This window comes from Poseidonibacter lekithochrous (assembly GCF_018861145.1).
Classification (GTDB): domain Bacteria; phylum Campylobacterota; class Campylobacteria; order Campylobacterales; family Arcobacteraceae; genus Poseidonibacter; species Poseidonibacter lekithochrous_A.
The window spans coordinates 57,672-115,342 of sequence record NZ_JAHKQT010000013.1 but is presented as its reverse complement, the minus strand read 5'-3'; the positions used below and the strand labels follow the sequence as shown (position 1 = coordinate 115,342).

At 28.4% G+C, this 57,671-nt stretch carries 61 protein-coding genes (2 of these 61 cut by a window edge); 16 read left to right on the top strand and 45 right to left on the bottom strand.

Features of this window, described 5'->3' with window-relative positions:
* The 4 genes from KO488_RS05460 to yajC form a co-directional block, all read right to left on the bottom strand.
* Positions 1–1,260 carry the 5' portion of a pentapeptide repeat-containing protein gene (locus KO488_RS05460; RefSeq protein WP_216057782.1) on the bottom strand. It extends 168 nt beyond the left edge of the window, so the window shows 1,260 of its 1,428 coding nt (coding positions 1–1,260); its start codon is at positions 1,258–1,260; the stop codon falls past the left edge of the window.
* Positions 1,261–1,477: 217 nt separating this feature from the next.
* The gene (secF, locus tag KO488_RS05455) at positions 1,478–2,446 is read right to left on the bottom strand and encodes a protein translocase subunit SecF (RefSeq protein ID WP_216057781.1); all 969 of its coding nucleotides are present in this window, start codon (positions 2,444–2,446) and stop codon (positions 1,478–1,480) included.
* A complete protein-coding gene (gene secD, locus KO488_RS05450; RefSeq protein WP_216057780.1) occupies positions 2,446–4,011 on the bottom strand; it encodes a protein translocase subunit SecD in 1,566 nt (521 codons plus the stop codon). Before secD ends, secF begins: the two co-directional genes overlap by 1 nt.
* 76 nt (positions 4,012–4,087) lie before the next feature.
* Positions 4,088–4,363 carry a preprotein translocase subunit YajC gene (gene yajC / locus KO488_RS05445; RefSeq protein WP_216057779.1) on the bottom strand — a complete coding sequence of 92 codons (276 nt, stop codon included), beginning with the start codon at positions 4,361–4,363 and terminating at the stop codon, positions 4,088–4,090.
* 28 nt (positions 4,364–4,391) lie between these two features.
* Here yajC and KO488_RS05440 point away from each other — a divergent pair, with 28 nt between their 5' ends.
* A complete protein-coding gene (locus KO488_RS05440) occupies positions 4,392–5,624 on the top strand; it encodes an apolipoprotein N-acyltransferase (protein WP_228319023.1) in 1,233 nt (410 codons plus the stop codon).
* Here KO488_RS05440 and KO488_RS05435 read toward each other — a convergent pair whose 3' ends face one another.
* The 12 genes from KO488_RS05435 to KO488_RS05380 form a co-directional block, all read right to left on the bottom strand.
* Positions 5,625–7,025 (bottom strand): CCA tRNA nucleotidyltransferase, encoded by a 1,401-nt coding sequence (locus KO488_RS05435; RefSeq protein ID WP_216057777.1) that lies wholly within the window; start codon positions 7,023–7,025, stop codon positions 5,625–5,627. It abuts the gene before it with no gap.
* Positions 7,000–7,827: a mechanosensitive ion channel family protein gene (locus KO488_RS05430; RefSeq protein WP_216057776.1), complete on the bottom strand. Its 828-nt coding sequence runs from the start codon at positions 7,825–7,827 to the stop codon at positions 7,000–7,002. The genes KO488_RS05435 and KO488_RS05430 overlap by 26 nt, the downstream gene beginning before the upstream one ends.
* Positions 7,828–7,849: 22 nt before the next feature.
* Positions 7,850–9,571 carry a proline--tRNA ligase gene (locus KO488_RS05425; protein WP_216057775.1) on the bottom strand — a complete coding sequence of 574 codons (1,722 nt, stop codon included), beginning with the start codon at positions 9,569–9,571 and terminating at the stop codon, positions 7,850–7,852.
* Between the two features lie 16 nt (positions 9,572–9,587).
* Positions 9,588–10,880 (bottom strand): glutamyl-tRNA reductase, encoded by a 1,293-nt coding sequence (hemA, locus tag KO488_RS05420; RefSeq protein ID WP_216057774.1) that lies wholly within the window; start codon positions 10,878–10,880, stop codon positions 9,588–9,590.
* Positions 10,881–11,780: a polyprenyl synthetase family protein gene (locus KO488_RS05415; protein WP_216057773.1), complete on the bottom strand. Its 900-nt coding sequence runs from the start codon at positions 11,778–11,780 to the stop codon at positions 10,881–10,883. It abuts the gene before it with no gap.
* A gap of 8 nt (positions 11,781–11,788) precedes the next feature.
* A complete protein-coding gene (locus tag KO488_RS05410; RefSeq protein WP_216057772.1) occupies positions 11,789–12,091 on the bottom strand; it encodes a DUF2018 family protein in 303 nt (100 codons plus the stop codon).
* A 35-nt stretch (positions 12,092–12,126) separates the two neighbouring features.
* Entirely contained in the window at positions 12,127–13,422 is a 1,296-nt protein-coding gene (hisD, locus tag KO488_RS05405) for a histidinol dehydrogenase (protein WP_216057771.1), read from the bottom strand.
* Entirely contained in the window at positions 13,423–13,932 is a 510-nt protein-coding gene (locus KO488_RS05400; RefSeq protein WP_228319021.1) for a shikimate kinase, read from the bottom strand.
* A 53-nt stretch (positions 13,933–13,985) separates the two neighbouring features.
* Entirely contained in the window at positions 13,986–15,899 is a 1,914-nt protein-coding gene (locus KO488_RS05395) for a cache domain-containing protein (protein WP_216057770.1), read from the bottom strand.
* 15 nt (positions 15,900–15,914) lie between these two features.
* Positions 15,915–16,781: a 1-aminocyclopropane-1-carboxylate deaminase gene (locus KO488_RS05390; protein ID WP_216057769.1), complete on the bottom strand. Its 867-nt coding sequence runs from the start codon at positions 16,779–16,781 to the stop codon at positions 15,915–15,917.
* 96 nt (positions 16,782–16,877) lie between these two features.
* The gene (locus tag KO488_RS05385) at positions 16,878–17,570 is read right to left on the bottom strand and encodes a pentapeptide repeat-containing protein (RefSeq protein ID WP_216057768.1); all 693 of its coding nucleotides are present in this window, start codon (positions 17,568–17,570) and stop codon (positions 16,878–16,880) included.
* Between the two features lie 49 nt (positions 17,571–17,619).
* Positions 17,620–19,506: a methanol/ethanol family PQQ-dependent dehydrogenase gene (locus tag KO488_RS05380; RefSeq protein ID WP_323134178.1), complete on the bottom strand. Its 1,887-nt coding sequence runs from the start codon at positions 19,504–19,506 to the stop codon at positions 17,620–17,622.
* A 322-nt stretch (positions 19,507–19,828) separates the two neighbouring features.
* Here KO488_RS05380 and KO488_RS05375 point away from each other — a divergent pair, with 322 nt between their 5' ends.
* Both KO488_RS05375 and KO488_RS05370 read left to right on the top strand, forming a co-directional pair.
* Entirely contained in the window at positions 19,829–20,308 is a 480-nt protein-coding gene (locus KO488_RS05375; RefSeq protein WP_216057766.1) for a MotA/TolQ/ExbB proton channel family protein, read from the top strand.
* A 20-nt stretch (positions 20,309–20,328) separates the two neighbouring features.
* Positions 20,329–20,715 carry an ExbD/TolR family protein gene (locus tag KO488_RS05370; protein ID WP_216057765.1) on the top strand — a complete coding sequence of 129 codons (387 nt, stop codon included), beginning with the start codon at positions 20,329–20,331 and terminating at the stop codon, positions 20,713–20,715.
* 20 nt (positions 20,716–20,735) lie between these two features.
* On the opposite strand, the gene KO488_RS05365 is transcribed toward KO488_RS05370, so the two are convergent.
* Positions 20,736–21,116 (bottom strand): DUF779 domain-containing protein, encoded by a 381-nt coding sequence (locus KO488_RS05365; RefSeq protein ID WP_216057764.1) that lies wholly within the window; start codon positions 21,114–21,116, stop codon positions 20,736–20,738.
* A gap of 106 nt (positions 21,117–21,222) precedes the next feature.
* Entirely contained in the window at positions 21,223–22,719 is a 1,497-nt protein-coding gene (locus tag KO488_RS05360) for an aldehyde dehydrogenase family protein (RefSeq protein WP_216057763.1), read from the bottom strand.
* 220 nt (positions 22,720–22,939) lie between these two features.
* Here KO488_RS05360 and KO488_RS05355 point away from each other — a divergent pair, with 220 nt between their 5' ends.
* The 3 genes from KO488_RS05355 (at position 22,940) to KO488_RS05345 (ending at position 26,704) form a co-directional block, all read left to right on the top strand.
* Positions 22,940–24,856, top strand: coding sequence for an FIST N-terminal domain-containing protein (locus KO488_RS05355; RefSeq protein ID WP_216057762.1), 1,917 nt, complete (start codon positions 22,940–22,942; stop codon positions 24,854–24,856).
* A complete protein-coding gene (locus tag KO488_RS05350; protein ID WP_216057761.1) occupies positions 24,853–25,512 on the top strand; it encodes a response regulator transcription factor in 660 nt (219 codons plus the stop codon). Before KO488_RS05355 ends, KO488_RS05350 begins: the two co-directional genes overlap by 4 nt.
* Before the next feature lie 169 nt (positions 25,513–25,681).
* The gene (locus KO488_RS05345; protein WP_216057760.1) at positions 25,682–26,704 is read left to right on the top strand and encodes a cytochrome-c peroxidase; all 1,023 of its coding nucleotides are present in this window, start codon (positions 25,682–25,684) and stop codon (positions 26,702–26,704) included.
* 62 nt (positions 26,705–26,766) lie between these two features.
* On the opposite strand, the gene KO488_RS05340 is transcribed toward KO488_RS05345, so the two are convergent.
* Positions 26,767–27,642, bottom strand: a complete 876-nt coding sequence (locus KO488_RS05340) for an AraC family transcriptional regulator (RefSeq protein ID WP_216057759.1) — start codon at positions 27,640–27,642, stop codon at positions 26,767–26,769.
* Positions 27,643–27,769: 127 nt separating this feature from the next.
* Between KO488_RS05340 and KO488_RS05335 the strand changes: the two genes are divergently transcribed.
* A complete protein-coding gene (locus tag KO488_RS05335) occupies positions 27,770–28,456 on the top strand; it encodes a hypothetical protein (protein ID WP_216057758.1) in 687 nt (228 codons plus the stop codon).
* 33 nt (positions 28,457–28,489) lie between these two features.
* On the opposite strand, the gene pqqE is transcribed toward KO488_RS05335, so the two are convergent.
* From pqqE to KO488_RS05285, 10 genes are all read right to left on the bottom strand, one after another.
* A complete protein-coding gene (gene pqqE / locus KO488_RS05330; RefSeq protein WP_216057757.1) occupies positions 28,490–29,593 on the bottom strand; it encodes a pyrroloquinoline quinone biosynthesis protein PqqE in 1,104 nt (367 codons plus the stop codon).
* Entirely contained in the window at positions 29,586–29,855 is a 270-nt protein-coding gene (gene pqqD / locus KO488_RS05325; RefSeq protein ID WP_216057756.1) for a pyrroloquinoline quinone biosynthesis peptide chaperone PqqD, read from the bottom strand. The genes pqqE and pqqD overlap by 8 nt, the downstream gene beginning before the upstream one ends.
* Positions 29,827–30,567 (bottom strand): pyrroloquinoline-quinone synthase PqqC, encoded by a 741-nt coding sequence (gene pqqC / locus KO488_RS05320; protein WP_216057755.1) that lies wholly within the window; start codon positions 30,565–30,567, stop codon positions 29,827–29,829. Before pqqC ends, pqqD begins: the two co-directional genes overlap by 29 nt.
* A 19-nt stretch (positions 30,568–30,586) precedes the next feature.
* Positions 30,587–31,504, bottom strand: a complete 918-nt coding sequence (gene pqqB, locus KO488_RS05315; RefSeq protein WP_216057754.1) for a pyrroloquinoline quinone biosynthesis protein PqqB — start codon at positions 31,502–31,504, stop codon at positions 30,587–30,589.
* A gap of 105 nt (positions 31,505–31,609) precedes the next feature.
* Positions 31,610–31,684, bottom strand: a complete 75-nt coding sequence (pqqA, locus tag KO488_RS05310; protein WP_071626476.1) for a pyrroloquinoline quinone precursor peptide PqqA — start codon at positions 31,682–31,684, stop codon at positions 31,610–31,612.
* A 32-nt stretch (positions 31,685–31,716) separates the two neighbouring features.
* Positions 31,717–33,489, bottom strand: coding sequence for a PQQ-dependent methanol/ethanol family dehydrogenase (locus KO488_RS05305; RefSeq protein WP_216057753.1), 1,773 nt, complete (start codon positions 33,487–33,489; stop codon positions 31,717–31,719).
* Positions 33,490–33,608: 119 nt separating this feature from the next.
* The gene (locus KO488_RS05300; protein WP_216057752.1) at positions 33,609–34,391 is read right to left on the bottom strand and encodes an ABC transporter permease; all 783 of its coding nucleotides are present in this window, start codon (positions 34,389–34,391) and stop codon (positions 33,609–33,611) included.
* Positions 34,392–34,408: 17 nt separating this feature from the next.
* Positions 34,409–35,128, bottom strand: a complete 720-nt coding sequence (locus tag KO488_RS05295) for an ATP-binding cassette domain-containing protein (RefSeq protein WP_216057751.1) — start codon at positions 35,126–35,128, stop codon at positions 34,409–34,411.
* A gap of 5 nt (positions 35,129–35,133) precedes the next feature.
* Complete coding sequence (locus KO488_RS05290; RefSeq protein ID WP_216057750.1) at positions 35,134–36,093, bottom strand: PQQ-dependent catabolism-associated beta-propeller protein; 960 nt, start codon at positions 36,091–36,093, stop codon at positions 35,134–35,136.
* Positions 36,094–36,118: 25 nt separating this feature from the next.
* Positions 36,119–36,538, bottom strand: coding sequence for a hypothetical protein (locus tag KO488_RS05285; RefSeq protein ID WP_216057749.1), 420 nt, complete (start codon positions 36,536–36,538; stop codon positions 36,119–36,121).
* A 129-nt stretch (positions 36,539–36,667) separates the two neighbouring features.
* Between KO488_RS05285 and KO488_RS05280 the strand changes: the two genes are divergently transcribed.
* Both KO488_RS05280 and KO488_RS05275 read left to right on the top strand, forming a co-directional pair.
* The gene (locus tag KO488_RS05280) at positions 36,668–37,816 is read left to right on the top strand and encodes a hypothetical protein (RefSeq protein WP_216057748.1); all 1,149 of its coding nucleotides are present in this window, start codon (positions 36,668–36,670) and stop codon (positions 37,814–37,816) included.
* A gap of 1 nt (position 37,817) precedes the next feature.
* A complete protein-coding gene (locus KO488_RS05275; protein ID WP_216057747.1) occupies positions 37,818–38,288 on the top strand; it encodes a DUF302 domain-containing protein in 471 nt (156 codons plus the stop codon).
* Between the two features lie 28 nt (positions 38,289–38,316).
* Here the strand turns inward: KO488_RS05275 and KO488_RS05270 are convergent, their stop codons facing one another.
* From KO488_RS05270 to KO488_RS05260, 3 genes are read right to left on the bottom strand one after another with little or no spacing between them, the layout of a single operon-like run.
* Positions 38,317–39,039 carry an ABC transporter ATP-binding protein gene (locus KO488_RS05270; RefSeq protein WP_216057746.1) on the bottom strand — a complete coding sequence of 241 codons (723 nt, stop codon included), beginning with the start codon at positions 39,037–39,039 and terminating at the stop codon, positions 38,317–38,319.
* Position 39,040: 1 nt separating this feature from the next.
* On the bottom strand, positions 39,041–39,775 hold the full coding sequence (locus KO488_RS05265) for an ABC transporter permease (RefSeq protein WP_216057745.1): 735 nt from the start codon (positions 39,773–39,775) through the stop codon (positions 39,041–39,043).
* Between the two features lie 8 nt (positions 39,776–39,783).
* Positions 39,784–40,752 carry an ABC transporter substrate-binding protein gene (locus KO488_RS05260; RefSeq protein ID WP_216057744.1) on the bottom strand — a complete coding sequence of 323 codons (969 nt, stop codon included), beginning with the start codon at positions 40,750–40,752 and terminating at the stop codon, positions 39,784–39,786.
* Positions 40,753–40,889: 137 nt separating this feature from the next.
* On the opposite strand from KO488_RS05260, the gene pedF reads away from it, so the two are divergent.
* The 4 genes from pedF to KO488_RS05240 are packed head-to-tail and all read left to right on the top strand — an operon-like array spanning position 40,890 to position 43,910.
* A complete protein-coding gene (gene pedF, locus KO488_RS05255) occupies positions 40,890–41,306 on the top strand; it encodes a cytochrome c-550 PedF (protein WP_216057743.1) in 417 nt (138 codons plus the stop codon).
* A 9-nt stretch (positions 41,307–41,315) separates the two neighbouring features.
* Positions 41,316–42,176 carry a substrate-binding periplasmic protein gene (locus tag KO488_RS05250; protein ID WP_216057742.1) on the top strand — a complete coding sequence of 287 codons (861 nt, stop codon included), beginning with the start codon at positions 41,316–41,318 and terminating at the stop codon, positions 42,174–42,176.
* A 36-nt stretch (positions 42,177–42,212) separates the two neighbouring features.
* The gene (locus KO488_RS05245) at positions 42,213–42,971 is read left to right on the top strand and encodes a quinoprotein dehydrogenase-associated SoxYZ-like carrier (RefSeq protein WP_216057741.1); all 759 of its coding nucleotides are present in this window, start codon (positions 42,213–42,215) and stop codon (positions 42,969–42,971) included.
* Positions 42,972–42,980: 9 nt separating this feature from the next.
* On the top strand, positions 42,981–43,910 hold the full coding sequence (locus KO488_RS05240) for a quinoprotein relay system zinc metallohydrolase 1 (RefSeq protein ID WP_216057740.1): 930 nt from the start codon (positions 42,981–42,983) through the stop codon (positions 43,908–43,910).
* A gap of 53 nt (positions 43,911–43,963) precedes the next feature.
* Here KO488_RS05240 and KO488_RS05235 read toward each other — a convergent pair whose 3' ends face one another.
* From KO488_RS05235 to KO488_RS05220, 4 genes are read right to left on the bottom strand one after another with little or no spacing between them, the layout of a single operon-like run.
* The gene (locus KO488_RS05235; RefSeq protein ID WP_216057739.1) at positions 43,964–45,400 is read right to left on the bottom strand and encodes a leucyl aminopeptidase; all 1,437 of its coding nucleotides are present in this window, start codon (positions 45,398–45,400) and stop codon (positions 43,964–43,966) included.
* A complete protein-coding gene (locus KO488_RS05230) occupies positions 45,390–45,998 on the bottom strand; it encodes a M15 family metallopeptidase (RefSeq protein WP_216057738.1) in 609 nt (202 codons plus the stop codon). The genes KO488_RS05235 and KO488_RS05230 overlap by 11 nt, the downstream gene beginning before the upstream one ends.
* 21 nt (positions 45,999–46,019) lie before the next feature.
* The gene (gene fbaA, locus KO488_RS05225; RefSeq protein ID WP_216057737.1) at positions 46,020–47,087 is read right to left on the bottom strand and encodes a class II fructose-bisphosphate aldolase; all 1,068 of its coding nucleotides are present in this window, start codon (positions 47,085–47,087) and stop codon (positions 46,020–46,022) included.
* Positions 47,088–47,105: 18 nt separating this feature from the next.
* Complete coding sequence (locus tag KO488_RS05220; protein WP_216057736.1) at positions 47,106–47,915, bottom strand: peptidylprolyl isomerase; 810 nt, start codon at positions 47,913–47,915, stop codon at positions 47,106–47,108.
* A gap of 166 nt (positions 47,916–48,081) precedes the next feature.
* Between KO488_RS05220 and hsrA the strand changes: the two genes are divergently transcribed.
* Together hsrA and KO488_RS05210 are read left to right on the top strand one after the other, a co-directional pair.
* Entirely contained in the window at positions 48,082–48,792 is a 711-nt protein-coding gene (gene hsrA, locus KO488_RS05215; protein ID WP_216057735.1) for a homeostatic response regulator transcription factor HsrA, read from the top strand.
* A gap of 33 nt (positions 48,793–48,825) precedes the next feature.
* The gene (locus tag KO488_RS05210) at positions 48,826–50,121 is read left to right on the top strand and encodes a sensor histidine kinase (protein WP_216057734.1); all 1,296 of its coding nucleotides are present in this window, start codon (positions 48,826–48,828) and stop codon (positions 50,119–50,121) included.
* 13 nt (positions 50,122–50,134) lie between these two features.
* Here the strand turns inward: KO488_RS05210 and KO488_RS05205 are convergent, their stop codons facing one another.
* The 7 genes from KO488_RS05205 to rpsO all read right to left on the bottom strand — a co-directional run bounded on the left by KO488_RS05205 (position 50,135) and on the right by rpsO (position 55,683).
* Positions 50,135–50,563, bottom strand: coding sequence for a CoA-binding protein (locus KO488_RS05205; protein ID WP_216057733.1), 429 nt, complete (start codon positions 50,561–50,563; stop codon positions 50,135–50,137).
* 17 nt (positions 50,564–50,580) lie between these two features.
* Positions 50,581–51,591 (bottom strand): UDP-glucose 4-epimerase GalE, encoded by a 1,011-nt coding sequence (gene galE, locus KO488_RS05200; protein WP_216057732.1) that lies wholly within the window; start codon positions 51,589–51,591, stop codon positions 50,581–50,583.
* Between the two features lie 15 nt (positions 51,592–51,606).
* Entirely contained in the window at positions 51,607–52,437 is an 831-nt protein-coding gene (gene galU, locus KO488_RS05195; protein WP_216057731.1) for a UTP--glucose-1-phosphate uridylyltransferase GalU, read from the bottom strand.
* Positions 52,438–52,459: 22 nt separating this feature from the next.
* Positions 52,460–53,818 carry a phosphomannomutase/phosphoglucomutase gene (locus KO488_RS05190; protein ID WP_216057730.1) on the bottom strand — a complete coding sequence of 453 codons (1,359 nt, stop codon included), beginning with the start codon at positions 53,816–53,818 and terminating at the stop codon, positions 52,460–52,462.
* Between the two features lie 12 nt (positions 53,819–53,830).
* On the bottom strand, positions 53,831–54,889 hold the full coding sequence (locus tag KO488_RS05185; RefSeq protein WP_216057729.1) for a DHH family phosphoesterase: 1,059 nt from the start codon (positions 54,887–54,889) through the stop codon (positions 53,831–53,833).
* On the bottom strand, positions 54,886–55,287 hold the full coding sequence (locus tag KO488_RS05180; RefSeq protein WP_216057728.1) for an Rrf2 family transcriptional regulator: 402 nt from the start codon (positions 55,285–55,287) through the stop codon (positions 54,886–54,888). The genes KO488_RS05185 and KO488_RS05180 overlap by 4 nt, the downstream gene beginning before the upstream one ends.
* Positions 55,288–55,410: 123 nt before the next feature.
* Positions 55,411–55,683, bottom strand: a complete 273-nt coding sequence (rpsO, locus tag KO488_RS05175; RefSeq protein WP_216057727.1) for a 30S ribosomal protein S15 — start codon at positions 55,681–55,683, stop codon at positions 55,411–55,413.
* Positions 55,684–55,837: 154 nt separating this feature from the next.
* On the opposite strand from rpsO, the gene KO488_RS05170 reads away from it, so the two are divergent.
* Complete coding sequence (locus tag KO488_RS05170) at positions 55,838–56,482, top strand: hypothetical protein (RefSeq protein ID WP_216057726.1); 645 nt, start codon at positions 55,838–55,840, stop codon at positions 56,480–56,482.
* A 16-nt stretch (positions 56,483–56,498) separates the two neighbouring features.
* On the opposite strand, the gene moaA is transcribed toward KO488_RS05170, so the two are convergent.
* Positions 56,499–57,470: a GTP 3',8-cyclase MoaA gene (gene moaA, locus KO488_RS05165; RefSeq protein WP_216057725.1), complete on the bottom strand. Its 972-nt coding sequence runs from the start codon at positions 57,468–57,470 to the stop codon at positions 56,499–56,501.
* 59 nt (positions 57,471–57,529) lie between these two features.
* A protein-coding gene (locus KO488_RS05160) for a glycosyl transferase (RefSeq protein ID WP_216057724.1) crosses the window boundary here: on the bottom strand, positions 57,530–57,671 show its 3' end. The gene runs 776 nt beyond the window's last position; 142 of the gene's 918 nt are visible here — the last part of the coding sequence; its start codon lies beyond the right edge, outside the window — the gene reads right to left on this strand; the stop codon is at positions 57,530–57,532.

The following is a 57,671-nucleotide window of genomic DNA, read 5'->3' as shown; positions in this document are numbered from 1 at the left end:
ATACCAATATATAGGAACTAATGCAAATAAACTAAGTGTAGTTCTAAAATAATTCCCATCAAAATATGTTGCAATCAAATAATAAAATATCAACACACCAAAATAAGCTAAAGATAGATTAATAATTGAAAAATCATAAAAAACATAAGGTTCACATGAAAAATATAAAAAATCTATTGTTGAAGATAACATTCCAATTACAATAATCCAAAATAATGCCAAGAGCCAATTTTGAGAATGATTTGATGAAATACCATGAAATTTGAAAACTAATTTTTCAAAAAAATCTTTTTTCCAAGTTAATTCATTTTCTCTCTCTTTCATTTCTAAAGCATAAAACTTATTTGCTGCTATGATATTGTTTTGTTGTTCAAATGAGTTTTTTATTATTCTTGCAGTTTCACGATTTACTTTATTTACTTTTATATCTAAAAAATTTCTTTCATCTTTAAAAATAGAATCTCTTAAGTCTAATTTTTCTTTGAATATTCCATCTCTAAATATTGCAATTTTTTCAAAAGTTACATACTTGAAATTTACATCTTTTAAGAATTCTGTTTCTGTAAAAACTGAAATTCCTTTAAAATCTGTTTTATGAAAATTTACTTTTCCATTAAATTTTGTTCTATAGAAATCAGTTGTTTTATTAAACTGTGTTTCTCTAAAACTAACATCTCCTTTTATTATCGATTCTTTTAATTCAACTTTTTCTTCGAACTTTGAAAAACGAAATGAAATTTTATTTATATTTTTCATATTATTAAAAGTAAATCTTTTCGCAAAAATAGATTTAGTAAAACTAATATTCCCTTTTATTTCACAATTATTAAAATAAACTTCACTCTTGAAAGTAGAGTTAAAGAAATCCACATCACCTTCAAATATACAAGATCTTTGAAAAACTAAAGGACTTTCAAATGAATAATCTTTAAATGTGTTCTGTTCTGATTCTGGGAAAATAAAATTATCAAATCTGTAATACAAATTTTTTTCAGATAAATCACGTTTTTTTTCAATGAATTCTTTAAATTTACTCCAAAAGAAATTTACTTTTTCTTCATCCCAAAAATATACTATTTCAGTTCCCAAATTAAATTTATTATTTTCTGGGTTATCTTTCGTAATCCAACTCTCTTTATCACAGTGAAAAATACATTTATTCTTATCATTTGTAAATTTGAATTCATTTTCATCAAAATTATCATTACATATATCACATTTGTAAATTTTTTCTATAATTTTTTTTTCTTCTGTATCCATATTGATTTCCTGATTTGTAGACTTATTATTGGTAAAAAACTTTTTTATATAATTTAAAATATTGTCTAATTTCATATTACTTCTTTTAATATATATTTTAATAACTAACTTTATTTTATCTATATATTCATTACATTTGCTTCTACATATAATTTTAAACATAAAAAAGGGGAAGAACAAAAGCTCTTCCCCTTTTATATTTTTTAATAAAATATTACTACATTGTACCTTGTTCGTACATTGCTCTTAATTTGTCTTTTTCTTTTTGTCTTTTTATTTTATCTGCTTCTTTAGACCTAAAATCTGATATTGAGAATTTTAGTTCTACTAAGAAAGCTGCAGCAATAAAAATTGATGAATAAGTACCTACAATAACACCTACAAGCATTGTAAATGCAAATCCATGAATAATCTCTCCACCAAAGAAGAACAGTGTAGATACAACAAAGAATGTTGTTAATGAAGTAAGAGTAGTTCTTGATAATGTTCTACTTATTGATTCATTTACAATTTTTTCTAAAATGGATTCTTTTGATGTTTGAACACCTTCTCTAACCCTATCAAATACAATAATTGTATCATTTAAAGAGTATCCTAAAATAGTAAGAATAGCAGCTAAGATATCAAGATTAACTTCTATACTAAATAGACTAATTGCTCCCATAGCAATTATAATATCATGAGCTAAAGCAAGAATAGATGCAATGGCAAATCTCCACTCAAATCTATATGATACATAAGCTAGAATAATAATCAAAGATAAAGATAAAGCCATAATACCTTTTTCTCTTAACTCACCACCAACTTTAGGACCAACTATATCCACTCTTCTAATTTCAAAATCACCTGTAGTTTTTAATAAAACATGCATTTCATCACCAATATCATTTGTAATACTAGAAGATGAACCTGTAATTCTTATTACAACTTCTTCAGGGCTTCCAAATTCTGAAATAGAAGCATTTGAATAATTTGTGTTTTTTAGAGTATCTCGAATCTTATCAATTGGAGCTTTTTGCTCATATTTAACTTGAACAATAGTTCCTCCTGCAAAATCAATACCGAAGTTTAAACCTTTTGTAAATAATAAAACAATTGAAGCAATAACTAGTAAAGAAGATAAACCTAAAAAAGGCAACCTTTTTCCCATAAAATTATAAATTTTATCTGATTTAAAAATTTCCATTAGCTAACTCCAAACCATTTTTTTAAGTCTTTATCTTTTGCTATTTTTCCACCTATTGCTTCATAAATACCGTGAGTACCTAAAATAGCAGTTAACATAGATGCTAAAATACCAATAGAAATTGTAATTGCGAAACCTTTAATAGCTCCTGTTCCATATGCATAAAGAATAACAGCAACTAATAAAGTTGTAATATTCGCATCTAAAATAGCACTCATAGCATTTGAATATCCATCTTCAATTGATTTTTGAACAGATACTCCTGCTTTAAGTAACTCTCTAACTCTTTCACTGATAATAACATTCGCATCTACAGCCATACCAACTGTTAATACAATTCCTGCCATACCAGGTAAAGTAAGTGTTGCTCCAAACATTGCCATAACTGAAATAATTATGAAAATATTTGTAATAAGTGCAATATTTGCAATTACACCTGCACGTCTATAATAAACTATCATAAATACAAATACTATTAGGAAACCTGAAATTAAAGCAATTGTTGAAGCTTTAATAGAATCAGCACCTAAAGATGGTCCAACAGATCTTTTTTCAAGTAAGTTTACAGTTGCAGGAAGTGCTCCTGATCTTAAAGCAATAGCAACATTTCCAGCTTCAGAAGTTGTAAAACCACCAGAGATTTGACCTGAACCACCACCGATTCTTTCTCTAATATTTGGAGCTGAGTAAACTTTTCCATCTAATACAACTGCTAATCTCTTACCAACACTTTTACCTGTAAACTCTCCAAAGATTCGAGCTCCAGTAGAATTTAGAGTAAAATTAATAATAGGTTGATTCCCTTGATCAAATGCAACTTGTGCATCTACAACTTGAGAACCATTTAGAATAGGAATTTCTTTTACAAGATATTTAATATTAGGATCTCTTGTATCTTCTAATATTATATCTCCATATTCAGCAGCAGCAGATCTAGATAAAGTATATACTTGATCAGCCCTTTCTTCATCAACTGCCATTAACTCTAAGTTTGCAGGCTTAGAGATAAGTTCTCTTGCAGCTTTTTCCTCAGCTTGTGTTTTAATACCAGGTAATTGAACAACAATAGCTGTTTCACCTTGTCTGATAACAGTTGGTTCTGAAAGTCCAAACTGATCCAGTCTATTTCTAATAGTTTCAACAGCTTGAGATACAGCTAAATCTTTTGTTTTTTCAATATCTGCTTCTGTTAAAATTAAAGTATAAGATAAATCATTTCTTGAAATATCTAAGCCTTTTATTTGCTCTAGCATCTTATCCATTTTAGGAATTTCATCTTTATCTAAAACAGTAAAAACAACACTATCTGAATCAATCGATAATCCATCAATTAGTAAGTCTTCATCATCTGCGTAATATTTTACAGTTGTTGCGATTGTTTTGATTTTAGCAGTTACTGCTTCATGAGTATTTACACCAAGTAGCATATGAAGCCCACCTTGTAAATCAAGTCCTAGAGATATTTTTTTTCCACTATCTGTTTGCATAAGTGAGGGAATTGCAAAAACAACACCAAAAATTATACTTAATGCAAAGATAACAAGTCTATAATTAAAGATTTTCAATCTTGAGTCCTTAGTAAGGTTTTTGTATTTTGAAGGGTAAAACATGTAAAATAATTACATGTTTTAAATAGTAAAATTAGTCTTCTAAAAGTTTTGAAACAAACTCTTTAACAAGTTTCATTTCTGTTCCATCACTATTTTTAACAGTAAGACTTTCATCTCCTACATTAGAAACTTCTACGATTAAGCCTCCATTTGTTACAATTTTATCACCTTTTTTTAAATTAGCAACCATTTCTTTATGAGCTTTCGCTTGTTTTTGTTGTGGTCTAATAATTAAGAAGTAAAATATTGCAAATAATGCAACAAGAGGTAATAATGAGCTTAATAAATCAGTACTTGAACTATCCATTAAATTTCCTTTTTATAAGTAGTTTATTTTGTTTTTAGTAAAACGCGATAATTTTAACAAAAATTTGATAATAAAGGGCTTGATTACAGCTATTTTATTAAGTGCTTTCATATACTTAAGCTATTTTAATATTGAATATCGATTCATTAACACTATTTTAGGACTGTTAGGTCTTTATTATTTAATTACAATTCCAAGAAAAGCAATGTTTTTTGCAGGATTTGCCACAGGTATTCTTTGGTGTTATTGGATGGCAGTTAGTTTAAAATATTATGATTTAGTATATTTAACACCTATTTTACTAATAGTTATTGGACTTGCTTTTGGATTAATCTTTTTACTTTTTTCCTTATATGATAAAATATATTTTAGATTATTAGCTATTTTTGCTTTTACCTTTATTGCACCTTTTGGTTTTAATTGGATGAAATTTGAATTGCTTTTTCTTGATTCATATTTAGGTACATCAAAAGTAGATTTTGCATTGATTTTACTATCTTTATTTATAATGACAAAATTAAAAAGAATGAAAATTCTTTCAATTATTCCATTACTTTTTGCTTTTTCCCTTCCCACAGGTATATATATTGATAATCCAAATTCAAAAATTGAAATGCCACAATTAAATATTAAACAAAATTTAAAATGGCAAAAAGATTACCAATCTACTATATTTAAGAAAAACTTTGAATACATAGATAAAGCAATTTACAATGAAAAAGATTTAGTAATATTGCCAGAAACTGCTTTTCCAAGTATTTTAAATAAAAGTGAAGAGTTACTTTCAATTTTAAAAAACAAGTCTTATAAAATAGATATTATTACAGGTTCTTTATACCTAGAAAATGAACAATTTTACAATGCAACTTATTATATTTCAAACGGTGATGTTCAAATTGCAAAAAAATTAGTTCTTGTACCTTTTGGAGAAGAAATACCGCTTCCTAAGTTTTTTGTAGATTTAATTAATGATGTTTTTTATGATGGAGCACAAGATTATTCAAAAGCAAAAGCACCTACAGACTTTATTATAAAAGGTCAAAAATTTAGAAATGCTATTTGTTATGAAGCAACAACAGATAAAATTTTTGAAAATTTAGGTGATGTAAAATATATGATAGTAACATCAAATAACGCTTGGTTTACTCCATCTATTGAGCCAACATTACAAAAACTATTATTAAGATATTATTCAAAAAAATATGGAGTAACTATTTTTCATGTAGTAAATGGAAGTCCTAACTTTATATTTAGACCTTGATTAAAGATATTTTTCTTTAATCCTTTGGATAATCTCTTCTTTACTTGAATTTTCATCTATTTGTAAATCAAGTGCAAACTCTAATATTTCTTTAAACTCTTTGCTAGGTTTCATTCCTAAACTTATTAAATCTCTACCTTGAACAAATGATTTAAGTCCATCTGACGAGATATTTAATTCTCGAGCCTTACTTAAAAGCCAGGAAACTGCCTTATCACATATATCTTTATTTGGAATAGTTCTACCTTTACAATCTGCTAAACAAACAAGACATAAATCTTCAATATTACATTTTAGTGATAATCTTTTTACAGCTTTTAAAGATGAGCTATCTTTAAATAATTGAAAAGGTGCTAAATGATTTTTTACAAGTGGAATAACTTTTTCAATAAATTTACTTTCATTTGTAATCTTTGAAAGAAAAGATATAGTTGGTTCTATTCCTAAACTTTCATGTTTGTATGAAGTTATTTTCCCATTTATAAATTCTGTACAATATGGTTTTCCCAAGTCATGGCATAAAATTGCATAAAAAAGATAAAGAATTCGATATTCATCTTGAATATTTTCATCCTTTATAATCTTTGCCATTTCATCTAAAGTCATTAAGGTATGAATCCAAACGTCACCCTCGGGATGATATTCTTTTTCTTGCTCACAATTTATTAAAGCTTTAAGTTCTGGGAAATAATTAAGGACTTCTAACTCTTTTAAAAGTTCAAAACCAATTGAAGGTTTAGATGATTTTAAAAATAGTTTTTTAAACTCTTCATAAACTCTTTCTTTTGCAAGATGAGATAAATTATCATTTAAAACCATTTGTTTGCAAAGTTTTTTTGTTTTATTATCAATATTAAATTCAAATCTTGAAGCAAATTGTATTGCTCGATAAACTCTTAATGGATCTTCAATAAAAGTATCATCATTTATATGTCTTATTTTTTTGTTTTTCAAGTCTTCTATTCCATTAAATGGGTCTAGAAACTCTTCTTTTAAAAAATCATATCCTATTGAGTTAATAGTAAAATCTCTTCTTATAGCTGCTTCTTTGTAGCTTAAACTGCCATTTGTTGTAACTTCAAAATCTTGATGACTTAATCCAGTTTTTTTCTCAGTTCGTGCAAGTGCAAAATCAAAATCATAAATATCTACTTTTAAAGTAAGAACTCCAAAGGATTTACCTACAAGTTTAACACTGCCATATTTTTCAAGGGATTTTAAAATAGTTTCTAAAGAATCAATTCCAAAGATTTCAACATCATAATCTTTACAAGGAATTTGAAGTAATGCATCACGAACACAGCCACCTACTAAAATAGGAGTAGCTCCTATTTTTTGTAAGCTTAAAACAATCTCTTCTAATATTAAAGGAATATTAGGCTTGATTGTGGTGATGAACATCTTGTTGTGGATAAGGAATTGAAATACCTTCTTGATCAAATCTTAATTTAACTTGTTCAGTTAAAGCAAATTTTACAGCCCAATAATCAGGCGTATTAACCCAAGCACGAACAACAAAATTAACAGAGGAATCAGCTAATTCTGAAACAGCAACTGTTAATCCTTTTTCTTGAAGAATTTTATCATTTGATTCTAAGATATTTGTTAAAACATCTTTTGCTTTTTTAATATCATCGTCATAACCAATTCCAACAACTAAATCCACTCTTCTAGTAGGATTTGCATTTACGTTTACAATTGTTCCTGCAATAATTGCACCATTAGGTACAATCATTCTTTGATTATCACCTGTTGTTAAGATTGAAGAGAAAATTGATATTTCATTTACAGTTCCAGAAACTCCCGCAACTGTAACAAAATCTCCAACTCTAAAAGGTTTAAATAATATTAACATAACACCTGAAGCAAAGTTACCTAGTGAATCTTTTAATGCTAAACCAATTGCTAAACCAGCAGCTCCTAAGATTGCAAAGAATGATGTTGTTTCAACTCCAAGTTTTGAAAGAGCTGTTAAAATAACAACCATCATTAAAATATAATAAATTATATTTTCAATAAACTTTACAAGTGTTACATCAATTCCTTTGATTCTTTTTAAAATTGATACTACGATATTTGTAATTCTTCTTGCTAACCATTTACCTATTATAAAAATAGCTATTGCTATACCTAAATTTATAAGATATGGCATTAGCATTTCTGTTATATTTTGTATTTTTTCTTCGCTTAAATATTCGTTCATTTAATTTTTGTCTCTTTTATTTTTATATTAATTCTTGTAATTTTATTGCAACTTCGTCAATAGATACTTCAATTTTTTCTGATGTATTTCTTCTATCAACAATTTCAACTAAACCATCTTGTAGTTTTTTACCAACAACAACGGCATAAGGGAATCCTATTAATTCAAAATCACCCATTTTAAAACCAAATCTTTCTTTAGTTCTATCATCAATAATCGTAGAAATTCCTTTTTCTTTTAAAGCTTCATAAATTTCTAAACCAGCATTTAATTCATCTTCTTTTTTTGCATTTGATACAATAACATCTACCATAAATGGAGCTGTAGATTTAGTCCAGATACAACCTTTTTCATCATGATTTTGTTCAATTACAGCAGCTACTAATCTAGATATTCCAATTCCATAACATCCCATAATAAAAGCTTGACTTTTTCCATTTTCATCTAAAAATTTTGCATCCATAGCTTCAGAGTATTTTGTTCCTAATTGAAAAATATGCCCTGCTTCTATTCCTTTTGTATATTCTAATTTTCCACCACAACAAGCACAAATATCGCCTTCTTGAACAATGATTAAATCTTTATATACTGCATCTTTTAATAAAGATAAATCAGTATTAACAAAGTGATAATGTTCTTCATTCGCTCCACAAGCTAATCCAACTTCATTTTTTAATTCATTATCTATTATAAACTTTGTATCTTTTGGTAAATTAAATGGTCCACAATATCCAGGAGTTAATCCAACTTCAATTAATTCTTCTTCAGTTATATCAACTAATTCTAAAGCATCAACAGCATTACACGCTTTTGTTTCTTCTAATTCATCGTCACCACGTACAAAGAAAATAACAGCTTCTGTATCTTCTTCATAAATAGCTTTTTTCATAACAGCTTTTATATTTTGTGCTTTTGAAATACTTAAAAAGTTTGATACATCTTCAATTGTTTTTAAATCTTTTGTTAAAACTTTTTCCATTGAAGCAAGAGTATCTGTATTCTCAAACCATGCATCAAAATGTCTTTTTTTTCTAACTGCAGCTTCAATATTAGCACCATATTCACAATCAGGACATATAACAATAGTATCTTCTCCTGAATTTGCTAATACATGAAATTCTTTAGAACCACTTCCACCAATTGCACCTGAATCTGCTTCAACAACTCTAAATTCTAAACCTAATCTTTCATAAACTTTTTTATAAGTTTCTTCCATTAAATTAAATTCTCTTACTAAATCTTCTTGAGATGAATGAAAAGAATAAGCATCTTTCATTAAAAACTCTCGTCCTCTCATTAAACCAAATCTAGGTCTAGCTTCATCTCTAAATTTTAAGTTGATATGATAAAGATTTACAGGTAAATTTTTATATGAAGTAATACGATTTTTAACCATATTAACAACTGATTCTTCATTTGTTGGACTTAAAACATATTCAGCATTTTTTCTATCTTTAAATCTTAATAGCTCATTTCCCATTGTAGATGATCTTCCAGATTCATCCCAGAAAGATTGTGGAGTTACAAAAGAACATAACATTTCATTTGCTCCTGCATTATCCATTTCTTCTTTTACAATAGCTCTAATTTTATCTAATACAATTTTTCCTAAAGGCAAAAAATCATAAAGACCAGATCCTGATTGAGATATAAAACCACCTCTTACTAAAAATTGATGTGATGGTAAAGTTGCATCACTTGGAGTTTCTTTAGTAGTTGGCATAAACATATTAGTAAATTTCATTAATTATTTTCCTATCTTATTTTTTTGATAAATGTTCACATTTAAATTGATCACTGTCTTCTTCCATATTTGGAGAAAACATATTTTGTATTGTTGCGATAACAATATCACATTCCATATTTTTAGAAATATTTTTTAGTTTTTTTGAAGGTGCATGTAAATACTCAGTTATAATTGTTTGACAAAGTTTTCTAATATTTTCTTGGTCTTCTTGTTTTATAAAACCTTTTTTTATTGCATGTTGCACTTTTTTATCTATTACTAAATCAGCTTTTGTATAAAGATTTTTAACTACTGGTTCTATATCTAATGATTTTAACCAATCATAAAATTCTAAAGACATTTTACTTACAATTCCATATGCAGTTTTTGCTTGTTCAGCTCGTAAACTCATATTTTTATCTACAATATCTTGTAAATCATCAACAGAATAAATATTTAAACCTGCTCTATCTATATCATCAATATCTCTTGGAACTGCAATATCAAACCAGTATCTATTAAAATTAGCATCCGGTGTATTCTCTGCTGTTATAATTGGATAAGGTGCTGATGTTGCTGTAATCATTATTGGAATTTGTCCTAATAATGAAGTTAAATTTTCATATGGAGCAACATCAATATTTTGCTCAAATGTATTAGCTAAGTTTTGTGCTTTTTTAATATCTCTACTTGTTAAAATTACATCAAAACCTGAAGATAACAAATGCTTAATTGTTAATTCACTCATTTCACCTGCACCAATTACAAGTGCTTTTATTCCAGAAGGATCTTTAATAATATCTTTTGCTTTTGCAACTGCAGTAGAAGCTACAGATACAGAACCAGTACCCAATGATGTTGCATTTCTAACTGTTGCTGCACATTTAAAAGCAAAGTGCATTAATCTTGTAATTTTTTGAGCACAGTGCCCTTTTGATTGTGAAAATCTAAAAGAATCTTTTAATTGACCTACAATTTGAGTTTCCCCAATTACCAGTGAATCAAGTGCAGATGCAACAGAAAATATATGATGAACAGCACTATCATTATCATATATATCTGCTCTTTTATATAAAAGATCAAAATCAACACTAGAATACTTAGCTAATTCTTCCAAGATAAGTTTTGCACCAGTTTTAATATTTACAGATCTTGTTATAATTTCAACTCTATTACAAGTTGATAATAAAACTGCTTCATTTGTAACATTATTTGATAATATTGCTCTTATAAACCTATCTTTATCTTCATCTGATCCAAAAGCTAATTTTTCTCTCATTTCAATATCTGTATTTTTATGAGAAAAACTAATTACTAGGTAGCTCATTTAAAACTCTCTTTCAATCATAGCTTTCATTATAAATATCAAAGTTTCACTGTTATCTTCATCTTTAACAGCTTGTATTGCTTCATTTCCAATATCTTTTGCCATTTTAATAGAATCTTCAAGAGCATTTGTTTCATTCATTTGCTCTTTAATCCAAGATGTTTCTTCAATAGTTAATTCTTTTTTATATAATTCTTCTAATTTTAATTTATGTTCACATCTTTCATGTAGTAAAAGATAAGGTATAGTAACTTTTCCTTCAACAAAATCAAGCATTGCAGGTTTTCCTAAAGTTTTACTATCTTGTGTAATATCTAAAATATCATCTATCATTTGAAAAGCAAGACCTAAATTTCTTCCATATAAAGCATATTTTTCTTCATCAAGGCCTGCCATTATAGCTGCGGCTTTTGCTGCGGCTTCTATTAAAGAAGCAGTTTTTTTATAAATCATATCATTATATTTTTCGTAAGAAGTATTAAATGTATTTGTTAACTCAACATCTAACATCTCTCCAATACTTAATAGTGTTACTGCATTTGAAACTGTATAAGCAATTTTTCTGTCCATTTGAGAAAGCACTGTAAATGCTTTTGAATATAATATATCTCCAAACATAATAGATGTTTTATTATCATATAGAGCATTCACAGAAGGTTCACCTCTTCTTGTATCTGCTTCATCAATAACGTCATCATGTAAAAGTGAGGCAGCATGAATCATTTCAACTACTGCACATAATTTTACACTCTCTATATTTACTCCCGCAATTTTTAAAATAAGTTTAGATCTTAGCATCTTTCCACTTGCTAATTTTTCTAAAAGTTCTAAACTTTTTTCATCATTACACTCTTTAACAAACTCTTTTATTTGACTTTTAACAGCTTCTAACTCTTCCACTTTCTACCTTATGAATCTAATCTACAAATAATCTCACCAGTAAATTCAACGTATAAACCTTTTTTTACTGCATTTACTTTGTCTATATTATCAAAAGAGTATTGCTTAATAACTTGATTGATATCAAAGTCTTCGCCTTTTCCTTCTGAAAGCATCATTTCTAATACTGCAACTTTTTCTACAATCTTGTCCCATTCATCTTCTACAATATCTTCAGATGCAGTTCTACTTACATCAAAGAACTTTGATTTAGGGCTTCCCATAAATATATCATCTTCATCTTCACTTAACCAATCATTAAAAACTGACATTTAATTTCCTTTTATTTTTTTATAATTTATAAAATCTATTTATTTTCTAATCTAACTCTTACAGATTTTGCATGAGCTGTTAAACCTTCAGTATCAGCAAGTAACGCACAAGCTTCACCTAGTTCATCAATTGCATTTTTTGAAAAATTGATAATTGAACTTTTTTTCATAAAATTTTCTACATTTAATGGGCTATAAAATTTAGCCGTACTTCCAGTAGGAAGAGTATGATTTGGTCCTGCTATATAATCACCAATAGGTTCAGGAGTATTTTCACCTAAGAAAATAGCACCTGCATGCTTAATATATGGTAATAATTCAAAAGCATTTGCTGTCATTACTTCTAAGTGTTCTGGAGCAATTTCATTCATAAGTTCAAGTGCTTCATCCATAGTAGAAGTTACAATAATCACACCTCTATTTTCAATAGAAGTTCTAGCAATCGTTTCACGTTCTAAAGTTTTAAGATAGTTTTCTACCTCATCACTAGTTTCTTGTGCAATAGCAGCATCTGTTGTAATTAAAATTGAACTAGCCATTTCATCATGCTCAGCTTGTGATAATAAATCAATTGCTAAGTACTTAGGTTTTGCTGTACTATCAGCTAAAATCCCAATCTCTGAAGGACCTGCAATCATATCAATATTTACTTCACCAAATACTAACTTTTTAGCAGTTGCTACAAAAATATTTCCAGGACCTGTAATAACATCAACTTTTGGAATTGTTTGCGTTCCATAAGCCATTGCAGCAATTGCAGAAGCACCACCTACTTTAAAAGCTTTTTTAATTCCACAAAGGTGACAAGCTGCAAGCAATAATTCGTTTACTTCATTATCAGGAGTTGGAGTACATACTACTATTTCATCAACACCAGCAACGATTGCAGGAATTGCATTCATTAAAAGTGAACTAGGATAGGCAGCTTTTCCACCAGGAATATAAAGCCCTGCTCTATCAACTGCGCTTACTTTTTGTCCTAATATAGTTCCATTTTTTTCAAAATCAATCCAAGATTTTGGAAGTTGTTTTTCATGATACATTTTAATTCTATCGTATGCTGTATGTAAAGCTGCTCTTAATTTTTCATCAATATTTTCATAAGCTGCTTTCATATCATCACATGAAATCATTAAATCATCATCATTTTTCACTTCCCACTTGTCAAACTTTTCAATATGTTTTTTAAGCGCAGTATTTCCCTCTTCAACAATTTCATCAATAATGTTCATAACTATTGATGAAACACCTTTTATATCACTTTTTGCTCGTGCTAATATTCCATCAAACTCTTCTTTAAAGTTTGAATCTTGTGTATTTATAATCTTCATTTAAATTTGTCCTAGTATCTCATTAACAATATCTTCTATAGATTTTTTCTCAACATCTACAATGATGTCTGATACTTTCTCATAGTCACTTATTCTTGAATCATAAAGTTTTATTGCTTCATCTAAATTTTGAAGTAATGGCCTTTTCTTTAGTTTAGTTTTTGCATTTGGACAGTCATTAATTCTGTCTAAGATTCCTTGAAAAGATGATTTTAAATAGACTACCTTTCCAATATTATTTATATTTTCTTGCTTATAAAATCCACCACCAGTTGAAATAATTGTATTTAATACATTCTTTTCTAACCAAATAGCAGTCTTTTTTTCTAAATTTCTAAAATATGCTTCACCTTCTGTAGCAAAAATTTTCTTTATTTTTCGATTTTCCATACTTTCAATTAAATCATCAGTATCTATTGCAAACATCGAAGAGTTTTTTACTAATCCTCTTGCAATTGTACCTTTACCAACACCCATAAAACCTATTAATATTATATTGTTCTTTTTCATAGTCAGAGATTATATCTAAACTTAAATAAAAGAGTATAAAAAGGATTCTTAACTTAGATATTAAAGTTAAGCATTATTTCGAAAAGTGCGCCTTTATACTCTTTATTATTAAAAGTAAATTCATCATTTTTTACAAGTAAAGTACCTTTCATATGATTAACAATAATTTCTCTTGACATATAAAGTCCAATTCCTGTACCCTGGCTTTTATGTTTTGTAGTAAAATATGGTTCAAATAATCTGTTTATAATATCTTCTTTAATTCCACCAGCATTATCTTTGATTGAAATATAAGCAAGGTCATTTTGTTTTTTCACTTCAATTATAATTACTTTTTCATCTAAATTTGACTGAATTAATTCATCTTTAGCATTATTACAAATATTTATAATTACTTGAGTAAATTCATTTTCATATCCATAAATATCAATATCTTCACTATTAAGTACTATTTCAATATTTTTATTCTTTAACTGTACTTCTAAAAGATTAAGCGCTTTGTTTATAGTTTTTTCTAAATTAAAAAGAACAACTTTTTTATTTGGATTAAAAAAGTCTGTAAAATCTTCAATTGTTTGAGATAAATATTTAGTAGATTTAGTGATATCATCCATTGATTTAAAAAGATCTTCATCATCTAATATATCCATTTCTTTTTTAAATTTTACACCACTTGAAAGCATAGAAATAGAACTTAAAGGTTGTCGCCATTGGTGTGCAATATTTTGCAACATTTCTCCCATTGCAGCCATTTTTGAGTGCTGTGCGTATACACTATCTTTTTTTCTATTCTCATTTATATGAGATAATACTTCTTTTTTATATTTTGAAAATTGTTTTTTTAAAACTCTTGAAATATAAAAAGATAAGAGTATAAATATCAATATTACAAAAATACTTAAAATAAGAAAATTGATAATACCGTTTTTATTCTTATTTTTTATTTCTTTTTCTTTTTCTGTAATCTGATTTTCAAGTTCATCAGTATAGAAACCTGTTGCAATTGTCCATTTCCAAGGTTCAAAACCTTTGACATAAGTTATCTTTTTAGCAGGCATCTTTGTATCTGGTTTTATTGTTCCAATATAAGATATAAAACCCGAACCACTTTTCGCTGTATTAATAATCTCTTTTGTAATCATAAAGCCATTACTATCTTTTAAGTTTATTCTATTTATACCAACATACGATTTTTCTACATGTGATAAATACTTTCCATTATAATCGGTAATAAAGACATAACCATTCTTCGAATATTTTAGATTTTGAACATATTTAAGTACTTTTTCCTTAACTTCATCTTCATAATCATCAATATAATCACCCGTTCCAATGAATAAATTATAAGGTTTGAATTCTTTTATTATTCCGATTTTCTTTTTTTGTTTTTTTCTGTCATTTGGTTTATACCAATGCCATTCATAAAAAGGCTCTTCTTTTGTTTCAAGTAAAGTAACTATTTCTTGTATTGTCTTCTTACCTTTTGCATCTTTATGATTCCAAAAGTTATTTCCCTCCATCTGTGATTGAGGTGGCAACATTATATTTTTTCCACTTTTCTCGAATATAAAAAAATATGCTCTATTTTGATTAAAACGATAATGTCTTAATGCATCTTTTATTCTTTCTAAAATTTGTTCTTTTGATTCAGTTTTTTTATATTTTTCATAGATATAAGTCATTATTTCATGTGCAGATAGAAGTTTAGATTTTAGTAGAGATTTAAGTTGTAATTCACTATTTTCTTTTTCATAGAGTATGTAATCATGAATTTTATTAACTTCTAACGTTATTTTATTTTTATTATTGTTTAAAAATGTTTTTCTTAATTGTTCAATATCTTTTTTATATTCTGTATTTTTATCTAGAAAAATCAAATAAGTAATCAGTATTGAGAAAAAACTAAAAACAAGTACTGGTATATATTTGATGAATTTTAATATTTTAGTTTCATGTTTTGATAGCATCATAATCCATAATTTTTAAGTTATTTTATCATATTTATATTTATATCTTTGTAACATTGAGATATTACCTAATAATCCACCTTGGTGAATATATAATATAGTAGATTTTGAGTTATCAAAGTATTTATTTACACACAACCAGCCTTTTGAATCATATAATAAATCAAACTCTATATCTGTTTGTTTCTTTAGTTCTTTATGTATTTCATAAAATTCTTTGTAAGGTTTTCCAAAATGATATTTTTTCTCTAAACTTAAAATTTTAGGGTGATTTTCTTTTTCTAGAAATGAAAATTGTTTTTCTAAATACTCTTCATCTCCTACACAAGCACATGTTATTACCTCAAAAGGTAAATACTTTTGTAAATAAAGCGCAGTTGTACCTGTTCCTGATGGTAAAAAAATCTTTAAATCTTTAATATTTGCATCTACTGCCCAGTTTATTATTTCGTCCGCTAATATTTTTATTCCGTATGCTGCTTCTTTTAAAGCTCCTCCTTCAGGAATAACTAAAGTATTTTTATCTTTATTTTGAAATAGTTCTTCGGGAATTTGTTTTTCAATTATACTCATACCATTTTTTAAAGCTTCTTTATAATTCCCAACAGGATTTGTTTTTATAAATGGAGCAATATGATCAACATAATAATCAAATTCCCAATTTTTTAATTTGCAAAGAACTGATAAAGAATACATAGCATTCGATTGGCTTGAACCAGAAGATATAACTTTTGTAATATTGTCAAAATCATTTTTTAGAAAATAAAAAAACTTTCTAGCTTTATTTCCTGAAAAATCTTTATGAAGCAAATCATCTCTTTTTATAAAAACTTCTTGATTATTAAAAGTGATTTTTTGTATTGGGGAGTTTGTGTAATCCATTTATGATAATATCATTTATTTACAAAAAAAAGAATAAGAAAAACAGAGAATTAATCTCTGTTCTTCAGCTAATGATTTGATTTGAGAAGGTATAAATCACCAGTTAGTAGGACAATCAATACATTTATCCATATACACACTACTAAAATTAGCATAATGTATTCTTGCCCCGCTTAAGGTTGCTTTATATAATGAAGAATTAGGTATTTTAGTTTCTTGTAAATTTGCATTAGTTAAGTTTGAATTGGAAAAATCTACTCTCGTCATCCATGCAGCCTCAAAGTTTACTGCAACTAAATTACAATTTTTCATACTAGAACCACTCATTCTTGCAAAGTTTAAATTGGCTCCATGAAAAGAAGAGCCATCATATTTACCACCTTGACCAAAAAGTGCCCAGGCATTTACTGCTTCAAAGTTTGCATTAAAAGCATGTGAAGCTTTTATATTTGTATGTCTCATATCTGCTCTAGCTAAGTTTGCATTATCTAAATTTACATGAGACATATCTGCTTGCTTCAATATTGAGTGCCTTAAGTTTGCTTTTTTAAAGTTTGCTTTTTTTAGTTTTGCTTGAGTAAAATTAGTTCCATCTAAAATAGCACCTTCAAAATTTGCTTCTTCAAAATTAGAATTTTGTAAATCTAAATTTGAAAGATCTTGATAGCTAAGATCAACTTTAGGACAACTTGTTTTAGGTTCAAGTTTACATCCATTAATCGTTGGATAAATATTATCACTATAACTATAACAAAATAATGCTAGTAATATTAAAACCGCTTTTTTCATTTTTGCCTCTTTTAAGTAGATAGTTAAAACTATCTACTTTTTTAAAAATTTATTTTTTTAATTTAAATACCCAAAAAGATCCACCTTGTGAAACCGTTTTAGTTAATTTAGCCATATCTCCACCCCATAATGGTACAGCTCCACCGTATCCACTAGCAAGTCCAATATATTGTTCTCCATCTTCTTCCCAAGTAATAGGACAAGAAATAACACCTGATCCAGTTTGGAATTTAAATAATTCTTCTCCAGTTTTTGCATCAAATGCTTTTAAATAACCATCACTAGTTCCCGTAAATATTAATCCACCTTTAGTAGCTAATACACCTGACCATAATGGTAACTCTTCTTTATGTGACCAAACAATTTCACCTTTTATAGGATCAACTGCTCTTAAAATACCAACATGGTCATCATAAGTTCGTTTAATACTAAACCCTTGACCTAAATAAGCTGCACCTTTATTGTATGCAATTGGTGTAGTCCAATATTCTTCTTCCCAGTGATTTGCTCCAAGATAGAATAAACCAGTATCTTGACTGTATGCCATTGGATTCCAATTTTTACCACCTAGGAATGGAGGAGCAACATTAATTGACTCACCTTTTAATTCACCTTCTTTTGGTAAAGGAGGATATTGTTTAGGGTCAACTACTGGTCTACCAGTTTTTTTATCTATATGACTTGCCCAAGTAATCTTATCAACAAAAGGGAATGCTCTAATAAATCTTCTTGATTGATCATCTCTTTGTTTTTTAGCTAAAGGCATTTCTGATCTATCAATTACATAAAAGAAACCATTTCTATCTGCATGAGCAGTTGCTTTAACAGTTTTCCCATTATCTTGATATTCAAATAATACTAACTCATTATTTCCTGAGAAATCCCAACCATCATTTGGTGTGTGTTGATAGAACCATTTAATATTTCCAGTACTTGGATCAATACCAATTTGTCCTGAAGTATATAAACTATCCCAATCTCTTGGATCCCCACCATCTGCAGTTCTTTCCCATGTATTCCAAGGAGCTGGATTACCTGTACCAATTATAATAGTGTTTGTTTCAGCATCAAAACTTGCACTTTGCCAAGGAGCACCACCACCATGACTCCAAGAAGTTTTCTTACCAGTTTCATTATTAGGATCATTTGGCCAAGAAGGAGCTTTTGGATCACCTGAAGGAGTTGATTTTTTACCATCTAATCTACCGTAATGTCCTTCAACAAGTGGTCTCATCCAAACTTCTTTACCCGTATCTGGGTCTAATGCAAAAAGTTTACCAATTACACCAAATTCATCTCCTGATGAACCATGAATTAGAAGTACTTTACCAGTTTTTTTATCTTTAATAAGAGTCGGAGCACCTGTCATTGTATAACCATCTTCATAACCTTTATTAGGTCTATCAGCATAACCGAATTTTTTCTTCCAAACAACTTTTCCTGTATCTTTATTTAATGCAACCATTCCTGCATCTAAAGTTCCAAAAAATACTTTATCTCCAAAAATTGCAGCTCCTCTATTAATAACATCACAACAAGGACGAATCCCAGCAGGCAATCTATGTTCATATTGCCATATTCTTTTACCAGTTTTTGCATCTAATGCAAAAATCCTAGAATAAGAACCAGTAACATATATAATTCCATCATGAACTAAAGCTTGTGATTCTTGTCCTCTTTGTTTTTCACCACCAAATGAATAATTCCAAGCAGGAACTAAATCTTTAATACTTTTAGTATTGATTTGCTCAAGAGTAGAATACCTTTGCGCTTTTGGACCCATACCATACATTAAAACATTTTCAGGTGTTTTCTGATCATTAAGAATATCTTCCCATGAAACTTTTTTAGTTGATGTACTTGAAAAAGCTGAGTTAACACTCAAAAAACTAAGTAATGTTACAACTGCAGTTTTTTTTAACAAATTGTACTTCATTTTACACACTCCCATATTATTAAATTATTATCTTATTTATTTAAACAGACATTAACTGGTCCAATTAAGATAACTAGCAAAAATGATACAATGATTATATAGCATAAGTTTAGCAAAAATTATTATTTAATAATAAAGTACCTTTTTATGGGCTTTACAATAACAAATATCATTCTCAATAACTAATTATTTATTTAATTTGACTAGAAAAAAGAGAAAATTAGTTTAATTAATTAAATAAATTAACGTATTTTCAATATAAATCTATATACTATCTATTAACAAAAGTTATGTACAATTACAAAAAACTAATGAGGTTTCTATGATATTAATGGACTATATTGAGAAAGGTGGAATAATCGTATATATTTTAATTGCATTAAATGCAATTGGTTTTACTATTATTCTTTGGAAGTTTTTCACTCTTCCTAGAAAAAATGCAATGATAAAAAGAATCAAAAATAAAACTGATTTAGAATCAAATTCAAGTATAATCTCGCAAATTGAATATGAAGTAAAGAAACTAGAGTCAGGACTTACTTATATTAAAAATATTGCTACAATAGCACCACTTTTAGGATTATTAGGAACAGTAATAGGTGTATATAAATCCTTTGAAGCAATAACAGCAAATGGGTTAGGTGATCCTACTATTTTCTCAAATGGCATTGCAATTGCTCTAATTACTACTATTACAGGATTAATAGTTGCCATTCCCCATCATATTGCTTATAATCACTTTATTTTTATGATTGATGCTATAGAACTAAAAGCTAAAAAAGAGATAGTAGGTTCAAAGTAACATGAGAAGTAGTAAATAATATGAAAAGAAGAGAAGCTTTAGGATTAGATTTAACACCTATTATTGATGTTGTATTTATTTTGCTAATATTTTTTATTGTAAGTTCTGTATTTAAAAAAGATGAATTAGCATTAATCCTTGATTTACCAAGCTCAAGTGCTAAAGAAATGAAAATAGATAAAGATCAGGTATTTATAGAATTAAGCTCTGAGAAACTGGCAATTAAAGGTATTGAAGTATCTTTTGATTCTTTAGAAGATAATTTAAAAGTAATTGAAAATAAAAATAAATCAGTAATAGTAAGAATTGATAAAAAAGTGGAGTATCAAAGAGTTGTAAGAGTATTAGACTTACTTCAAAAATATAATCTAACTAATTTAGCATTAGTTACAAACGAAGAAAAGTAGAAACTTAATTCTACTTCTTTTTATTTCTTTTCATTCTCATCTAATTGTGCATATTCTTCGTCAGTGAAGATTCTAGATTTTGTAACAAACTGATATCCTAAATCTATTTCTAAAGAGAAAGAATTACCAAAAGCAGCTTTTTCTTCTTTTACATCAACTGTAATATGTGAGTGTCTAAAGTATTCAAATTGGTCTTTATCTATAAAAAAATCACAACCACAAAGAACGCCTAGTTTTATATTTCGTGAAGGCACATAAAAATCACCTTTTGCATAACACATAGGAGCAGTTCCATCACAGCAACCACCACTTTGGTTAAATACTAATTCACCATGTTCGGCTTTAAGTTTCTCTACAACCTCTGCTGCTGCAGGAGTAATAGCTACTCTTTCAATACTCATAATAAATCCTTTTAATTTTTATCATTCAAAATATGTAAAAATTCCAAAAAAAAATGCATAGAAGTAAACTTCTATGCATTAATTATAACTCTACTAAGCTTTGAGTCTAAAAGAATCCCATAGCATCTTTTGAGTATGAAGTTAAAATATTTTTTGTATGTCTGTAAGAGTTTAACATCATCATATGTGTTTCTCTACCAATACCTGATTTTTTGTATCCACCAAATGATGCATGAGATGGGTACATGTGGTAACAATTTACCCAAACTCTACCAGCTTCAATTCCTCTTGAGAATTTATGTAATTGGTGTGCATCTCTTGACCATACACCTGAACCTAATCCGTAGATAGTGTCATTTGCAATTTCAAGTGCTTCTTCTTCAGTTTTAAAAGTTGTAACTGCTAAAACAGGTCCAAAAATTTCTTCTTGGAATACTCTCATTTTGTTGTGACCTTTGAAGATTGTAGGTTTAATATAGTTTCCATTTGGATAAGTTTTATTATCATAAGCTTCTCCACCAATTAAACATTCAGCACCTTCATCTTTACCGATTTTGATATACTCAAGAATCTTTTGTTTTTGAGAAACTGAACACTGAGCACCCATTTTAGTTGTAGGATCTAATGGATTTTCTTGTGTAATAGCTTCAATTCTTTCTAAACATCTTTTCATAAATGGTTCATAAATTGATTCTTGAATTAATGCTCTTGATGGACAAGTACAAACTTCTCCTGAGTTAAATGCAAATAATACAAGACCTTCAATTGCTTTATCAAAGAATTCATCATCTTTATCCATGATTGATTCTAAGAAGATGTTTGGTGATTTACCACCAAGTTCTAATGTAGAAGGAATAATATTTTCAGTTGCATATTGCATAATTAACTGACCAGTAGTAGTTTCACCTGTAAATCCAACTTTTTTGATATCTGGATGAGTTGATAAATGTTTACCAATTTTTCCACCAGCACCGTTAATAACATTAACAAGACCTTTTGGAAGAACATCTTTAATTGTTTCCATTAAAATTAAAATTGACATTGGAGTTGCAGATGCAGGTTTTAATACAACAGTATTACCAGCAGCTAAAGCCGGTGCAATTTTCCATGCAGCCATTAATAATGGGAAATTCCATGGAATAATTTGTGCAACAACACCTAAAGGTTCGTGAATTTCTTGAGAAATAGTATTTTCATCTAAATCCGAAACATCACCAGATTCACCTCTAATTACAGAAGCAAAGTATCTAAAGTGGTCAACAACCAAAGGAACATCAGCTGCTAAAGTTTCTCTAACTGCTTTACCATTATCTAAAGTTTCTGCAATTGCAATTGCTTCTAAGTTAGCTTCAATTGCATCTGCAACTTTATTTAACATTGTTGATCTTTCAATTACTGAAGAATGCTTAAAAGTTTGGAAAGCTTCTAATCCAGCTGCTACTGCGGCATCTACATCTGCTTCGTTTGATCTTGGAATTCTTGTAAGAACTTCTCCATCAACAGGTGATAGATTATCAAAGTATTCTCCACTTAGAGGTGCAACCCACTCTCCGCCGATAAAGTTTTCAAATTGTTCTTGATATTGAGGTTTAGTATATGCCATTTTATAGTCCTTTTATTTGTTTAATTTATGAAAAAACATCTTCTTTATAAAAAAGATTGTTTTTCGCTTGATGAAATTCTACATGACTAGTATAGCATGAATTTAGCATTTGTATAGCATGAATATAGCGATGCGTTTTTTTGTTACAATTTCCCTATTTTTCGAGCTTTTCAAAGGTTTTTTTTCTTTAATTTTTTTATTTTATATGCTACAATATTTCATGAAAACATTTAACTATACATATAACAACAACGCATTAGATACCTTAATTGATTTTAATTCCTTAAAAAAAGAAGAAAATATATTAATTCAAATATTTTGTGGAGATAAAAAATCCGTTTTAAAGGAAATAGTTTCTACATTATTAGATGAGTTACCTCAAGCTATTTGTATTGGTTCATCTACAGATGGAGAAATTAATAATAGTCAAATAACTACTTGTAAAACTATTATTTCTATATCTATATTTGAAAATACAAAATTAAAGACTACCTTTGTTAGAAGAAAAGATTCTTTTAGTAATGGTGTAGACTTAGCAAATGAACTTTGTACTAAAGATACCAAACTACTTATTACATTTAGTGATGGAGATAAAACAAATGGTGAATCCTTTTTAAAAGGTATTCAATCTGTAAATAACAAAGTTATAGTAACAGGGGGAATGGCAGGAGATAATGCAAACTTTACGCAAACCTTTGTATCTTCTCAAAATCAAATACTTGTAAAAGGTGCAGTGGGTGTTGCTTTGGATTCTAAAATATTAAAAGTAAACAATGCCTATAATTTTAATTGGTCACCAATTGGTATTGAGCATACTATTGAAAAAGTAGTAGATAATAGAGTTTATCAAATATCAGGAATGAAACCTTTAGACTTTTATGAAAAATATTTAGGGGAATATGTAGCAAAAGCTCTTCCAGCTACGGGTATTGAATTTCCATTAATTGCACAAAGAAATAACCTTCCTGTAGCACGCGCTGTTATACAAAAGCATAAAGATGGAAGTTTAAGTTTTGCAGGAAACTTATATAAAGGAGATAAAGTAAAACTAGGCTTTGGTAATGTTGAACTTATTATGAATAATCCTTTAGAATCTTTATTTGACACTTCTAACATAAAAGATACACAATCTTTTTTTATATATTCATGTATGGCAAGAAGAAGATATATGCCAAGTATGGTTGATATTGAAATAAAGCCATTTTCACTAATTGCCCCTACTTCTGGTTTTTTTACTTATGGTGAGTTTTATCATGATAATGGAAATAATGAGTTATTAAATCAAACATTTACAATTGTTGCATTAAGTGAATTAGAAAATATTAAGAATATTAAAAAGGTTTCTTGTGAATTAGAAAAAGACACACAACCTATAAGTGAACATGCAAGAAGTCTACAGGCTCTAACACATTTAATACAACAATCATCAGAAGATTATGACAAACAATCAAAAGAGTTAGAAGAAGGTAAAGTTTATGCACAAAATTTAGTTGATTCTCAAAAGCAGTTTTTAAAACATGCTGTTCATGAAACAAATACACCCTTATCAATTATAATGGGAAATATTGAAATGTATGAAATGGAAAATGGGAAAAATAAGCACTTATCAAATATAGAAGTTGCTATGAAAAACATTTCTAGCATATATGATGATTTATCTTATTTAATAAAAAAGAATCAAGTCAATGAAGCAACACATGAGATTAACTTAGTAGATTTTGTAAGAAGTAGAATTGATTTCTTTACACAATCTGCAATAAAATTTAAATGTGAATTTGATTTTTCCGCACAAAGAAAAGAGATTTTATTAGATTTTAATGAAATTAAACTTCAAAGAATAGTTGATAACAATCTTACAAATGCAATTAAATATTCCCTCCCAAATGAAACAATAGTAGTTAAGCTAAATATCATGAATCATGATTGTCATTTAATAATAGAAAGTCGTTCAAAACAGATACTAGATCAGCAAAAAATATTTGAAGAATATTATAGAGAACAAATCAATGACCAAGAAGGCTTTGGTCTTGGATTAAACTTAGTAAAACGTATTTGTAGTGAAGAAAATGTTGGAATACAATTAGCATCTGGTGAAAACTGGGCGTCATTTACATATATATTTAAGGAAATAAAATGAAAATATTACTATTAGAAGATGATTCAATGTTAAATGAGATGATAAGTGAATACTTAGCATCAACAGGACATGTAGTAAAAAGTACAACTACAGGACAAGAGTGTATGGAAGTATTAGAAAAAGAAAAGTTCGACTTACTTATTTTAGATATTAATTTACCTGATATTAATGGTTTCACTGTACTAGAAACTTTACATGAACAAAAAAGAATGGTTCCTACTATTTATATTTCTGCTCTAATTGAAATAGAAGATATTTCAAGAGCCTTTGATATTGGATGTCATGATTATTTAAAAAAGCCTTTTCATTTAAAAGAATTAACAATAAGAATAAATAAAATTTTAAAAACAACAATTGTTCCCCAAAAACATAAAAGATTATCAAAAAACTACTCTTATGACAGTGAAACTATGACATTATTATTTAATAATGAACCACAAATTCTTCCAAAAAGACAAATACAAATTATCGAACTACTTGCACATAACAGAAGTTTAGTAGTTCAATATGATATGTTTAGAAACTATGTTTGGAATGATGATTTTATTGATAATGCTACTATTAGAGCTGAAGTAAATCGAGTTAAAAAAGTTCTAAAAGAAGATTTTATCAAAAATATTAGAGGTAGTGGATATATGGTTGAAAGACCTAATTAAAACTTATATTCCATAAGTTTTAATTATCTAATATCATATAAAAATAAAATCACAAACCCCTTTAAATAGGATATATTTTATCTTATTTCATAAGTAAAACTTATAGAATATTAAACTTCTTTTAATAATTTTTATCCTAAAATTTTATATTCATTAAAAGGAGACAACAATGAAATTAGTAAACGCGTTAACAATATGTGTGTTAGGTACAGGTTCTTTATTTGCATCATCATTAATACAAAAAGCATCAGAAAATGGCATGATGCCAATTCCTGCTGATAAAGCAGAATTAATGAAGTTAATTAATGATAAGAATGATCCAATTACTAAAGAGAAAGTTGAACTTGGTAAAAAATTATATTTTGATCCAAGACTTTCAAAGAGTGGAATAATCTCATGTAATACTTGTCATAATGTTGGACTTGGTGGAGCAGATGGAATTCCAGCTGCAATTGGTCATGGTTGGACTGCTAATCCTCATCACTTAAATTCACCAACTGTATATAACTCTGTATTTTTTAAAGCGCAATTTTGGGATGGACGAAGTCCTCACTTAGCTGATCAAGCAAAAGGTCCTATTGAAGCTGGTCCAGAAATGGCTGCACCAGCTTCACTTGTTGAACAAAGAATAAACTCAATTCCTGAGTATGTGAATGAATTCCAAAATGCATATGGAAAAAATGTAAAAATTGATTTTACAAAAATTACTGAAACAATAGCTACTTTTGAAAAGATTCTAGTTACTCCATCACCATTTGATGATTATTTAAATGGTAATGAAAACGCTTTAACAAAAGAAGAAAAAGCAGGATTAAACACTTTTATAGATAAAGGCTGTGCTTCTTGTCATAATGGAATTGCACTTGGTGGAACAATGCAACCTTTTGAATTAGCTGCAAAGTATAAATTTGCAAGTGTAGGTGATTTTAAAGGTAATGCACAAGGGATGGTAAAAACTCCAACTCTAAGAAATATTACTGAGACTGCTCCATATTTCCATAATGGACAAATTTGGTCTTTAAGTGAAGCTGTACAAGAAATGGGTTCTGTACAATTAGGAATTGCAATTTCTGATGAAGAAGCTGCTTCAATTGTAACTTTCTTAAAAACAGTAAAAGGTAGAAAACCAGATATCTCATATCCTCAACTACCAGAATCTACTAAGGATACTTCAAAACCAGCATTTGATTAAAAATATAAAGCTTAAGATAAATTAATTTTTATCTTAAGCTTCTTCTTTAAATATTTTATTTTTTAAAAACTAATCGAAACATAAAAACTAATATCAAACTCATCATCTTCACTTAAATAATTATTCTTCTTGTATTCTGTATAAGAAGGTTTTGTAGTTGTTTCATATTCACTATTTGGAAGCCATTCATGATAAACCCAATGAATAAATTTTAGTGCATCTCCTTTTTTCCCTTTTAAATCAAATCTTGCATAAACTCCTTTTGCAATATAAAAGTTTGGTAATCTATCGCTTGTTATCTCCTCATTTTCATCTGGAACTATACAAGCGATATATTGACATTCATTTAAAGGAGTAATTGTAGGATTATCATGAAAAAGAGCAATTTGCTTATATGATTTTATATTATTACTCAAAACCCAAGTATATAATTTTTGCCATGTATTTGTGATATTTATGTTATAACCTCTATTTCTAATATAAAAACTTTTTAATGCTGGCATTTTTACAATAGTAGGTTTAATATTAGAAAAATCTGCTGTTGAATTCATTGCTATTAAAGATTGTTTTAAAATCTTATTTGAATAATTTTTATATCCTCCAGTTCTCCACTGCTTTGGTGTTTGTTCAAACCTTTCTTTAAAAATCTTTATAAAAGATGATTGAGACGAATATCCACATATATTTGCTATATTAGAAATTGTCGATAATTTATTTGTCAAAAGTAAATTTGAGGCTTTTTGTAGTCTTATTGATTTGATACTTTCATATATATTTCTTCCAAAAGCTTCTTTAAAAATACGATGCATATGGAATTTACTTACATGTAAATCTATACTCAACTCTTCGATATCAATATCTGTATCAATATGAGTATAAATATAGTACATAATATTATTTGCTATTTTAGTTCTTTTTTTAAGAGTTTCTTTCTTCATAAAAAATTATAGCATAAATGAACCATAAAATTAGCACTAATAAACAATAAATATAGCACAAGTAAAGAAGAAATATTTTTCTTTAAATCCTATAATATGAGACTTTAAATATTTAGAGGGATTTTATATGTATCAAGATAAGCAATTTCAATTAGCACTAAATCAATGTAAAACTATAAATTTAAAAAAATTAAAAATTGATACTTTTCTACTTGTTATACATTTTTTGCTAAAAGACTATAAAAGAATTGATCCAGATAAAACTCCTGACCCTATGACAATATGTGCAAGTAAAGATGAAATTCTGTTTATAAACAATAGTGTTGAAAACTTAAAAAACTATCTTGAAAACAATATTATTATAAGTGACACATTATTTAGTATATTTAAAGAGCAGAATAAATCTCTAATTTTTGATCAACTCTCACGAAATCTTGAACCTATGAAAATATACTATAAACATCTAATAAATACTTTTTCAAGTAGATTAAAAAATGGTTCAGATTGGATTCCTGAACTTCTAGCTTTTAGTTTAATTTACAATTATAAAAAAGAGCATAATAAATCTTTCTTATCATATCCAGAACTTGAAAAATTACCAATTGAAAAAATTGTAAATATATATAATAAAAACAATTTAGAACTAAAAAAAAGAATCTCAGAGAAAAGTGGACTTTCTGTATGGAAAATCAAAACAAATATTGATGAGATGTATGATGTTTCTGAACTAATGGTTATAAAATATTTAAATTACACTTATAAAATAAATACAGCTAGAAAATCAAAAATTAGAGATAAAAGAAAGAAACATTAAAATATTTGTTTCTTTCTATTTTTGTTACTTAGTTTATTTAGATAATTCTAAAGAATTCTTTCTATTTCTATACCATATTTTTGCATCTGTAGTACCTAAACTCTCTTTTACTTTATCCGTAACTACATGATGAAATTCTGATTTAGAGCAAACAGGATCAGCTTCATTCATATCTCCTGTTAAAGCAAAGGCTTGACATCTACATCCACCAAAATCTTTCTCTTTTTCATCACATGTTGCACAAGTTGGATTCATCCAGCTATCACCTCTAAAATAATTAAAAGCGTGAGATTCATTCCATATTTGCTCAATTGAGAAATCTTTTACATTAGGAAATTCTAAAGGTAATGTATTTGCAGTATTACATGGAAGGGCAACACCATCTGGATTGATAGTTAAAAATGTAGTTCCCCATCCATTCATACAGGCTTTTGGCCGATCTGCAAAATAATCAGGCACCACAAAAAATACTTTCATAGCTTTTTCTTTGCTTCTGTAAAAATCAGTTACTTTTTTGGCCTCATCAAGTTGTTCTTGAGTTGGAAGTAAGGCATTTATATTTTTTAAAGCCCATCCATAATACTGAATATTTGCAATTTCAAGATAATTTCCACCTAGTTCATCTGCAAACTCGATAATCTCACCTACTTGATGAATATTTTGTCTAGTAATACAAGTATTAATAATAAGCTGTAATCCTGCAGCTTTTACTTCTTTTGCAAAAGCAATTTTTTCATCATATGATTTTTTATTATTTGTAATCAAAGTCATTGTATTTCTATCATGAGATTGAATTCCAAGTTGCACAGTTTTAAGTCCTGCATCTTTCAGTTTTTGTACTATTCCTTTTGGAGCTCCAACACCTGAAGTTATAAGGTTTGTATAAAACTTTTTATTGTTTGCATACTCTACAATTTGAACAAGGTCTTTGTTTAATAATGGCTCGCCACCTGAAATTCCTAATTGAACAGCACCCATATCTCTTGCTTCATCCATTACTCTAAACCAATCGTCTTTACTCATAACATCTTTTGTATTTGTAAAGTCTAATTGATTATAACAGTATGCACATTCTAAGGGACATTTATGAGTTAACTCTAATAATATCCATAATGGCGGTTTTATTTCACTAGTCATTGTAAATTACCCACTTTCTATTCATTGCATCTATAAGAAATTCTTTTATATCATTTAATAAACCTACAAGATTAAACTTCTCTTCTAAGATATTTGTAATATCAATTGTAGTATTTTTTCCATCACAAAGATTCATAATTTCGCCTGCAGTTTGACTTAATTGAACCATTCCTTCTGGATATAACAATACAAAACAATCTTGTTTTTCTTCCCATTGCAATTGAAAGTGCGAATTAATCGCAAGTGATTTTTCTAGTTGCATTACAATCCTTAATGTTAAAATATGGTGGTCTTTTTAATTCATATGCTAAATATAAAGCATCACACATTGTCCATAGAATATCTAATTTAAACTGTAATATTTCACAAGCTCTATTTTGTAATTCTGCTGTATCAAATTCAACTAAAGTCATCGAAAGTCCATGTTGAACATCACGTCTTGCTTCACTTAATCTTTTTTGAAAATATTTTAATCCATCTTGTTCAATCCATGGATAATTTTTAGGCCAAGTATCTAATCTTTGTTGATGAATTTGAGGAGCAAACATTTCAGTTAAAGATGACATCGCAGCTTCTTTCCAAGGAGCTCTTCTTGCAAAATTTACATAGGCATCAACGGCAAATCTAACTGCTGGAAGTACAAATTTATGAGAAAGTAAGTCCTCTTTTTTTAAACCAACTGCAACTCCTAAATCAAGCCAAGCTTCAATTCCTCCACCAACACTATCATGGTCTAAAATTCTATCAACCCATTTTCTTCTATCTTCAATAGGAGGATTATTAGACATAATCGCAGCATCTTTAATAGGAATTGCACATTGATAATAAAATCTATTAGCAACCCAACCTTGAATCTCTTCTTTAGTACAAGTACCTTCATACATTCTTACATGAAAAGGATGATGAATATGATACATAGAACCCATATCTTTTAGTTTTTTTTCAAAATCTTCTTTATTTAATAATTCACTCATGTTTATTTCCTTTTCTTTCTTATATTTCAATACTCATACCATCATATGAAATTTCAATTCCATGAGATATAAGTTCTTTATATTCGTCATTTGCTTCATCTAAAATAGGGTTTGTATTATTAATATGTATTAATATTTTTCGTGGTTTTTCTAAAGTATCTAATACTTTGATAAGCCCACTTTCTCCATTTAAAGGAATATGTCCCATATCCGTTCCTAGTTTTTTTGAAAAGTTACCTTTTATCATTTCATCATTTGTCCATAAAGTCCCTTCAATTAATAAAACATCAGCTTTCTTCATTTCTTCAAAAACATGGTCTTCTAAAACTCCAAGACCTGGTAAATAAAATAGCCTTTTGCCAGTATTTTTATTAACTACTGTAATTCCTATATTATCACCTTTTCTAGGCTTATCTCTATATGCAGAATAAGGTGGTGCATTTGAAATTAAAGCATGTGCATAAAATTCATAAGATGGCATAACAGGAATTTCAAACTTTGTTGTACTATCTGGAAGAATTTCATTCCATTTAGTACCTCCTCCATCCCAATGTTGTAACATCTTAAATAAAGGAAAAGAAGTATTAAGCTCTTCATTTACTTCTTTAGTACAATACACTTCATGAGGACAGCCTTCTCTTAACATTAGAAGTCCTGTTGTATGGTCTATTTGCCCATCATTAAAAACTATAGCTTTTATTTTAGTTTCTCTTTTTTGTTTTGGATGTAAAAAAGGAGAATTATGTATTTGCTCTAAAATATCAGGTGATGTGTTAAATAAAACCCAGTTTTCACCATCTTCACTAACTGTTATTGAAGATTGTGTTCTTCTTTTAATCGTTTTTTTACCTTCTCTATAACCTCTACAGTTATCGCAGTTACAATTAAATTGAGGAAGACCTCCTCCTGCACCTGAGCCTAAAACTTGAATTTTCAAAATAAATCCTTTATTTTTTCATTAAAATAAGCTCTCATAAAAAAGCTCATTTAAATGAAAAAAAGATTAAAGCCTAAGCTCTAATCTTTTAAATCTTAAATGAAATTATACTGTACAAATGTACATTGTAACTTCAAATCCAAATCTGTTATCTACATAAGTTGGTTTTTTCCATTCCATAATCGGCTCCTTTCATCAAGATTTATAATAATCTATTTTGATTTATGTAATTTAAATACGTGAACTGATCCACCTTGATTTAAATACTTAACAGTTTTTGCAACTTCACCACCCCATAAAGGAACAGCTCCACCCCAACCTGCAACGATTGCAATGTATTGTTCACCATCTTGTTTCCAAGTAATAGGAGAACCTACAATTCCAGTACCAACATTAAACTTCCAAAGGATTTCACCAGTTTGGTCATCAAATGCTAAGAATTTACCTTCAGGAGTTCCTGTAAATACAAGTCCACCACCAGTTGTTAAAACTCCACCCCATAATGGTGCGTTGTTTTTATAAGTCCATTTAATTTCACCAGTTTTTGGATCAACAGCTTTTAAAGCTCCAATATGATCTTCAAATGTTGGTTTAATTGTAAATCCAGCACCTAAGTAAGCTGCACCTTTTTTATATGCAACAGGTTTATTCCAAATATCCATTCCCCATTCATTTGCAGGAACATAGAATAATCCAGTATCTTGTGAGAATGCCATTGGATTCCAGTTTTTACCACCTAAGAAAGATGGAGTTGAATAAACAGTTTTACCTTGTTTATCAGCACTTGGTTTACCAGGTCTATTATCTTCATTTACAATTGGACGACCGTTTTTATCCATACCTTTTGCCCAAGTAACATTTTCTACAAAAGGAACTGATCTAATATATTTTCCAGTAACTCTATCTAATACATAGAAGAAACCATTTTTATCTGCAGTTGCACCTGCTTTTACCATTTTACCATTTTTGTCTTTGTACTCAAAAGCTACAAATTCAGAAATACCATCATAATCCCAACCATCATTTGGAGTTGTTTGGAAATGCCAAACAATTTTTCCAGTATCAGGATTAATTGCTACTCTTGAAGCAGAGTATAAGTTATCACCTGGTCTATCATGTGAATTCCAAGGAGAAGGATTCCCTGTTGGAACATAAATTAAATCTGCATCTGGATCATAAGTAACACCATTCCAAGGAGCAGCACCACCATGTTTCCATAAATCACCTGGCCATGTAGCATTTGTTTGCCCAGTAATTCCATTATCTTTACCATTTAAAGTACCCATATGACCTTCAACCATTGGTCGAGTCCATACAATTTCACCTGTTAATGGATTTCTTGCATCTAATTGTCCTACAACACCAAATTCACCACCTGAATTTCCAGTGATTAATAAACCTTTAACAATTAAAGGTGCTGCTGTATAAGAGTAACCATCTTTATAATTAGCAATTTTCTTTTTCCATTTAACTTTACCAGTTTTTCTATCAAGTGCAACTAATTTTGCATCTAATGTACCAAAAATAACAAGATTTTCATATAATGCTGGACCTCTATTTATTACATCACAACATGGTAAAATAGCACCTGGAAGTCTTGCATCGTATTGCCAAATTTCATCACCAGTTGCTATATCAATAGCATACATTCTAGAATAAGAAGCAGTTACATACATAACTCCATCTTTAACTAAAGGTTGAGCTTCTTGTCCTCTTTGTTTTTCACCACCAAATGAAAAATTCCATACTGGAACTAAATCTTTAATAGTTTTTTTGTTAATCTCTTTCAAAGATGAATATCTTTGACCTTTTTGACCTAAACCATATGTTACAACATCTTCAACAGTTTTAGCATCATTAGCAATATCTGCATCTGTTACAGGTGCAAACCCTGCACTAGCAGATAATGAACTTACTGCACTAGCACTTAATAGTGTAGATAATGTAATTTTAGCTACGTTATTAAGAAATTTATTCTTTCCCATACCTTCTCCTTTGTTTAATTACTCAAGCAACGATTTGTTGTCTTAATGAAAGTATACATGAGAAATATAGCTTGAATATAGGTATAAAAAAAAGTCTTAAATTCAGATAATTTAAAGACTTATCTTTTTAATACATTCTTAGTGTTATAGCCTATAAATGCGAGGCTTAGAGTGATTATAAAGATAGCGATTATAATTAAAAAAGAATTTAACTCAAATCTTAAATAAAGTGTAAATCTTACAAATTCTACTATATATGTGAATGGATTTAGTACACAAACTTGGTATAAAAACAAGCTTGAATCTTTAATTTTCCATAAAGGATATAAAGCAGAAGATAAAAAGAACATTGGAAAGATTACAAAGTTCATAACTGAAGCAAAATTTTCAAGTTGTTTTATAACTGAGGAGATAAATAAAGCAAAGGCATTTAAAATAATTGAGGTAAATAAAATTGCAGGAATTGCTAGTAAATATCCTAATAAAGGAATTTCTACACCATAAAAATATGCAATAATTAAAAATACAATAGCTTGGATTGTAGATACAATAGCCGTTGCAAACATTTTACAAAAAAGTAAGTAAGATCTTGAGATATTTGAAGTTAAAAGAATTTTCATACTTCCCATTTCTCTATCAAAAATCATAGCAAGAGAACTTTGCATACCATTAAAAAGTAAAATCATTCCAATTAAACCTGGAACAATATATGTTTCATAAGTAATATATGTTTCATAAGGAGGGATAATTGCAAGACCTAAAGCGGATCTAAAACCAACAGAGAAAATAAATAGCCATAAAAGTGGTCGAACAAGAGCTGAGAAAAATCTACTTTTTTGTTTTATAAAACGAAGTAATTCTTTATAAATAATTCCAAGGGCACAATAATATAATTTTCTCATTTTACTACTTTCATTTTTTACTTTGTTAAGTATTCAAAAACTTCTGTTAATGAATCTTTATTATTTTCTTTTATCACATCTTTTACAATTCCATTAGCAATTATTTCGCCTTTTTTGATAATTGCAACATCATCTTCATCATCAACTTCATCAAAAAGGTGAGTAATCCATAAAACAGAAATTCCTCTTTTTTTAACAATATCTTTTACATAAGAAATGATTGAGTATCTACTTTTTACATCAAGTCCTGAAGTTGCTTCATCAAGTAAGATTAGTTTTGGATTGTCAATTAAAGCTCTTAATATTTCTACTCTTCTTCTATGTCCACCATTTAAAGATCTAACTTTTACATCTAGTTTTTCTTCTAATTCTAGTGTTTTTAGCTCTTCTTGAATTGAAGCCATTGTTTCTTTAAATGAGATCCCTTTTAAAGAACCATAAAAGATTAGATTTTGTCTCACTGTTAAATCTAAGTCTAATGTTGGTTCTTGAAAAACAATACCAATATTTGCTAAGGCTTTTTTATAGTTTGAAATAGGAAATGAATTTATAAATATATCTCCCTCTTGGAGTTTAAGTAATCTTGTTATTAAAGCAAAAAGAGTGGATTTTCCTGCACCATTTAGTCCCAAAAGGACTAAAAATGATGCCTGTTTTATATTTAGATTTATATTTTTTAAAACTAAGTCTTTGTCATATTTATAAGAAATATTTTTTATTTCAAGCTGATTTTTCATTTACCCTACTTTGTCGGTTTTACTGCTATTCCCCATGGGAATCTTCCTACTTTAATTGTCTTTTCGACTTTTAAAGAATCTACATCAATAATTGATACATCTCCACTAACACCGTTTGTAGTATATAGTTTTGTTTCATTATTTGCTAAGTCTAATTGCCAAACTCTTTTTCCAACTAATAAATACTTAATAACTTTATAAGTTTTTGCATCTACAACTGCTACATGATTTGCAGGTCCAAGCGCTACAAAAGCATACTTACCATCAGATGTAAGTTTAATACCAACTGGCTGAATTTTATCTTTATAAACTCCTGGAATTTTAAAAGATATTTTTGAAATAGCTTCTTTAGTTTTTGTATCAAGAATAATCACAGTACCACCAATTTCACTTGATGCCCAAACTTTATCTCCAGTTTTTGAAAACTCAATATGTCTAGGTCTTTCATCAACTAAGGTATTATGAATAATCTCTTTAGTTTTAGTATCAATCCAATGCAAGAAATTTGATGTTTCAGATGAATTAATAGCTACAGTTCCATCTGGACTTACAGCCATACCTTCAGGTTCAATACCCACTTCAATTTGTTTAATAACAGTTTTATTAACAGTATCTACAACTGTTACAATACCATCATCTTCATTTGAAATATAAAGTTCTTTACCATTTGGGTGTAAAGAAAACTGTTCTGGATCTTCTCCTGAAGGAAGATTATACAAAATTTTCCCAGTTTTTGTATCCATAGCTTGTACAGTATCATCATCACTTGCACATATATATAATTTTGAATAATCACTTGTAAGTGTAATTCCTCTTGGTCTTTGACCAACTTCATAAGTTTTTATAACTTTTTGAGTATTTGAATCAATTACAGAAATAGTATTGTCTTTTTCATTTGAAACAAATATTGTATCCGCAAATAAGCACGAACCTAAAATAGTAACTAATCCAATTTTTTTTAACATTTTTTATCTCCTTTAATATTTTATATTATTCAACAATAAAAGTAGCTCGTTCTCTATCACTTTTTGCTGTAGGAAGACCTAATGTATAAGTACCTGGTTTAATTGGTATAAATGTAAGCTCAATAGCACCTTCATCATCAAATTCAAAACTATCTATTCCTAAGGGTCTTACTTCAATGTCATTAATAGATACTTGATTTACCCAAATATTTCTAAAAAAATTAGCGCCTACAATAGGTACTTCTCTTGAACCATCACTTTTAATAATAAGCTTGTAGTATTTTCCTGCTTCTAATTTATAAGGTTCAGTAGCTAATGGTTCACCTGCACTAATATTAATAGGTGATAATGTTGTTCTTGAATGTAATAAACCTTTTAAGTTCTTTGCAAAAGCAAACTCCCCTGTTAAAAATAGCATAATTACAAACATTGCAATCTTTTTCATATCTTCTCCTTAATTTTTTGATTCTAAAATTGTAGTAAATGATTATAGCCTGAGTTTAGCAATATATACATATGCTAAACTGAAGCTATAAAAGTTATATATACTTAAAGAAAAAAAGAAGGAAAGATCATGAGAATAGTACTATTTCTTACACTTTTATTTTCATTTATAAAAGCAGATATTTTGGAAGTAAATATTTTATACTTAGAACAAAAAATACAAAGACCTCCTGTTTTATCAAATGTTATTAAGATACCTGAGGACTTAGGAATACAAGGAGCTAAAATAGCTGTAAAAGATTCTAATAAAACAGCAAAGTTTTTGAATCAAAAATATAAGTTAGTAGAAAAAGTTTCATCTGATAAAAAAGAGTTGTTATCTTCACTAGAAAAATTTATAAAAGAAAAGAACTCTTTTGTTTTATTAAAAGTTGAAGATGATTTCTTAAATGAACTTCTTAGTAACCCTTTATTTAAAAAAGCAATATTCTTCAATATAGCAAATAAAAATTCTGATTTTAGACAAAATGTATGTCAAAACAATCTTTTACATACTATTGCTTCAAATGCAATGCTATATGATGGACTAGTTCAATTTTTAATAAAAAGAAATTTTAAAGATATCTTTTTAATTTCAGGAACAAAAGAAAAAGATTTACAAATCAAAAAAGATATTAAAAGAGCAGTAAAAAAATTCAATGCAAAAATAGTAGAAGAAAAACAATGGGTTTATGATGCAGATATTAGAAGAAAAGCTGCTGATGAATTACCTGTATTTACTCAAGCTAGTGATTATGATGTAATTGTTACTGCTGACAATTATGGGGACTTTGGAGAATTTATTTATTTTAACTCTTGGCTTCCAAGACCGCTTGCTGGAACACAAGGTTTGACTTCTAAAACTTGGCATAAAGTAATTGAACAATGGGGTGCAGCTCAAATGCAAAAAAGGTTTGAAAAGTTTGCTTCAAGATGGATGGAAGATGAAGATTTTGCAGCTTGGGTTGCTATTAGAACTATTGTTACGAGTGTAACAAAAACAAAAAGCATGGATATGAAAACATCTTTAGATTATATTTATTCAAAAGATTTTGAATTAGGAGCTTATAAAGGAAGAAAGTTAACATATAGAGACTTTAATGGACAAATGAGAATGCCAGTGGCTCTTGTTCAACCTAATGCATTAGTTTCAACTTCACCTCAAGATGGTTTTTTACATCCAACGAATGATTTAGATACTTTAGGAATTGCAGCTTATAAAGTAGAGTGTAAAAAATAAAATGAGAGTTTTTATATTGTTTTTTATCTTTGTAATATTTTCATTAAACTTGCAAGCACAGTATAAAAAGACAATTCATTCTGATTATGTGATTTATGAAGTACAAGGTAGATATTCAACTATAATGTTCACACTTTCAGATGAGATAAGCCAAAATGGATTTATTTCCTCATATAAAGCGGATATTGGAAATGCTGTAAAAAACATCTCCTCATTTTATAAAAAAGAGCCTATTTTTAAAAATGCACAAAAAATAGGTTTTTGTAGACAAACTTTAACATTAGAGATGATGGAAGAAAATCCAAATAATCTAATGTTTTGTCCTTTATCAATTGCTTTATATGAGTTAAATAATGAAAAAAATCTTGTAAAAATAGTATATAGATTTGCAAAAGTATCAAATAAAGAAAGTAAAGTATTAGAAAAAGTAAATAAAGAGATTTTACAACTTATTGAAAATAGTTTGGAGTAAGCTAAATAGTTTAAGTACTTTAAACTATTTAGCTTATACTTCCAGATAAAATACCAGGATATTTTGCTAAAATATTTTCTTTTATTTTTTCTATTTCTAAGTCTTCAAGGTTTGAAGAAAAGTCATTTTTATTTTCATAATCTAAAACAATCTTCATAGGTTTTGAATCTAAAAAAATTATTCTATTAGATAAAGAAACTGCTTCTTTAAAATCATGAGTTATAAAAATAACAGTTGGCTTGTACTTTTTATAAAACTTTAAAAAATCACTTCTTAAAGCTTGTGCAGTTGGATAATCTAATGAGATAAAAGGTTCATCAAGTAATAAAACATCAGGTTTATTTATAAAAGCTCTAACTAATGCTGCTCTTCTTTGCATTCCTCCTGACAGCTCTTTTGCATAAGAATCTATATAATTTTCTAAACCAACTTCTACTAAAGATTGTAAAATCAATTCTTCATCTTTAGTATTAGAAACTAGCATTATATTTTCAAAGATTGTAAGCCATGGAATAAGTCTTGAATCTTGAAACATAACTCCAATATTACTATCTACTATATTTCTTTCATCAAATAAAATTGACCCTAAAAAATCATTATCAGTATTTGATATTATGTTTAAAAGTGTAGTTTTACCACAACCTGAAGGTCCAATAATTGATATAAATTCACTTTCATTTACTTCAAGTTTTAAATTTTCTATAATTTTATTATCTTGATATTTTTTTGAACTTATATTTATATCTAACATCTTATCTCCACTTGTTTGCTTTTTTCTCTAAGGGTCTTAAAATATATGTTTCAATTAATAAGATTACTATAATAAATGCCAAAGAATAAGCCATAATACTTGTAATATCAAAAAACTGAAAAAACATAGATAATTGAAACCCAATACCCGAACTTCTACCTAATAACTCAACAACTAAAACAATCTTCCAAATAAGTGAAAGTCCAGTTCTTGCACTGGCCATTATATAAGGATAAATTTGTGGTAAATAAATTTTATTTAAGGTATCAATTTTTGATACTTTATAAATTTGTGCTATTTGCATATATTTTTGCTCAACTGTTCTAGCACCTTCACGTACTGTTACAATAACAGTTGGAACTTTATTTAAAACTACTGCTAAAAGTGCAGCTGCATCTGTTAATCCAAACCAAATGTAACAAAGTATAATAGTTACAAGAGCAGGAATATTTAGTCCTATTATAAGTAAGGTATCTAGTGCATTATCAATTCTTTTATATGATCCCATTAAAATACCAAATAAAATGCCAATAGCCATTGCAATAAAGAAAGTAATAACAACTCTTGTCAAAGTAATAGTCAGATGATAAAGAAGTTCTCCTTCATTTAAATGAAAGAATAAGCTTTTAAAAACATCAATTGCACTTGGAAAGGTATCTGTATTTAATAATAAAGCAAAGGTCTGCCATAATATAAATATCATTAATATAGAAATAAATCTATTTTGGCTTGGCATTTGAGCTTTTACCAATTAATATCTGGATTAAAATTCCAGAATATTTCAGTATTTAAAGAAGTACTATTTCCTACTAGTTTTTTTCCACCTTCTTTATATAAAATATCAAATACTTTTTTAGAATTTTCAATATGTATTGTAGAGAAGTTTTTTACTATACCATTTATATAACCATTTTTTAAAGCTTTAAACATCTCTTCATTTTTTACTTTCATTAAGGGTTTAATTCTATTCCATTGGGAAGGTGAAGTACTTAATAATTTTTTTGTTTCATAAGAGGCTTGTAAAAAACTATTTATTGCTTTTGTATTATTATTTGCAAAATCTTTACTAAAAGTCCAACCAATAAGAGGAATATTACTACTTATATTTAATTCTTCTAAAATCTCCTTAACTCCTAACAATCTTTTAAATCCTTTTGAGTCTAATTTTGCATTAAAATGCCAAAAATTAATTGTAGCATTTAATGATTTATCAAGCATTTTTTTATATAAAATTGGAGGTGCTGCAAAGACAGGAGTTACTATATCTTTTAAATCTTTATTATATTTATTCTTATAATAAGCTCTAAATAATAGCCATGTTTTATCAACATTTCCACCTGCTATTCCTAATCTTTTTTCTGATAAATCTTCAAGTGATTTTATTTTTTCATCATTTACATATAAAGCCCCAACAGCTTTAGAATAAGGATAAAATGCGATATTCTTTCCACTTGACTTTTGTCTATTTACCCAAACCCAGTCATTTACGATAACATCTACACTATTAGATTGTAAGGCAATTGATACTGCATTTTTTGAAGCTAATTTAACAACTTCTACGTCTATTCCATATTTTTTATCAAGTTTATTGTGTTTTAAAACATCTAATTCCCAATTTACAGTTCCAAAAGCTAATACACCAACTTTTATCTTTTCATTTGCATTTAAATTTAATAAGCTTATAAACATAAATATAAGTATTTTTAATCTCACAATTACTCCTTGAATAGTTTCACAATTGTATTAGAAAATTATAGCTTGACTATAGCAAGTAAAATTTCTAAAAAAGCGCTATAATCAAGCTATAAAATAAATATATACTTCCAATATCGAAACGAAAAAGGACGAAAATGAAAAATATAAAGAAAATTGCACTTGTAGTATTAGCAACATCTACATTAGCATTTGGTCATGGGGATGTAGTTCCACATTCTGTTGAAACAAAAGGTTTAGAAAAAATTGCAGATGATGTAGTTGTTAACCCTTTGAGAGGTAATGAAATTGCGATTGAAATAGGTAAAGGTGCATATAATACTAACTGTGCAAGATGTCATGGGTTAGGTGCAGTGTCTGGTGGAGTTGCTCCGGATTTAAGAGCTTTAGATGCAGCTGATGATGATATTGATGAATATTTTATTACAAAAGTAAAAGAAGGTGCTGTTAGAAATGGAAATGTTTATATGCCTCCATTTGGTGATGTATTATCACCTGAAGCAATTTGGTCAATTAGATCATGGCTAGAAACTTTACCGACAGACGATTTATAGGATAAACATATGTTATACAAGATTACATTTCTAATCATTTTAATAATATCAAACCTAAATGCTAGGTCTGTAGAAGAAATCAAAGAATCTGGTGATATCATCATTGCTATATATGAGAATTTCCCTCCTTATTCATATATTGAAGATGGAATTGCTAAAGGAATTGATATTGATCTAGGAAAAGAAATAGCAAAATCAATGGGTGTAAAACCTACTTGGTATTGGACAGGTTCTGATGAAACATTAGATGATGACTTAAGAAATGTAATCTGGAAGGGGCATTTAATCCACAAAACAAAAGCGGATGTAATGCTTCGTATACCATATGATTATGAATTTATTAGAGAAAAAGATAAAAGTACGGGAGAGCTTAGTAATGAACTTGTTGTTATGAAAGCTCCTTATCATGCTGAAAGTTGGGTAATAGCAACAAATAGAGAAAAGATCCCTGAAATTAATACTCTTGGTGTTTTTATGTACAATAAAATTGGTGTTGAGTTAGACACTCTTCCCGATGCACATTTAACTTCATCTTTTATGGGAAAATTAAGATCTAATGTTATTCACTATCCTTCAATTCTTACAGCAATAGAAGATTTAAAAAGTGGAAAAATTCAAGCAGTTGCAGGATTGAAATCACAATTAGAGTTTGCTTTAAATTATAATGAAAATAAAGACAAGTACTTTATGACAAAAAAAATAGATTACGTAAAATCTAAGTGGGATTTAGGAATCGCTGTACGAACTGATTTTAGACCTTTAGGATATGAGATTGAAGGTTATATTGAAGAATATATTCAAAAAGGTATACTAAAAGAAATATTTAAAAAATACAATGTTAATTATGAACTTCCACTTGCTTTACAATAAGATGAAAATGAAAACTTAAACTTTAAAAGGTAAGCTATGAAAAAAAGTATTAAAAACATAGTAAAAATATTCTTTTTACTATTAATAATAAATCAAGTAAGCTTCGCTAAAGATCCTCTAAATTCATCCTTTTGGAATGAAACAATAAAACAAATGATTGGAGATGATAAATACATCTTCGATGATAAAAATATCAAAATTAATGTTCCCTCATTTGCTGATAATCCACTTCAAGTTCCTATATTTATTGACGCTACAAAAATCAAAAAAGCAACAAGACTTTTAGTCTTTGCAGATATAAATGCTATTGTTAAAGTTGCAGATTATCACTTGGGTCAGATGAAAGCTATTTTATCTTTAAATATCAAAGTAGCACAAGGTACACCACTTAGAGCTGCTGTTTTAGATGAAGATGGTTTATGGCATATAGGAAGTGCTAATATAAATAGTTTTGGTGGAGGATGTTCCGTTGCATCTGAAGCTAGCCAAATGGAGAGTTTTGAAGACTTGCTAGGAAAAACAAAAAGTAAAGTTTGGAAAAAAGATAATACCTATAGAATCAAATGGTCAATTTTCCATCCAATGGAAACAGGACTTTTTGTAGGAAATCCATCTTTTTATATATCAGAAGTTGATATAAAAATTGACTCACAAACTATTGGAAAAATTGATTTGTATGGTTCTGTTAGTGAAAATCCAAGAATTACTCTTGAAACAAAAGCAGGTCTTGGTGCTTATAAACTATTTATTACGGATACGGATGGTAATAAATTTGAAGTAAAAACAAAAATATAGGAGTATCGGATGAAATTTTTTAATCAACTATTATTTTTGAGTTTGTTTTCTACAGTTTTATTTGCAAATGATTATAACTATAATTTAAAACCAGAAAAAATTGCAGAAAACACTTATGTATTTATTGGAAAAAAAGAGTTCTTCAATGTAAAAAATGGTGGTGATATTTCAAATAGTGCTTTTATTGTTACACAAGATGGTGTGATAGTTATAGATACAGGTTCTTCTTCTAAGTATGGAGAACAAATGCTTAAATCAATTAGAACAATTACATCTAAACCAATTGTAACTGTAATAAATACACATCATCATCCTGATCATTTTTTAGGTAACTCTGCTTTTAAAGACTCTGAAATTTTAGCTACAAAATACACAAAAAAAGACATTGTTGATAATGGAGATTTATATATAGGAAATCTTTTCAATCTAACTTATAAATGGATGCAAGATACAAAACTCAAAGCTCCAACAAAAGAGTTAGATGAGTTAAAAGATAAATATATTAATCTTGGGAAACATAAATTAAAAGTGATTTATCTAGAGGGACATACAAGTTCTGATATAGCTCTTTATGATGAATATACGAAAACTTTATTTGCATCTGATTTAATCTTTTACAATAGAGTTGCCGCAACTCCTCATGCAAATATTGAAAACTGGATAAAAGCTTTAGAAGATTTACGAAAAGTTGATTTTAAAGTCTTAGTTCCAGGACATGGTCCAATATCTACAGGAAGAGAATCAATTGATCAAATGAAAAGATATCTTATCTATTTAGATAAGACTTTAAAAGATTCAGCAGAACAAGGACTAAGTGTATATGAAATACTACAACTTCCTAAACCAGTTGAGTTTGCAAATCTTGCAATGATTGAAGATGAGTTTGAGAGATCTGTTATTAATCTTTATCCAAAATATGAAAATGCTTTGATGAAATAAAGCGTAAGATTATCTGAAATAAATAGTAGGATTTCCTACTATTTATTAAACTACTATTTTTTTAAGTTTTTAATAAAATCTAAAGTCAATCTAATTCCAGCACCTGTTCCACCAAATGAATGATATCCCCATGGTGATTCACTATAAGCAGCACCTGCTATATCTAAGTGTAACCATTTTTTCTTATTTTCTTTTTTTACAAAGTTATCTAAAAATAATCCAGCTGTAATAGATCCAGCTGCTCTTGATGCTGTTGAGTTTACTATATCTGCAATTCCGCTTTTTAACTGTTTTGGTAAGTATCTATTAAATGGCAATATTCCTATTAATTCACCTGATGAGTCTGCTGCTTTTTGCATTTTTGCTTTTAGTTTATTACTATGTCCCATTGTTCCAATTGTTTCATTTCCAAGAGCAACTATACAAGCTCCTGTCAAAGTTGCATAATCAAAGATATAATCAATATCTTCAATCTCATCTTGTGCATAACATAAACAATCGGCAAGAACAAGTCGTCCTTCTGCATCTGTATTTCTAACCTCGATAGTTTTACCATTTTTTGCTTTTAGTACATCATCTGGTTTATAAGCATCTCCACCTATCATATTTTCAACTGCACCTATAATTCCATGAACTTCATATTCGCAAGAAAGTGCTTTTAAAGTATTCATAATTCCTAATACAGCACTTCCTCCACCTTTGTCACATTTCATAGAAACCATACTACCACCAACTTTTAAGCTTAATCCACCACTGTCATACGTCAAACCTTTTCCAACTAGGACAATCTTACCTTTTGGTTCTTTTGGCTTATATGATAGATGTATAAGCTGTGATTCGTGTCTTGAAGCACGTCCTACGTTAAACATTGCGTTCATTCCGTTTTCTATTAGGTACTCTTCCCCATGAATAATACATTGTAAGTTATTTTCGCTTGCAATATTTTTAGCGTCATTTGCCATTGTAGCTGGGAAATAATCTTCTGGAGGAGTATTGATAATACTTCTTACCATATTTACACTAGATGTAATTGCTAAGCTGTTTGCTAGCTCTTTTTCTAAAGTTTCTTCATCTTTTTTAGAGTTTAGTGTAGAAATTGTAATACTAATCTTTTTATTTTTCTTTTTTGTTGATTTGTATTTTGTAAATTCATAAGCTCCTAAAACAATACCTTCTACTATTTCGCTAAGATTTAACTCTTTGTCATTTTGAAGTAAATCAAACTTTACACTTTTGATATTTAGTTTCTTTATATTTCTAATAGCACTTGAGAAACAAAGTTTTAAATCTTCTTTTTTTAGTTTTGGGCTTGAAACATAAAATATGTTTTCATTTGCATCAAAATATGTATCAAATGATTTTAAATCAAATGATATTTTTTTTAAAAGCTTTTGCTTAGCTTTTTCTAATTTTTCTAAATCTTTTACTACAATTAATTCTATATCCGAATCAATCTTTTTTAAATCTTTTTTTGATAATTTAATATTCATTTATTTTCCTTTTTTTATATTCAAAGTGTTGATAATCTTTTATTGTAATCCAATCACCACCCCATTTCCATCCATACTTTTCAAATATTTTCACTGCTTTGTCTTCTTTTAACAAAATAGCTCTATCTTTTAAAGTATTACTTTTATGTTCTCTTATTTTATATTTTAAAGACTCTTTATGAAAGATATGACCTTTTTTTGATAGATATGGATTTTCAATTGGATTTATATCTATTGCTTTTCCATAAGCGTGATTTGACCATTTATTTGTACCTTCAATAAAACGGCAGTTAAAAGCTGAAGTATTATTATCTTCAATTGAAAGCCAATCATCTCCATTATATTTAGAAATTAAGTTCATTTTATTTATTGGGTATTTAATTTCATATAATTCATCAAATATTTTTACAACATCAGAAGAAACATCTTTATGAACTAGTAGTTCTCCCAACTTATCACTTCCATCATATCCTAAATATTTAATGCTTAAAAGCTTTAAATCTTTTAAGTGTACTGGACAATTATTTTTTGTAGAGTTTTGTTTTGCAGAAGAAAAAGAAAGAAATATAAATATGATTAAAACTATATATTTTAACATATTTATAAACTTCTTATTTTATTAGTTTTTATTGATGGCACATAAATCAGAGAAAGCAATTTCAAGTCTTGCAATCATTGATTCTTGTGAAGCTCTTAACCATTTTCTAGGATCATAGTAAGATTTATTTGGTTTGTCAGGACATTCTGGATTTCCGATTTGTCCTTGTAAGTAAGCATGATTTTTTTCAACATAATTTCTTACACCATCCCAAGTTGCCCATTGAGTATCTGTGTCAATATTCATCTTGATAACACCATAATCAATAGCTTCTCTAATCTCTAAAAGTTCAGAACCTGAACCACCATGGAATACAAAATCAACAGGCTCAAGTTCAGTAGAGTGTTTATCTTGAATATATTTTTGTGAATTATCTAAAATTTTTGGACTTAGTTGAACATTTCCTGGTTTATAAACACCATGAACATTTCCAAAAGAAGCTGCAATTGTAAAGTTTGGACTAACTTTACTTAACTCTTCATATGCATATGAAACTTCTTCAGGTTGAGTATATAAAAGTGCATTATCAACTTCAGAGTTGTCAATACCATCTTCTTCTCCACCTGTAATTCCAAGTTCGATTTCAATCATCATATCAAGTTCTTTCATTTTTTTGAAATACTCTACACATGTTCCAATATTTTCTTCTAATGGCTCTTCACTTAAATCTAACATATGAGATGTGTATAAAGGGCGACCTGTTTTTTTAAAGTGTTCTTTTCCAGCATCTAATAAACCATCAATCCAAGGCAATAACTTTCTTGCTGCATGGTCTGTATGTAAAATAACAGGAATACCATAAGCTTCAGCCATTGTATGAACATGATTAGCTCCACTTATTCCGCCTAAAACTGCTGCATTTTCTGTTTTTAAACCTTTTCCTGCATAGTAACCTGCTCCACCATTTGAGAACTGAATAATAATTGGAGAATTAACTTTTGCCGCTGCTTCTAATACTGCGTTTACTGAATCAGTTCCCACAACATTTACTGCTGGAATTGCAAACTTGTTCTTTTTTGCATATGCAAATAATTTCTTTGCTTCACTTCCTGTTAAAACTCCTGCTTTTACTACTTCTAATACACCCAAACTAGTCTCCTTGAAAATTTATTTAATTACGATTTTTGCTGTTTTTCTTAACTTATCAGAAACTTCTTTTACTTTTTTATTATAAGCGTTTCCTATTAACATTTGTGAAATATTACCTTTAACTTCATTAAAAGATAATGATTTACCAGCTTTTTTAGAATCTAAATAAATTACATGGTAACCAAATTGTGTTTTTACAGGAGTCTTAGAATATGAACCTGGAGTCATATTTTGTGCAGCTGTTGAGAATTCTGGAACCATTTGATTTGCTGGGAATTCACCTAAACTACCACCATTTTTTCCAGTAGGTCCAATTGATTTAGTTTTTGCTAAAGCTTCGAATTTTGCTTTTTTATTTGAAGCTTTGTTTATTTGCTTGATAATACTTTTAGCTTCTGCTTCTTCTTTAAGTAAAATATGACTAGCTTTTAGTGTTGGTGGAACTATAAATTTTGCTTTGTTTTCATCATAAAACTTTTTCATTTCACTTTCAGATGGTTTAACTTTTTCAATTTCATTTTTTTGCCATACTTGGAATGCTAAATCTTGTTTCATTTTCTTTAATGCATCTTTATATGAAGAGTCATTTTCAATTCCATCTTTCATAGCTTGTTTTGCTAAAAGCTTTTTGTTTATAATTTGCTCTAAAACTTGACTTTGTGCGTTTTTTGGTAATTTAGCAAAATCAATTCTTGGATCTTGCAATACCAAAGCAACATCTGCTTTTGTGATTTTATCCCCATCTACTGATGCATAATAATCAGCCGCATTTAACGATACAGACGTTATTGCTAGAGTTGCTACTAAACTTGAAATTATTTTTTTCATATTTTTCCTTAAAAGATTGTTTGCGTTATTTTATCAATTCTAAGTTAATAAAAGGTTAACTTAAAGAAATTTTAAAATTTACCTTAAAATAGCTTTAATTATTCCATAAATTATGGTACAATTCCGACAAAATTTAAACTTAACTTAAATTTAAAGGATACAACTTATGAGAATATTGATTATAGAAGATGAAATAACTTTAAATAGAACACTGCAAGAAGGCTTAGCTGACTTTGGTTACCAAGTTGATGCTGCAGAGAATTATAAAGATGCTGAATATTTTATAGATATTAGAAACTACGACTTAGTTTTAACAGACTGGATGTTACCAGATGGTGATGGAATTGAATTATGTAAATTAGTAAAAAATAGAAGCTCAAGAACAGCTGTAGTTATTATTTCTGCAAGAGATGATAAAGAATCTGAAATTGAAGCATTAAAATCAGGGGCTGATGACTACATCAAAAAACCATTTGATTTTGATATTTTACTTGCAAGAATTGAAGCTAGATTAAGATTTGGTGGAACTAATGTAATTGAAATTGATGACTTAATCATCAATCCAGATGAAGAAAAAATAGAATATGCTGGAAATGAGATTGAATTAAAAGGTAAACCTTTTGAAGTTTTAACTCACTTAGCAAGACATAGAGATCAAATTGTTTCAAAAGAACAATTATTAGACGCAATTTGGGAAGAACCAGAATTAGTTACTCCAAATGTTATTGAAGTAGCAATTAATCAAATTAGACAAAAAATGGATAAACCATTAAATATTTCTACTATTGAGACAATAAGAAGAAGAGGTTACAGATTTTGTTACCCTAACTTAACAGAAGAAGAAAAATCAGCTAAAGCTAAAGCAGCACAAGCATAATAAATTTTAACTAGTTTAAAATAGATTAAAAAAATGGAAGCGAAGAGTATATATAAACAGTTTTATACAAAACTAATCATTGCTACTTCGCTTTTTATAATAGCCCTATCTTTTATTTTTTATGAATACACAAGAACTACTGTTTATGAAGATATTCAGAAAATCATGTTACAAGATGCAAAAAAAATCTACGCCTTATCTTTAAATAAAGAACTAACAAAAAACAATTTTAAACCAATACAAGCTAATAATGTTACTATTGATCTTATCAATAACGTGAAGTTAGTTAAACACCAATTTTATACATATGATAAAAATGACAATTATTATATAAAACTAATCTATCCTATTAATATAAAGAAAAATCAATACATACGTATAATAAAAAATATCAATTTTGAAAGAGATTTATTATATTCTGTGATTTTCAAAAACCTTTTTATTTTAGCAATTCCTGGATTTATCCTGATGCTTTTATATTCATTAGCTGTTTCAAAGTCTTTACTTAAACCTATTATTCAGATTAATAAAAAACTATCGAATATGGATGAAAACTCTTTAACAAAGATTGATAAAAAAGATTTACCTATTGAGTTTCACTCATTATCTGATTCTATTAACTCTTTAACAAATAGAATTGAAACCTATGTAAAGTTTAAAAAAGAGTTATTTATAGGTGCTGCTCATGAGCTAAAAACTCCACTTGCAGTAATGAAACTAAAAAATGAAGTGACATTACGTAAAAAAAGAGAAATAGAAGCCTATGAAGAAACACTAAAACTAACTGTAAAACAAATAGATGATATGAATATAATGATTAGCTCAATCTTAGATATAGGACGTGCTGAAGGTGCACAGTTTGAACAAACTAGCGATATAGATTTAGTTGAGTATATGAAAAAGAAATCCAATGACTATAGAATGCTAAGTGCTCAAAAAAATATAATTATCACTTTTTTCTCAAATGTAAATATGCTAAGAACATCACTTCAAGTAACACTTTTCAATCAAATAGTTCAAAACTTCGTACAAAATGCTATTAAGTTTACACCTGATAATAAATCAATTGCAATAAGACTAAAAAAGACAAAAGCAAAAATAGTTATCACAGTTACAGATGAAGGCTCAGGAATTGATGAAAAGATTGATGTCTTTGCTCCATTTAAAAGATATGGAAATCAAAGTGGTGTAGGATTAGGATTGTTTCTAGCAAAAAATGCAGCTGATGCTTTGAGAGCAAGAATATCACTAAAAAATAGAAAAGATGGAAAAACAGGATGTGTTGCTAAACTTGTTATCAACAACACATCAGATGTAAAGAAGTCTTAAAAAAGCTAAACTTTTAGAAAAAATTAGCGTGTTCTATCTTTGTACACTTATTTTGAACTACTTTCATACCAGCATCACTAGCTTTTTTTGCAGCTTCATTGTTTACTAAACCTAATTGAGTCCATACAGTATCAATATCACCTCTTGTTATACATGCATCAACTACTTCTGCTATTGCATTTGGTTTTCTAAAAATATCAACCATATCAATCTTAAAAGGAACCTCGTCTAAACTTCTATAAACTTTTTCACCTAAAATTGTATCTTCTTTTGGGTAAATTGGAACAACTTTAAAGCCAGCATTTTGTAAATATCTTGCAACCATATTTGAAGCTTTATCTTCATTGGGTGAAAGACCTGCTATTGCTATTGTTTTTGTATTTTTAAATATTTCTATAATTTCTTTATCATTTGAATTAACACTTGGGAATTCACAATTCATTTATTTATCCTTTTTATTTATTTGAATCCATCTGGATTATTTGATTGCCATCGCCAGCTATCTTCACACATCTGCTTAATTCCACGACTAGCTTCCCAGCCTAAAACCTCTTTGGCATAGCTTGGATCCGCAAAACACTTTGCAATATCTCCTGGTCTTCTATCCACTATTTTATAAGCTACTTTCTTTCCACTAGCTTTTTCAAAAGCTTTTACCATATCTAAAACACTATAGCCATTTCCAGTCCCTAGATTTACTGTAAGCACAGTATCAATACTATCTATTTTTTGTAATGCTTTTACATGTCCTAAGCTTAAATCAACAACATGAATATAATCTCTTACTCCTGTACCATCATGAGTATCATAATCTCCACCAAAGACACTAAGATATTCTCTTTTTCCTACTGCCGTTTGAGAGATAAAAGGCATAAGATTATTTGGAATACCATTTGGGTCTTCCCCTATAGTTCCACTTTGATGAGCACCTACAGGATTGAAGTATCTTAAAAGTACTATTTTGAAGCTTTCATCTGATATATATACATCTCTTAGAATCTCTTCTATAAAGAGTTTTGTTCTACCATAAGGATTTGTAGCTGATAAAGGAAAGTTTTCATGTATAGGGGTAGTATGAGGATCACCATAGACAGTCGCAGAGGAAGAAAATACTATCTTTTTGCATCCATATTTTTTCATAACATTACATAAAACTATTGTACCATTGATATTGTTATCATAATAGTCCAAAGGATTAGATACAGATTCACCGACAGCTTTTAAGCCTGCAAAGTGAATTACAGAATCAATATCATACTTTTCAAAGACATCACTTAAAGCTTTTTCATCTCTTATATCACCTTGTACAAAATCTATAGATTTTCCTATGATTTTTTCCACTGCTTCTAAACTCTTTTTTGAAGAATTGCAAAGATTATCAAAAACTACGAAATCAAATCCAGCTTCATGCAAAGCTATACAAGTATGCGATCCGATATATCCTGCTCCACCTGTTACTAATACTTTCAATTTATTTTCCTTTTTCTACTTAGTCTTTTGCTTTTTATAGAAATAGTTTGTAGCTTTTACAAAGCCATCTATACTTCCACAATCAAACCTTTCACCTTTGAACTTATATGCTATTACTTTTCCTTGTTTTGCTTGTAATAATAAGGCATCAGTGATTTGTATCTCTCCACCTTTTCCTGGTTTTGTATCTCTTATGATATCAAAGATATCAGGTGTTAGAATATATCTTCCTATGATTGCTAGGTTTGAGGGTGCATCTTTTGGATCTGGTTTTTCTACCATATCATCTACTTGATAGATTCCCTCTTCTATTTGCTCACCTGATATTACCCCATATTTGTTTGTTTCATCTTTTGGCACTTCTTCTATAGCTACTATTGAGCATTTGTACTTTTTATATAGTTTTGTCATTTGAGATAGTACACCATTAGCTTCACTAGTATTATCACATAAGTCATCTGCTAGAATTACTGCAAAAGGTTCAGGTCCTATTAGTGTTTCACCTGTAAGAATTGCATGACCTAGACCTTTCATCTCTATTTGTCTTGTATATGAAAAAGTACACTTTGTGATAACATCTCTTATCTCTGTTAAATAGTGCTCTTTTTCTGTACCTTTTATTTGGTGTTCTAATTCATACGAAACATCAAAATGATCTTCAATTGCTCTTTTCCCTCGTCCTGTTACTATTGCCATAGTATCAATACCTGCTTCTAGTGCCTCTTCTACACCATACTGAATAAGTGGTTTAGTTAGAACTGGTAACATCTCTTTTGGAGTAGCTTTAGTTGCTGGTAAAAATCTTGTACCATAACCAGCAGCAGGAAATAAACATCTTTTGATCATATATAAATTTCCTTCTTTTAAATTAGATTAATTCTAATAATTTTTCTTGATAAAGTAAAGCATTTTCTTTGGTATTAGCTTCGAATCTAGTCACAAGTTTTGGTGTTGTATTAGACGCTCGTACTAAGCCCCAACCATTTTCAAATACTACTCTTACTCCATCTACATTAATAATTTCTTTTATTATAGGAAAATCTTTTGGAGGATTCGCTAAATTTTCTTTTAAATCATCAATTGTTTTAAACTTTAACTCTTCTGTTGTATTTATATTTATTTCATCTGTTGAAAACAGTTGTGGTAATTTTTCATATTCTTTATCATAATCAAAGCCATTATCTAGAAGTTCAAGCGCTCGAAGTGTTGCATATATAGCATCGTCATATCCAAAGTATCTGTCATTAAAAAACAGATGACCTGATACTTCTGCGGCAAAAGATGCATTTGTTTCTTTGATTTTTACTTTTAGGTTTGAGTGACCTGTTTTATACATGATAGCAGTACCATATGAGTTAATAGTATCATACATAATTTGTGAACATTTCACTTCGCCTATTACTGTGGGATTTTCTATAAATCGTGAGAAAAATATAGCTAAAACATCACCTTTGAAGTTATACTTAGGTGATAATACTGCTATTCTATCTGCATCTCCATCATAGGCAAATCCTAAAGCGTAATTATTTGAAGAGAGTTCTTTTTTTATATCTACTAAATTATGTTCATCACTTGGATCTGGATGATGATTTGGGAAAGTTCCATCTGGAGTTTCATACATCAAGTTATGATTTATATTTAAACCATCTAAAATATCTCTTATTACAGAGCCTGCTGCTCCATTCCCACAATCAAATACAAACTTTTTATCTTCTAATTTTAAGTGTGAGAAGTTTTCTATCATATAGTTTATATATTGTTCTTTTGCATTTATATCAATTGATGTTGTATTGTCTTCTATATTTATATCACTATTTACTACTATATCACCTAGAGCATAGATATCATCTCCAAAAAATGGTTGCTTGTCTATTGTGATTTTAAAACCATTGTATTCAGGTGGATTATGTGATCCTGTAATCATTATAGATGCTGATGTAGTTTTGCCTTCAAACTCTGCAAAGTTTGAAAAGTAGTTTACAGGAGTTGCAACCATACCCATAGTAAGTACTTCTAAACCTGCTTTATTTATACCACTTATTAGCCATTCGCATAGTTGTTCTGAGTGAGTTCTTGCATCATATCCTACTGAGATGTATTTAGCACTAGGTACTGCTTTTAATACTTCTTTTGCAAAATAGTATGCTATTTTTTTAACTGTTGTTTCGTTTAGCTCTTTTTGGTAAATACCTCTGATATCATATTCTCTAAATATTGTTTTTGGCACTTCTCTTCCTTTTTAGATTTTGTCTAGTTTTCCTTGCATGTATACTCTTACATCTTCATAATTGATTGTTTCTTTAAAATCATTAAACTTTGCGCCAGAGGCATTTACATGTCCTCCACCTTTTGCTAGTTTTTCAGCCATTAAAGATACATCAACTTTGCCATCTGCCCTAAAGCTTGAGTTTCCTTTTCTTCCAACATCTATAAAAAAGTCAAAATCAGAATTTGCTTTTAAGAAAGCATTTGCAGGTATTGAGATAGAACCTAAACAGTATGTTAAAAGTCCTTTGTGACCTTTGTATGTAACAGTAAGTTTTTCTTTTACATCTGCTAGTGATTTCACTAAATACTTTGCAGATAAGTTATCTAAAGTATCATCTTTTTCATCTAGTTTTAAAAACTCTTTTTTCATATTATGTAAGTTATTATCTAATAATATATTTCCATCTTTTTGATTTAAATATTTGCATGATTCTTTTAATAAGTGAATTCTATACTCTCTATTTAAATCAGAGAAAAGTATATTGTTTACTTCTCTTGCTTTTGAAACCATCATTAATAAAACTTTTCCAAACTCAAAGTTTTCTTTTTCATAATCTAGCCAAATATCAACTGCATTTATAGCATCAACCAAAGGAGCTAACCAAATTTTTTCTTCTTTAAAAGAGTCAAACTCTGTACACATATAATCATAAACTATTTTAGTAGCACACCTTGAAATATCTAAAAAATACCAATCATATATATCAGCACTTTTCTGTCCTGTTGCATGATGATCTAGAACTTGAAGTTTGATATTAAAGCCATTATCATTTAAGATATTTATATTTCTATCTAAATCTTTTGACTCTTGTGGTGTTAGGTTTAAATCAGAGATTAAAAAGAAAATTTCTTCATCTTTATACTCTTCGATTTGTGCTAAAACCTTTTTGATAGTTAATTTTACTTCATTTCCATAATTTGCATTATAAAAAAAACCTTTTTTAAACTGTCCATTTAAAAGCATCTGTTTTGTAAGTAACTGACATCCATATCCATCTAAATCCGTATGAGAAATATGAAAAAGCATCATGAAGCAATATCTTTTAGTGTTAAATCCTCTAAAAATCCATTAATTTTTGATTGTAAGTTATTTAGTAAAGGCCAAATAGTACATAGCATTCCTACTTGACTTGGACAATCATTCACAGAAGGTGAACACTCAAAAACTGAAGGTGTTTTTTCTTCTGCTGCTGTAGTAATCTCTAATATTGTAATTTGATCATATGATTTTTTTAGTGCAAAGCCACCGTTTACACCTCTATGAGATACTACTATTTGCTTCTTTGCTAGGTTTTGCATAATTTTTGCTAAAAATGATTTTGATATATTTAATTCTTTTGATAATTCATCGACATTCTTTGGTTCAGTGCTTCGTGCAATTGAAATCAAAGAAAGAAGTGCATATTCACTCTTTTTTGTTAATAACATTTATATCCTAACATATTTTATTGATTGTATTTTACAAGAAACATTATTAAGATTTAATTTTTAAGTAAAAAAAAAGGCTTACAGTAAAACTGCAAGCCTTTTTTTGTAGAATAAAAACTAAAATTATTTAGCTCTAATTCCTAATGAAGCAACTAATTCAGTGAATCCTGCAAAATCAGTTCTTCTTAAATATTTTAATAATCTTTTTCTTTTTCCAACCATTCTTAATAGTCCACGTCTTGAAGAGTGATCTTGTTTGAAAACTTTTAAGTGCTCAGTTAATACTGAAATTTGCTTAGTTAATAAAGCAATTTGCACTTGTGCTGAACCTGTATCACCATCTTTTTTTGCGTATTTTGCAACAATCTCTGCTTTTAAATCCTGATCTAAAGCCATCTTGACCTCCTAATAGGTATATGTAATTTCACTTATCATTTTTGTAAGTGTCGCGAATTATATTCAAAAGAATATTAATAACACTTTAAGAAGTATGTAAATTTTCAATAATATGTTATACTGTTTTATCTAATACAAAGAAAAGGAGATTTTTATGTTTAATGCACCTGAACTATTGAATAATCCAAATAACACAAACTTTAACTTACAAGAATCAGAAATCTACTCTTTTAAAGAAGCTAATGAATTAGTTAATATTGAAAAATACACATACTCGCTATTTGCTATATGGAATGGTGTCATCATAAATCTACAAAGAAGAATAGAAAATTTTGGAATAGAAAATCTATTTACAATAATGGATGATAAATCTAATTTTAATGACAAGGCTACAAATTTAAAAGAGCGATGGTTAAATGTAAATGAATACAAAATCATAGATTATGCAAAAAATCTAAATATCATAAATCATGTAGCACACGATATTATCACAACACTTTACTGGATGAAGTCAAATAACAATGAAGATGAAAACAAAGGGCTTAATAGATATGAAATTTATGCCATTACTTATTTATTAGAGAAAAACTTGATTTTAAAAGAGTTTAAAAAAGATTTACGAATAAACAAGATAAATACACAAAACAATTTTAAACGTAGAGAAATAGATAGATACAATGACTTAAATCTTGTACCTCAAACTCATCAAGAAATGCTTTTAAGATCAAGTATTGAAGCCTATAAAAAAGATGGAGATGAAGACAATAATATGCCTTCTTTTATAGATAAGTATTGTTAAATACTTATTTTATAAATCATCCTCCAGTTTCGTAAAATGCTCTAGTTGAAATTTCACTTTTGTCATCAGTAGACCATTTGTTTTTTTCTGGTTTATCTGCAAGTACTTTTTTCAAGATTGCAGTAGCTTCATCAATTCTATTATTTCTAACAGCATCTTTTATACTCATAGCTTCTTCAAAATATAAACAAGGGATTAAGTTACCTTCAGCTGTTAATCTAATACGATTACATGCTGCACAAAAATCATCTTTATGTGGTTCTATAATACCAAACTGATATCCATCCTCTAATCTATAATATTGGGCAGGAGAACTTGTATCTCTTGGAATCATTTCAAAGTTTTTGTATTTTCTTGAAACTATCTCTTTCATTTCATCAGATGTAATACCTTTAGCGCCATCTTTTGCATGGTTGTTTTCCATAAATTCAATAAATCGTATAGTATAACCTCGCTCTTTACAGAAGTCTAAAACCTCAACAATTTCTTGGTCATTTATTCCTTTAATTGGAACACAATTAATCTTGATTTTTAAACCAGCATCATCAGCTGCTTGAATACCTTTGAATACTGTTTTTAAAACATCTTTTTGTGCAATCTTAGCTGCAACATCAGGTCTTAAAGTGTCTAAAGATATATTTATTCTTTTTAATCCAGCATCTTTTAGCTTTTGAGCAGCTCCTGGAAGTAAAAATGCGTTTGTTGTAAGAGCTAAATCAATATCATTTTTATAATCATAAATCATTTTTATAAAGCCATCTAAGTTTTCTCTTAAAAGTGGTTCTCCACCAGTAATTCTTACTTTTTTTATACCCTCATCAATTGCTACTTTTATAAATTTAAATAAATCTTCATATGAAAGTAAGTTCTCTTTTGGAACCCATGAGAAGGGTTTTTCCGGCATACAGTATTGGCATCTAAAATTACATCTCTCTGTTACAGATACTCTTAAATAATCTACTTTTCTACCATGTCCGTCTATTAACATAATTTTTCCTTCTGTTCTTAATCTAAAAGAATAATATAATCTAACTTAAAAAGGTCAAATTAATTTAACCTTTCCCATGCCTCTTCTAATGTATCTACTCTTTGTGCAAATACTAAATAAAGTGCAATATTAAATTTTGCAAGTTTAAGTATCTCTTCATCTGGATTTTTCACAATCTTTAAAGCTTCTTCAAGTGTAATA

Excerpts from the sequence above, each read along its gene's own strand:
- KO488_RS05240 (WP_216057740.1), top strand. The coding sequence starts at position 42,981 with ATGAAATTTTTTAATCAACTATTATTTTTGAGTTTGTTTTCTACAGTT.
- KO488_RS05210 (WP_216057734.1), top strand. The coding sequence starts at position 48,826 with ATGGAAGCGAAGAGTATATATAAACAGTTTTATACAAAACTAATCATT.
- KO488_RS05170 (WP_216057726.1), top strand. The coding sequence starts at position 55,838 with ATGTTTAATGCACCTGAACTATTGAATAATCCAAATAACACAAACTTT.
- KO488_RS05305 (WP_216057753.1), bottom strand. The coding sequence starts at position 33,489 with ATGGGAAAGAATAAATTTCTTAATAACGTAGCTAAAATTACATTATCT.
- KO488_RS05230 (WP_216057738.1), bottom strand. The coding sequence starts at position 45,998 with ATGTTAAAATATATAGTTTTAATCATATTTATATTTCTTTCTTTTTCT.
- KO488_RS05335 (WP_216057758.1), top strand. The coding sequence starts at position 27,770 with ATGTATCAAGATAAGCAATTTCAATTAGCACTAAATCAATGTAAAACT.
- KO488_RS05180 (WP_216057728.1), bottom strand. The coding sequence starts at position 55,287 with ATGTTATTAACAAAAAAGAGTGAATATGCACTTCTTTCTTTGATTTCA.
- KO488_RS05345 (WP_216057760.1), top strand. The coding sequence starts at position 25,682 with ATGAAATTAGTAAACGCGTTAACAATATGTGTGTTAGGTACAGGTTCT.
- moaA (WP_216057725.1), bottom strand. The coding sequence starts at position 57,470 with ATGTTAATAGACGGACATGGTAGAAAAGTAGATTATTTAAGAGTATCT.
- KO488_RS05365 (WP_216057764.1), bottom strand. The coding sequence starts at position 21,116 with ATGAGTATTGAAAGAGTAGCTATTACTCCTGCAGCAGCAGAGGTTGTA.
- KO488_RS05245 (WP_216057741.1), top strand. The coding sequence starts at position 42,213 with ATGAAAAAAAGTATTAAAAACATAGTAAAAATATTCTTTTTACTATTA.
- KO488_RS05235 (WP_216057739.1), bottom strand. The coding sequence starts at position 45,400 with ATGAATATTAAATTATCAAAAAAAGATTTAAAAAAGATTGATTCGGAT.
- secF (WP_216057781.1), bottom strand. The coding sequence starts at position 2,446 with ATGGAAATTTTTAAATCAGATAAAATTTATAATTTTATGGGAAAAAGG.
- hisD (WP_216057771.1), bottom strand. The coding sequence starts at position 13,422 with ATGAAGATTATAAATACACAAGATTCAAACTTTAAAGAAGAGTTTGAT.
- KO488_RS05360 (WP_216057763.1), bottom strand. The coding sequence starts at position 22,719 with ATGGCATATACTAAACCTCAATATCAAGAACAATTTGAAAACTTTATC.
- KO488_RS05430 (WP_216057776.1), bottom strand. The coding sequence starts at position 7,827 with ATGAACGAATATTTAAGCGAAGAAAAAATACAAAATATAACAGAAATG.
- KO488_RS05275 (WP_216057747.1), top strand. The coding sequence starts at position 37,818 with ATGAGAGTTTTTATATTGTTTTTTATCTTTGTAATATTTTCATTAAAC.
- KO488_RS05350 (WP_216057761.1), top strand. The coding sequence starts at position 24,853 with ATGAAAATATTACTATTAGAAGATGATTCAATGTTAAATGAGATGATA.
- KO488_RS05270 (WP_216057746.1), bottom strand. The coding sequence starts at position 39,039 with ATGTTAGATATAAATATAAGTTCAAAAAAATATCAAGATAATAAAATT.
- pqqC (WP_216057755.1), bottom strand. The coding sequence starts at position 30,567 with ATGAGTGAATTATTAAATAAAGAAGATTTTGAAAAAAAACTAAAAGAT.
- KO488_RS05375 (WP_216057766.1), top strand. The coding sequence starts at position 19,829 with ATGATATTAATGGACTATATTGAGAAAGGTGGAATAATCGTATATATT.
- pqqE (WP_216057757.1), bottom strand. The coding sequence starts at position 29,593 with ATGACTAGTGAAATAAAACCGCCATTATGGATATTATTAGAGTTAACT.
- KO488_RS05435 (WP_216057777.1), bottom strand. The coding sequence starts at position 7,025 with ATGTTCATCACCACAATCAAGCCTAATATTCCTTTAATATTAGAAGAG.
- KO488_RS05410 (WP_216057772.1), bottom strand. The coding sequence starts at position 12,091 with ATGTCAGTTTTTAATGATTGGTTAAGTGAAGATGAAGATGATATATTT.
- KO488_RS05265 (WP_216057745.1), bottom strand. The coding sequence starts at position 39,775 with ATGCCAAGCCAAAATAGATTTATTTCTATATTAATGATATTTATATTA.
- KO488_RS05355 (WP_216057762.1), top strand. The coding sequence starts at position 22,940 with ATGAAAACATTTAACTATACATATAACAACAACGCATTAGATACCTTA.
- pqqD (WP_216057756.1), bottom strand. The coding sequence starts at position 29,855 with ATGCAACTAGAAAAATCACTTGCGATTAATTCGCACTTTCAATTGCAA.
- KO488_RS05280 (WP_216057748.1), top strand. The coding sequence starts at position 36,668 with ATGAGAATAGTACTATTTCTTACACTTTTATTTTCATTTATAAAAGCA.
- KO488_RS05295 (WP_216057751.1), bottom strand. The coding sequence starts at position 35,128 with ATGAAAAATCAGCTTGAAATAAAAAATATTTCTTATAAATATGACAAA.
- KO488_RS05285 (WP_216057749.1), bottom strand. The coding sequence starts at position 36,538 with ATGAAAAAGATTGCAATGTTTGTAATTATGCTATTTTTAACAGGGGAG.
- KO488_RS05425 (WP_216057775.1), bottom strand. The coding sequence starts at position 9,571 with ATGAAATTTACTAATATGTTTATGCCAACTACTAAAGAAACTCCAAGT.
- pedF (WP_216057743.1), top strand. The coding sequence starts at position 40,890 with ATGAAAAATATAAAGAAAATTGCACTTGTAGTATTAGCAACATCTACA.
- KO488_RS05385 (WP_216057768.1), bottom strand. The coding sequence starts at position 17,570 with ATGAAAAAAGCGGTTTTAATATTACTAGCATTATTTTGTTATAGTTAT.
- KO488_RS05185 (WP_216057729.1), bottom strand. The coding sequence starts at position 54,889 with ATGATGCTTTTTCATATTTCTCATACGGATTTAGATGGATATGGATGT.
- KO488_RS05340 (WP_216057759.1), bottom strand. The coding sequence starts at position 27,642 with ATGAAGAAAGAAACTCTTAAAAAAAGAACTAAAATAGCAAATAATATT.
- KO488_RS05395 (WP_216057770.1), bottom strand. The coding sequence starts at position 15,899 with ATGCTATCAAAACATGAAACTAAAATATTAAAATTCATCAAATATATA.
- KO488_RS05290 (WP_216057750.1), bottom strand. The coding sequence starts at position 36,093 with ATGTTAAAAAAAATTGGATTAGTTACTATTTTAGGTTCGTGCTTATTT.
- rpsO (WP_216057727.1), bottom strand. The coding sequence starts at position 55,683 with ATGGCTTTAGATCAGGATTTAAAAGCAGAGATTGTTGCAAAATACGCA.
- KO488_RS05390 (WP_216057769.1), bottom strand. The coding sequence starts at position 16,781 with ATGGATTACACAAACTCCCCAATACAAAAAATCACTTTTAATAATCAA.
- KO488_RS05220 (WP_216057736.1), bottom strand. The coding sequence starts at position 47,915 with ATGAAAAAAATAATTTCAAGTTTAGTAGCAACTCTAGCAATAACGTCT.
- KO488_RS05380 (WP_323134178.1), bottom strand. The coding sequence starts at position 19,506 with ATGAAGTACAATTTGTTAAAAAAAACTGCAGTTGTAACATTACTTAGT.
- KO488_RS05250 (WP_216057742.1), top strand. The coding sequence starts at position 41,316 with ATGTTATACAAGATTACATTTCTAATCATTTTAATAATATCAAACCTA.
- KO488_RS05205 (WP_216057733.1), bottom strand. The coding sequence starts at position 50,563 with ATGAATTGTGAATTCCCAAGTGTTAATTCAAATGATAAAGAAATTATA.
- hemA (WP_216057774.1), bottom strand. The coding sequence starts at position 10,880 with ATGAGCTACCTAGTAATTAGTTTTTCTCATAAAAATACAGATATTGAA.
- hsrA (WP_216057735.1), top strand. The coding sequence starts at position 48,082 with ATGAGAATATTGATTATAGAAGATGAAATAACTTTAAATAGAACACTG.
- KO488_RS05370 (WP_216057765.1), top strand. The coding sequence starts at position 20,329 with ATGAAAAGAAGAGAAGCTTTAGGATTAGATTTAACACCTATTATTGAT.
- galU (WP_216057731.1), bottom strand. The coding sequence starts at position 52,437 with ATGATCAAAAGATGTTTATTTCCTGCTGCTGGTTATGGTACAAGATTT.
- KO488_RS05300 (WP_216057752.1), bottom strand. The coding sequence starts at position 34,391 with ATGAGAAAATTATATTATTGTGCCCTTGGAATTATTTATAAAGAATTA.
- yajC (WP_216057779.1), bottom strand. The coding sequence starts at position 4,363 with ATGGATAGTTCAAGTACTGATTTATTAAGCTCATTATTACCTCTTGTT.
- KO488_RS05400 (WP_228319021.1), bottom strand. The coding sequence starts at position 13,932 with ATGAAAAAGAACAATATAATATTAATAGGTTTTATGGGTGTTGGTAAA.